Raw genomic sequence first — 57,671 nt, forward strand, 5'->3', positions numbered from 1 at the left:
ATATAAGGGAGGGTTACAGTTCATTTTGACTTAAGATCTAAAGCAGGTTAGCGACATTTGAGTGAGTGTGAAGTAGGTATATTGGCAGGAAAACTTAAAGTCACTTTATATGACTGACTGGATTTTAGGCATAAAAAAAGCCCTGTAGATAACTACAGGGCTTTTTCTAATACTGGTGCGGATGGGAGGATTCGAACCTCCGACCGCCTGGTTCGTAGCCAGGTACTCTATCCAGCTGAGCTACATCCGCAAAATTTTACTGCCAATCTTTACTCAGTGCTAATTGAGCTTAGTTGCATATTTAAAATATGCAAATAATGGCGGAGAGGGAGGGATTCGAACCCTCGATGGGAGTTAAAGCCCATACTCCCTTAGCAGGGGAGCGCCTTCGGCCACTCGGCCACCTCTCCGAATTATGGTGCGGATGGGAGGATTCGAACCTCCGACCGCCTGGTTCGTAGCCAGGTACTCTATCCAGCTGAGCTACATCCGCATAATTAGGTACTATTTTATATGGTGCGGATGGGAGGATTCGAACCTCCGACCGCCTGGTTCGTAGCCAGGTACTCTATCCAGCTGAGCTACATCCGCATATATAAAATTTACAGCTTTTAAATTATTTAATGGTGCGGATGGGAGGATTCGAACCTCCGACCGCCTGGTTCGTAGCCAGGTACTCTATCCAGCTGAGCTACATCCGCTCATTAAAAAATTTAAACACAACAATAGAAAATGGTGCGGATGGGAGGATTCGAACCTCCGACCGCCTGGTTCGTAGCCAGGTACTCTATCCAGCTGAGCTACATCCGCATCGTTTACTATTTTAAGAAATGGCGGAGAGGGAGGGATTCGAACCCTCGATGGGAGTTAAAGCCCATACTCCCTTAGCAGGGGAGCGCCTTCGGCCACTCGGCCACCTCTCCGTTTCTTGGCGCACATATTACTGTTTGCCGAAAATAAGTCAAACCTTTTTCAGCATCTTATATTCATTTGAACTGTTTTTGAGCACATTGATGAGTTAAGCCACAATTATCATCAATTCATTTAAAAAAATTTGTATTTTTTTTAGCAAACAATCTTAAATAGTCTAAAAACAATAAAGCCAGCTTTCGCTGGCTTTATTGGTAAATCGCAAACAATGTCTGATATATCAGAAATTGCCACCATCTTCAGGTGTAACGTTGCCAGATTTTTCAGACTGGATACGTTGATAAATTTCTTCGCGATGAACTGATACTTCTTTAGGTGCATTCACACCGATACGTACTTGGTTACCTTTTACACCTAGTACAGTAACAGTCACTTCATCACCTATCATTAATGTTTCGCCAACACGGCGAGTCAAAATCAGCATTCGATTGCTCCTTTAGTCCAATCAGCATACACCAGCTTCTATCCGTAATATGCGCGTTTAATAATGTTAGCTTAATACAAATCATTAGTGACGACACTAAATCAATAAAACTTTTAAGCTTTTTACCCCAAAAAAAAGAAAAAACGTATTCCTGCGGCCTGATTATTTCAAGTTGATAACATTTAAAGGCTATTCTTTAAACAAAAGCAAAACAGGTAATTTAATAAATTGCTGCTTATGCGTACAAAAAAAGCATAAAAGTTGCTTCAATTTAGAATTATAGTAGCTTGAGTCAAAAAAGCGTAAAAAATGATACCTAAGAATGCTTTATAAGCTTGCCGAACCACTATCTCAAAGCTCAACCTAATACTCAAGCCATAAAATGCCGTAAACACCTTATGGCTTAAGTTGTCAGTTAGCCTAAACGTTCGCTGAGCCATGGTTGAACTAAGGCTAATGCTGCATCTAAGTTCTCTGGTTGTGTTCCGCCAGCTTGGGCCATATCAGGGCGCCCACCACCTTTACCGCCAACCTGCTGTGCTACCATAGCCACAAGTTCACCAGCTTTAACCTTACCGACAAGATCTTTGCTCACACCAGCAATCAAGTTAACCTTTGCATCGCCAGCAATACCGAGCACGATAATTGATGACGGTAACTTTTGCTTCAGCTCATCTTGCAAGCCTCGTAAAGATTTAGGGTCCACACCTTCAAGCTTTTTAACTAATACCTTGATGCCGTTCATCTCAACAGCTTCACCAGCAATATCGGCACTGGCTGCTGCAGCTAACTTATCTTTTAGCTGCGACATTTCTTTCTCAAGGGATTTTACTTTATCAAGCTGTGCTTTTAATTTCGCTACAACAGAGGCTGAATCTGACTTAAGCAAACTTGCCGCTTGTTCAAGTTGAGATTGCTGCTCAGCAACATAAGCCATTGCTGCGGCACCCGTTACCGCTTCAATACGGCGAATACCTGCTGCAATACCACCTTCTGAAGTTATTTTGAATAAACCAATATCACCAGTACGGCCAACATGAGTACCACCACAAAGCTCGATAGAGAAGTCACCCATGGTAACCACACGCACTTCGCTGTCATACTTTTCGCCAAACAACGCCATTGCGCCCTGCTCTTTGGCTTTATCAATCCCCATAACCGCAGTTTTTAATTCATGGTTACGACGAATTTGAGTATTAACCATGTCTTCAACTTGCTTAAGTTCTGCTGCGGTGACCGCTTCAAAGTGAGCAAAGTCAAAACGTAAACGCTCAGGGTTAACTAATGACCCTTTTTGATTTACATGGCTACCCAGTACATTACGTAGTGCTGCATGTAATAAATGGGTCACTGAATGGTTAAGCTGAGTACGATGACGAAGTTTTTTATCGACTTCAGCGCTAACGCTATCACCAACATTTAAAACACCAGCAACTAACTTGCCTTGATGACCGAAAGCTTGACCAAAAATTTGAGTATCGGTCACAGCAAAATTAGCATCATTAGCTGTTAAATGGCCTTTGTCGCCAACTTGACCGCCAGACTCAGCGTAAAACGGCGTATTATCTAATACAATGACCGCTTCTTGCTCTGCCGTTAATGAATCAACTGCATTACCTTCTACATATATAGCTGTAATTTTACCTTGACCATTTAGCTCGCTATAACCGCAAAACTCGGTTTCACCTTCAATTTTAAGGCCTGCATTGTAATCAGTGCCAAAATTGCCAGCCGCTTGTGCTCGGCTGCGCTGCTCAGCCATTGCCGCTTCAAATCCTGCTTCATCAACGGTGATATCACGCTCACGACATACATCCGCGGTTAAGTCGACAGGGAAGCCATAGGTGTCATAAAGTTTAAATGCTGTTTCACCATCTAAAATATTAGCTTCAAGTGCATTAAGGGCTGCATCTAAAATACCTAGGCCACGCTCTAGTGTTCTAGCAAACTGCTCTTCTTCGGCTTTTAAAGACTTTTCAACAATTGCTTTAGCATCAACAAGGCCTTTAGCTGCATCGCCCATCACTTCAATTAATGTTGGCACTAATTTGTAGAAGAAGGTATCTGTCGCGCCAAGCTTGTTACCATGACGCACTGCGCGGCGAATAATACGGCGTAGTACATAGCCGCGGCCTTCATTTGACGGCATTACACCGTCAGCAATTAAAAATGCACAAGAGCGAATATGATCGGCAATAACCCGTAAAGATTTATTTTCTAAATCTTGGACACCAATGATTTCAGCCGTTTTAGCAATAAGCTGTTTGAAAATATCGATTTCATAGTTTGAATGTACGCCTTGCATAATCGCAGCAATACGCTCAATACCCATACCAGTATCAACAGAAGGTTTTGGTAATGGCTTCATTTCGCCGTCAGCTTGACGGTTATATTGCATGAATACGATATTCCAGATTTCAATGAAACGATCGCCATCTTCTTCTGGAGTACCAGGGCGACCGCCCCAGATATGCTCGCCATGATCATAAAATATTTCAGAACATGGGCCACAAGGACCTGTGTCACCCATTTGCCAGAAGTTATCAGACGCATAAGGTGCACCTTTATTATCACCAATGCGGATAATATTTTCAGGGGCGACACCAATTTTGTTAGTCCAGATATCAAACGCTTCATTATCAGTTTCATAGATGGTGACGCATAAACGCTCGGTTGGAAGCTTTAATGTTTCAGTTAAAAAGCGCCATGCATAGCTAATGGCTTCTTCTTTGAAGTAATCACCAAAACTGAAGTTACCTAACATTTCAAAGAAGGTATGGTGACGAGCGGTGTAACCTACATTATCAAGGTCGTTATGTTTACCACCAGCACGTACACAGCGTTGCGATGTTGTCGCTCGGGTATAGCTACGCTTTTCTTGACCTAAAAAACAGTCTTTAAACTGATTCATACCGGCATTGGTGAATAGTAAAGTTGGGTCATTGTGAGGTACTAAAGAGCTACTATCGACAACTTGATGTTCGTTGTGACGAAAAAACTCTAGGAAAGCACTTCTTAGTTCTGCGGTAGTTTGAAACATGAAATCGCCCTAAAATGGATAAATCGTATTTATCAGGAAGCTGTTAGTCAGCGCTAAATTGCCAACATTATATACTTAAACAAACTATAGGTGCGACATTCTAGGGCAATAGATTGGCTATTTTAGGCTGGAATTTAACGATTTTGATCATCGAATATTTGATTGATTGTGCAATATAGCCATATTTATGGGTAATCAAAAAATTACCGCAACTAAAACAGCTAACAAAACGGCTAACAAGAGTGGCTATAAAGCTAATTGATAGGCGCTGTTAAGCTTCATTAGCGTAACAGCAAAATATAGCCTCTGACAGATATGAGTTACATACTGAGCAAAATTGGATAAAAAAAAGCGGCGAGCATATAGCTCACCGCGATTTAATAATTCTAACTACTAATACCTAGCAAAGGCTTAAAACACTTCACCGGTTTCTAAATCGATGTTTTCATCGGGTTTAGCAGGGGCGGCATCTTTTTCTTTATCTTTACTAAGCAATAATTCACGTAATGCAGTTTCGATCTCTTCAGCCGCAGCAGGGTTTTCAATTAGGTACTTACCGGCATTTGCACGGCCTTGACCAATCTTGCCGCCTTTGTAGCTATACCAAGCACCAGCTTTTTCAACAAGCTTATGCGCCACACCTAAATCAACTAGCTCACCAGTACGGTTAATACCCTTACCGTACAAGATTTGGAATTCAGCTTGCCTAAATGGCGCTGCAATTTTGTTTTTAACCACTTTAACTCGGGTTTCGTTACCAACCACCTGATCGCCATCTTTGATTGCACCTGTACGGCGAATATCCAAACGCACTGAGGCGTAAAACTTAAGTGCATTACCACCTGTTGTAGTTTCTGGGTTACCGAACATCACACCAATTTTCATACGAATTTGGTTAATGAAAATCAATAGCGTGTTTGATTGCTTAAGGTTACCAGCAAGTTTACGCATTGCTTGGCTCATCATACGAGCAGCAAGGCCCATGTGTGAGTCACCAATTTCACCTTCAATTTCAGCTTTTGGTGTTAATGCCGCCACTGAATCGACAATGATCACATCAACGGCGCCAGAACGAGTTAAGGCATCACAAATCTCTAGTGCTTGTTCACCCGTATCTGGTTGCGAACAAAGTAGGTTATCAATATCAACACCAAGGTTTTTAGCATAGATAGGATCAAGAGCATGCTCAGCATCGATAAACGCACAGGTTTTACCTTGACGCTGTGCTGCTGCAATCACTTCTAAGGTTAAGGTTGTTTTACCTGATGACTCAGGACCGTAGATTTCTACGATTCGCCCCATAGGTAAACCACCAGCACCCAAGGCAACATCCAATGAAAGTGAGCCAGTAGAAATGGTTTCAACATCCATTGTGCGGTCTGCGCCCAACTTCATGATTGAACCTTTACCAAATTGCTTCTCAATTTGACCTAACACGGCATTCAGTGCTTTCTCTTTATTTGGATCTGCTTTCATTGTGATTATCCCTCTAAGCGAACTCATCTCATTGGCGAGATTGATAACGAATAAATTTGTCTGTTTCTTAATATGAGCTCAGTATACTGTATAATCATACAGTATCAATAGTTACTCAAAAAAAAATTGCAAAACCACTAATAAACAAGGTTTTTCAATATCAATATCAATACCTTATAAGTAAAAATATAATTAAAACTTCTACACCACTGTATATAAAGACTACTGTATACAGTGGTTTCAATATGTTAACCATCTGACAAATAAGCCAATAGTTATACTCTTTCAACTCGATAATAGCAGTTCAGAACCGCGCTAAATGAGTAACTCTATTGGGATTCAAATCAATTATTGCTAAGATGAGCGCCGATTAGTATTGGTCTTTTTTCCGATCCCCAAGCCATATTTAGAGCAACAAATTAATGACAGCAATTGAAAATCCAAATTTAGAAAAGCACACTCCGATGATGCGCCAATATTTGACGCTTAAAGCGCAGCATCCCGATATGTTGTTGTTTTATCGTATGGGAGATTTTTATGAATTATTTTATGAAGATGCCAAACTTGCTTCTGAATTTTTAGGAATTTCGTTGACCGCTAGAGGCAAAAGTGGTGGTAATGCCATCCCTATGGCAGGTATTCCCTACCACTCTGTTGAAGGCTATTTGGCTAAATTAGTCCAAATTGGTCAATCAGCAGCTATTTGTGAACAAATTGGCGATCCTGCTACAAGTAAAGGTCCGGTTGAGCGCAAAGTTGTCCGTATAGTAACGCCTGGCACCTTAACTGATGAAGCCTTACTGCAAGAGCGTCAAGACAATCTGTTAGCTGCGGTTTATCAAGGTAAAAATGGTTTCGGCTACTCAACTTTAGATGTGTCATCAGGGCGTTTCGTGGTAGTCGAATTAGAAAACGCTGAGACATTAGAAGCTGAATTACAACGCACCAGCCCTGCAGAGCTACTTTACAGCGAAGACTTAGTCGATGTGCATTTAATTGAAAACATTAAAGGTATTCGTCGCCGCCCAGAATGGGAATTTGATTACGATACCAGCATACAGCTATTGCTGGAGCAATTTGGCACGAAAGATTTACATGGCTTTGGCATTACAGATGCTCGCTTATCACTGCAAGCTGCTGGCTGCTTAATGCAATATGTCAAAGACACCCAAAAGACAGCTTTGCCGCACATCAATAGCATTACCCTTTTTAATCAAGCTGATACTATCATTTTAGATGCTGCGACCAGACGCAACCTTGAATTAACTTTGAACCTGTCGGGCCAGCGTGACAATACACTTGCTTGGGTGCTAGATAAGACGGCAACACCTATGGGCAGTCGAATGCTGCAACGCTGGATCCACCAACCATTAAGAAACCAGCAGCATATTCATCAGCGCCAACAAGCGGTTGCCGAGCTAATTGATAGCGGTTTGTATGCCGACTTACACCAACAACTGAAAGCTTTAGGTGATATCGAGCGCATTATGGCAAGGCTTGCCATAAGAAGTGCACGACCACGTGATTTTGCCCGTTTACGCCAAGCATTAGAATTGCTGCCTGAAATCCAGCAAACCTTAAGCCATTGTCAGCAAGATGAACTGAAGACTCTGGCGCGAAAACTAGGAGAATTCCCTGAGCAGCAACAGCTTTTAGCCTCAGCGATTGTTGATAATCCACCCATGCTTATTCGTGATGGTGGAGTCATTAAAACTGGCTATAACGCCGAGCTTGATGAGTGGCGCGGTTTAAGTGAAGGCGCTAATGACTATTTAGTGCAAATGGAGCTGCGAGAAAAAGAGCAAACAGGCATTAATTCCCTTAAAGTCGGCTATAACCGTGTGCACGGTTATTATATTGAAGTCAGCCGCCTACAATCTGATCAAGTGCCGTTAAGCTATCAACGCCGTCAAACCTTAAAAAATACTGAACGTTATATCACCCCAGAACTTAAAGAGTACGAAGAAAAAGTACTTTCAAGTCAGGGCAAGGCGTTGGCCATTGAGAAAAAACTATGGGAAGAACTGTTTGATTTATTACTACCGAAACTACATGAGTTACAGCTATTTGCTCAGTCCGCAGCAGAGTTGGATGTATTAAGTAATTTCGCCGAACGAGCTGAAACCCTTGGCTATAATTGCCCGCAAATCACTCACGAGATTGGTATTCATATTGAAGCTGGTCGCCATCCGGTAGTTGAGCTAGTCAGCCAAAGTCCATTCATTGCCAACCCGGTGCAATTAGCACCTTCAAGAAGAATGCTAGTGGTTACTGGCCCTAATATGGGCGGTAAATCGACTTACATGCGCCAAGTGGCATTAATCACCTTAATGGCACATATCGGCAGCTTTGTTCCGGCACAAAAAGCAGTGATAGGTCCAATAGATAGAATATTTACCCGTATTGGTGCTTCCGATGATTTAGCATCAGGGCGCTCAACCTTCATGGTAGAAATGACTGAAACCGCCAATATTTTACATAACGCAACGGCCAAAAGTTTAGTGTTAATGGATGAAATTGGCCGCGGCACCTCAACCTATGATGGTTTATCTTTAGCCTGGTCAGCGGCAGAATACTTAGCCGAAAAAGTGGCGGCATTAACGCTATTTGCCACCCATTACTTTGAACTGACTCAATTGCCGGAACAGATCCCATCAGCAGCGAATGTGCACTTAGATGCTATCGAACATGGTGACACTATTGCCTTTATGCATGCAGTGCAAGATGGCGCGGCAAGTAAGAGCTATGGTTTACAGGTGGCCTCTTTAGCGGGTGTTCCAGCCCATGTGATCAAAGCGGCTAAACAAAAACTGCATATGCTAGAAAGTAGAGATTTGGCCAATAGCCAGCAAATGCCAATTCAAGAAGCATTAAATTTATCTATCCCTGAAGCTGAAGCGAATGCTGCGACTGAAAAACTCAGTCAAATCAATCCTGATGATTACAGCCCTAAACAAGCACTTGATATGCTTTATGAACTAAAAAGGCTATCAAACTTGTAAGTGATGAGCGCAATTGTGCTCAGTGTAGCATCTGAATGGGCTGTTTATCACGGCCCATTCATTACAATTTAACTAACACTTAGAACCTAAAGTCAATCCTGATGATTACTGCTCTAAACAAGCACTTGATATGCTTTATGAACTAAAAAGGCTATCAAACTTGTAAGTGATGAGCGCAATTGTGCTCAGTGTAACATCTGAATGGGCTGTTTATCACAGCCCATTCACTACAATTTAACTAACACTTAGAACCTAAAGTCAATCCTGATGATTACTGCTCTAAACAAGCAATTGACATGCTTTATGAACTAAAAAGGCTATCAAACTTGTAAATGATGAGCGCAATTGTGCTCAGTGTAAAATCTGAATGGGCTGTTTATCACGGCCCATTCATTACAATTATAATGATTAAGTACTCATAACTAATACTTAGAACCTAGTTTCATTAACTATCATAATGCTCAGGCTCTATAAAAGTGAGTAAAAAAAAGCCAACAAAAAAGGACAACTCGTGTCCTCAAAGGTAAATAACCCTAAGCGTAAATTAATCGCTTAAAAGGTTGGCGTTAATTTCTAAATAACGCTTCGACTGATAGGCCTTGTGCCCCTAATACATCTTTCAAACGCTTTAACGCTTCGACTTGAATTTGACGCACACGTTCCCGTGTTAAGCCAATTTCAGCCCCTACGTTTTCTAACGTCGATGGTTCATAACCTAATAAACCAAAACGTCGTGCTAATACTTCTCTTTGCTTAGTATTTAGCTCATTTAACCAACCGACAATTGAATTAGATAAGTCTTCATCCTGTACTTTATAATCTGGTCCAACTGAATCATCATCTGCAATAACATCTAACAATGCTTTATCGTTATCCCCGCCTAGTGGGGTATCTACAGAGGTGATTTTTTCGTTTAGTTTTAGCATTCGACTGACATCGCTAGTAGAGACATCTAATTTGTCTGCGATTTCTTCTGCCGTCGGCTCATGATCAAGTTTTTGCGCAAGCTGTCTTGCCGTTCGCAAGTATACATTAAGCTCTTTAACCACATGAATAGGCAAACGAATGGTCCGAGTTTGATTCATGATCGCTCTTTCGATGGTTTGTCTAATCCACCAAGTTGCGTAGGTTGAAAAACGAAACCCTCTTTCCGGATCAAACTTTTCGACTGCTCGAATAAGCCCTAGATTACCTTCTTCGATAAGATCCAGTAATGCTAATCCTCGGTTGTTATACCTTCTGGCAATTTTTACGACCAATCTTAGATTACTTTCTATCATGCGGTTACGAGACTTCTCGCAGCCTTTGAGTGCTTTACGTGAAAAGAAGACTTCTTCTTCTGCACTAAGCAAAGGGGAAAAACCGATCTCACCTAAATATAGTTGAGTGGCGTCAAGATTCTTCTGAAGATCATCTTGAACTTGTTGGTCAATGTCGGATTGCTGTGCTGGCTTGGCATTTTTTGCCTCCTTCAGCGCAATCTCTTGTGGTTGTTTAGCTAAATCCATAAGCTCTTCTGCTACCGCAGTATTTTGTTTCTGGCTCATATAGTGCTCTCCCAAACCGGATAAAAATTAAGTTATTTTCGTGCGCGTATCCTCCGTTTTAATGTGAACTAAACAGTTAACGTTTAGGTAAATAATTTAATGGGTTTACTGACTTACCATGGAGACGAATTTCAAAATGCAACATCACCTGATTAGTCCCTGTACTACCCATTTTCGCAACTGTCTGTCCAGCATTTACATATTGCTTTTCTTTGACCAATATTGCATCTGCATGAGCATAAGCACTTAAATAATCATCATTGTGTTTAATAATGACCAAATTGCCATAGCCCCGAAGTGCATTACCTGCATAAACAACTCTTCCATCAGCTGCAGCCTTGATAATATCGCCTCTGGAACCAGCGATTTTTATGCCTTGATTGCCCTGCTGAGTACTAGAGAAGTAACCTACAATCTTACCTTTTGTCGGCCAGTTCCACTGACTTACTTTATCTGGCAAGGTTGAAACAGATTTTTTCGCTATTTGAACCGTTTTGTCTTGGGTAGTTTTTACAGAATACGCAGGCTTAGCTTTGTGATCAAGCTCTTTTTTTGTACTATTTTGATTTGTCGTTGTCGCTGGCTTTTTTTGTGCTGAAGTTTGTTTTGCAACCGTTTTATTAGCAGGCTTTGACTTGGTGTTCGCTACAGCGACCGGTTTTGGTGCAGGCTTGGCTGCAGGCTTAGTGCGCTGTGGCTTGGTGAGTTTTAATGTTTGTCCTGGATAGATGGTATAAGGTGCTTTTAAGCCATTATATTGAGCGATTTTATTAAAATCTTGCCCAGCGCCCCATGAAATTGAGTAAAGAGTATCACCGCGTTTTACCTTGTAACTGCCAGAGGTAATAGAGCCTTTATTAAATTTTTGACCAGCATTACTCGAAATACTCGTAACGGGTGCAGGGTTGTGAGCTTGAAAGCTACACCCTGAAATAAACAGCAGTAAAATTGTAACCCAAGGCCAATTACGACACTTCAACATTGTCTCCATCATACTTTTGAAATATCGCCCTTGCATCACTGTTAAGCTAAGTCGCCATTGATTAACGGTACAAACTTAACCGCTTCGATAATTTGTGATTGAAACTCATTTTGTTTACGAGTGATTTTTAATAACTGCTGCGAGTCTTCGCCAACAGGGATCACTAGCACGCCGTCTTCAGCCAGTTGCGCCAATAATGCTTCAGGTACCGATGCTGCAGCTGCTGTTACCATAATGGCATCAAATGGGCCTTTATTGGTCCAACCTTTCCAACCGTCACCATATTTAAAAGACACATTATGTAAATCTAAGCGCTTTAAACGTTGTCTCGCTTGAATTTGTAGCGCCTTGATCCGCTCAATTGTGCAAAGCTGAGGTACCAGTTGCGCTAAAATCGCTGCCTGGTAACCTGAACCAGTACCAATTTCAAGCACTCTAGCAGGGTTATGTTGTAGTAATAACTCCGTCATTCTAGCGACAATATAAGGCTGAGAGATAGTTTGGCCTTGCCCAATAGGTAAAGCGGTATTCTCGTAAGCTTTATGGGCTAATGCCCCATCGAGAAATAACTCCCTTGGGGTATTTGATACCGCCTGCAACACAGTGTGATTACGGATCCCTGCTTCATGCAGTTTTTTGGCTAAATTAAGGGCAACAGTTGAAGCTACCTGGCTCATAGTTTATTAATCCAGTTTTCTAAGTCAGCAAGCTGATCATACGCAGTTAAGTCGACCGTTAGCGGAGTAATTGAAACATAACCTTGTTCAACTGTACCAAAGTCTGTATCAGCGCTAGCATCTTGTTCTTTGCCCGGAGGCCCAAGCCAATATATATCTCTTCCTGCAGGATCTTGAGTTTTGATCATGCCTTCAGCTTTATGTCTTGAGCCTAAGCGAGTAATTCTCATGCCTTTGATTTGTTCTAGCGGTAAATCGGGCACATTTACATTTAATATTTGATCGTTATTAATAGGATGCTCAAGTAAACCTTGCACTATTTTAGCGGCATAGATTGCTGAACTATCGTAATGACGTAATTCTTTGCCCACTAATGATACCGCTATCGCAGGTAGGCCTAAAAAGCGTCCTTCCATTGCTGCGGCTACCGTACCTGAGTACAGGGTATCATCACCCATATTCGCCCCAGCATTAATGCCTGACACCACAATATCAGGCTCTACTGGACATAATTCTCTAATGGCTAAATGGACACAATCTGACGGTGTGCCATTGACAGCAATAGCGCCATTTTCTAAGTTATTAATTCTTAATGGATTAGTCAAGGTCAAAGAATTACTGGCTGCTGAACAATTCCTATCAGGCGCCACGACTAACACATTAGCAATTTTGGTTAACTCTGCCGCTAGGGCTTTGATCCCTGGAGCTGTAACGCCGTCATCATTGCTGACCAATATGTTAATCATCACTTAACCTTCTAGAGTGCTTTTAGTTGCGTCATTTGTAACGCTATTTGCAAATTGCTGCGCTTGCTCTTGCTGCTGCATTGCCACCATTTGTTGTCGCTGCACTTCTTGAACATCTTGATAATCCAGTAGTTCACGCAATACTGAGGTCGCATAGCTACCTGCTGGTAAAATAAACTCGATGACTAACACATCATCATTTTCAAACCGGTATTTTAGCGCTTGAGGCTTTAATAATAATGGTCGACGTTCTTGCTCTAAACCCGCTTGCTCAAGCCCGGTTAAATCGGTGCTTAACTCAGCTAATGCAGCTTGTTCAACTACTGATGCAAGCCCTTGAGTGGGGAGTTCGCCTCTGCCCCACAATGGCGCAGACAATTGAATGTCATTATCAGCTAAACGCTTCATTGTGGCCTCATCCCATGTCTGCGCGACAAAAAAACTTTTACTGCCCGCTAACATGACACAATCACCATTAATAGGCGCAATGCCATTTTTACTCAAACGGTACGACACAGCAGTGTTAAACACATTAGAGCGCACTGCAGATAAATACATGCTGCGTTTTTTTCTATCTTTAACTTTTTTACCCGCGAGCATTTGCTGGCCGAAAACTAAGTTTTTACCTTTATGGCCAAAACGCTGCTCTCCAAAATAGTTAGGTACGCCTATTTCAGCCACTTTTAAAATCCGTTGCTCAAGCACTGCTTTATCGGACACATTTCGTAAAATCAGTTCAAACCGATTACCCAGCAGTGCGCCAATACGCAGTTTTTTACTATGGCGTTGGCTTGATAAGATGGTTAAGTGCTCATCAGACAGCGATTGCCAATCAGGGGTTTCTTTCCCTGGAATACGCACCCCAAACCATTGCTCTGTCACAGCGTTTCGGTCTTTTTGGCCTGCGTATGTCACTTCTTTTTGATGCACTTTGGCAAACTTAGCTAAAATTTCTACCACTTGCGTGGTATTTAAGCCATCTTTACGAACATGGATCATATGATGCTCGCCTTCGCCAGTTGGGCTAAAAGGCAGCATTTCTTTAACGATAAAGTCACTGTTTACTGTGCGTAGATCTGCAGTGCAATCAGGCTTACCAAATAAATAAAATAACGGAGTCATGTTTCTTCTCAAATGAGCTAATGATGTAATTGCAGCTATTGAGTGCAATTAGCTTACGTGACGTTAATAGACGTAATATCGTCGTTTATCAGTGTTAATCTCGCACCATAAGGACGACCGACTCAACTGCGATGCCTTCTTTGCGGCCTGTAAAGCCCAGTTTTTCGGTGGTGGTGGCTTTCACATTAATATTATCGATATGGGTACATAGGTCTTCAGCCAGACATTGTCTAATGGCTTCAATGTGTGGCAACATTTTTGGCGCTTGCGCAATAACAGTGACATCAAGGTTACCTATATTAAATTGTTTAGCTTGTGCCAATGAAACACAATGGCGCAATAATACTCTGCTATCAGCACCTTCAAACTCGGCATCGGTATCAGGGAAATGTTTACCTATATCACCTAAAGCCATGGCACCAAGTATGGCGTCACTTACTGCATGCAACACTACATCACCATCAGAGTGAGCAATTAAACCTGTTTCGTATGGCACAGTAACACCACCAAGGATCAGCGGTTTATCGCTACCAAATTTATGTACATCAAAACCATGACCAATGCGTATATTCAACATAATAATAACCGTTATTTTTGAGAATTTATGTGAGATAAAAACAGCGCTGCTAACTGCAAGTCATCAGGGTGAGTAACTTTAATATTGTCTGCGCGGCCAGTGACTAAACCAGGGGTAACACCAGCCCACTCCATGGCGCTAGCTTCATCGGTAATTTGCACGCCTTGTTTAAGTGCATCACTTAAATGTTGCTGCAAGCTTTTGCAGGGAAACAGTTGCGGCGTTAATGCATGCCAAAGATGGTCACGTGATACTGTTTCACTAATTAGATTAGTTGAGTTAGCACAGCGCTTCATGGTGTCTCGCACCGGCATGGCTAGAATCGCGCCTTGTGGGCAGTCAACTCTAGCATTAAGTAATTTATCGATATCGCTGTGGGTTAAGCAAGGTCTCGCGGCATCATGGACTAATGCCCAATTAGACTCCATGGTTTCTTTGTCAATCGACACTAAAGCACGCAATACAGAATCTGCACGTTCTTGACCGCCTATAACCGTGCTCACTTTAGGGTGGTTTGCTTGAGATAAAGTCGCAAAAAAGGTGTCTTCAGGGTGCAGCGCTACGATAACTTGCTTGATTCTTTTATGAGTAATCAAGCTATCTAAGGTGTGGGCTAAGATGCTTTGCTCACCTAGAGCTAAATATTGTTTGGGAATAGTCGCCCCCATCCTTGCACCAATACCGGCAGCAGGGACAATCGCGATAACAGATTGATTCTCAACGTTCATAGGATGTTATTGACCAAAAGTAGCATTGTTTCGAGGGTTGTTGCCAACGACGCGATAAAAAGTTTCACCTTCTTTTACCATGCCTAACTCATTTCGAGCACGTTCTTCAATCGCTTCTGTGCCGCGTTTTAAATCGATGATTTCCGCTTTTAAAATTTGATTTCTAGCGATGAGTTTATCGTTACTGGCCTGTTGGCTGGCAATCTGTTTTTTCAGATTCATATATTGGGATAAATTATTTTCGCCCAGCCATAATCGATACTGTAATAAACCGACTAAGATCAAAAGTAATAGTAATAGGCTTTTCATAGGTATAATGTGGCGAAATTAATGATTAATCCCACTATAGTACAACAAAAAAGGCCACCTAGTGGTGGCCTTTTTTTAGCTCAAGGAAAATTAACCTTGGCCTTTGACTTCTTTAAGACCGTTATACGGTGCTTTTGAGCCTAATGCTTCTTCGATACGCAGCAGTTGGTTGTACTTAGCAACGCGATCAGAGCGGCTTAATGAACCGGTTTTGATTTGGCCAGCAGCAGTACCTACAGCAAGATCTGCAATAGTTGCATCTTCAGTTTCACCTGAGCGATGAGAGATAACCACGGTGAAACCCGCATCTTTAGCCATTTTGATTGCTGCTAACGTTTCAGTTAACGAACCAATTTGGTTAAATTTGATTAGGATTGAGTTAGCAATACCGTTGTCGATACCACGCTTAAGGATCTTAGTGTTAGTTACGAATAAATCATCACCTACTAATTGAATTTTATCACCTAGAAGCTTAGTTTGGTGTGCGAAACCATCCCAGTCAGACTCGTCAAGACCGTCTTCGATAGATACGATTGGGTACTGTTCAGTCAAATCTTTAAGGAAGTAGTTAAACTCTTCAGAGGTGAATTTCTTGCCTTCACCTTTAAGATCATAGATGTTGGCTTCTTTATCAAAGAACTCAGATGCAGCACAATCCATCGCTAAGGTAATGTCTTTACCTAGCTCGTAACCTGCGTTTGCAACAGCCACTTTGATTGCAGCAAGTGCAGCTTCGTTAGACTCAAGGTTTGGCGCGAAACCACCTTCATCACCAACAGCAGTCGAGTGGCCACCAGCTTTAAGAACTTTAGCAAGGCTATGGAATACTTCAGCGCCCATACGAAGGCCTTCACGGAAGTTAGCTGCGCCAACAGGCTGGATCATGAATTCTTGAATGTCTACTGAGTTATCAGCGTGCTCACCACCATTGATGATGTTCATCATTGGAAGAGGCATAGAGTAAACACCAGAAGTACCGTTTAGATCAGCAATGTGAGCGTATAAAGGTACTTTCTTAGAAACAGCAGCCGCTTTAGCAGCAGCAAGAGAAACAGCTAGGATAGCGTTTGCGCCAAACTTAGCTTTGTTTTCTGTGCCATCTAAGTCAATCATGATTTGATCAAGCTCAGCTTGTGCAAGTGCATCTTTACCCTTTAACGCTTCAGCGATTGGGCCATTTACAGCTTCAACAGCTTTAAGAACACCTTTACCTAAGTAACGTGCTTTGTCGCCATCACGTAATTCAAGTGCTTCACGAGAACCTGTTGATGCACCCGATGGTGCAGCAGCCATACCGATAGAACCGTCAGCAAGGTGAACCTCAGCTTCTACCGTTGGGTTACCGCGTGAATCCATGATTTCACGACCAATGACGTTAATAATGTTAGCCATAATGCCCTCAATATATGTAAGTTAAATATTAAAATAGAAAATCAATACCAATAAACACCGACAATTTATTAATAATTGCGCAATTATTGGTATTTCACTTTCAGTTTGGTAATAAAAGGTCAACTGAAGCCATAGCATAGACCGATTATCGTTAAGCGGCAACTACCTAGGTCACATCTATTAATTAGCAGATAAAAAATTGACCAGATAAAAAAAAGCCACTGATATGATTATCAGTGGCTTTATTTTTAATTACTCAGCTTCACCTTTTTGATGAATCGCAGCAGCAGCAACAAAACCTTCAAATAATGGATGACCATCACGAGGTGTTGAAGTGAATTCAGGGTGGAATTGACCTGCTACAAACCAAGGGTGATTAGGAAGCTCAATCATTTCCACTAATTTGCGATCTGATGACAAACCACTAAATACCAGGCCAGCTTTTTCTAAGCGCTCAACATAGTTGTTGTTCACTTCAAAACGGTGACGATGACGTTCAACACAAGTAGTAGAGTTATATGCTGCAGCGGCTTTAGAACCTTCAGCTAAATGACATAACTGTGCGCCTAAACGCATAGTGCCACCTAAATCTGACGCTTCATGGCGCAGCTCAACATTACCTTCTTCATTGATCCATTCTGTGATCAGACCAATGACTGGATGTTCTGTTTCTGGTTTAAACTCAGTTGAATGAGCCCCTTCAAGTTTAGCAACGTGTCGAGCAAACTCGATCAATGCCACTTGCATACCTAAACAAATACCAAAGTATGGAATGTTATTTTCACGGGCATATTGCGCCGCAAAGATTTTACCTTCAACACCACGCTCACCGAAGCCACCAGGAACCAAAATACCGTCTAAACCTTCTAGTACTTCAGCGCCTTTAGCTTCTACTGTTTGTGAATCAACATACTGAATATTCACTGTTAGGCGGTTTTTAAGGCCTGCATGCTTAAGTGCTTCATTCACAGACTTATAAGCATCTGGTAGTTCGATGTATTTACCCACCATACCAATGGTAATTTCACCATTTGGATTAGCTTCTTGATAAATAACATTTTCCCACTCAGACAAATCAGCATCATTACAATCGATACCAAAACGTTTAACCACTAACTCATCAAGACCTTGAGAGCGCAATAACGCTGGGATCTTATAAATACTGTCGACATCTTTTAATGAGATAACGGCTTTTTCTTCTACATTACAAAATAGCGAGATTTTCGCTTTTTCATTAGCAGGAATAGCACGGTCGCCACGACAAACTAATACGTCTGGCGCGATACCAATTGAACGCAATTCTTTAACAGAGTGTTGTGTTGGCTTAGTTTTAATTTCACCTGCAGCACCTAAGAACGGCACTAAGGTTAAATGCATGAATAATGTGCGATCACGTCCTAGCTCAGCACCTAATTGACGAATTGACTCTAAGAAAGGCAATGACTCGATATCGCCTACTGTGCCGCCAATTTCTACGATAGCAACATCGTGACCTTCGCCGCCTTCAAGTACTTTTTCTTTAATTGCATTAGTGATGTGCGGGATCACCTGAATGGTGGCACCTAAATAATCACCACGACGCTCTTTACGTAGCACTTGCTCGTAGATACGACCGGTAGTGAAGTTATTACGACGGTTCATCTTGGTTCGAATGAAACGCTCGTAATGACCTAAGTCTAAATCGGTTTCAGCACCATCTTCAGTAACGAATACTTCACCATGCTGAGTCGGGCTCATGGTGCCAGGGTCAACGTTAATGTATGGGTCAAGTTTCATAATGGTTACATTGAGGCCACGCGCCTCTAAAATTGCTGCTAATGAAGCTGCTGCAATGCCTTTACCTAGTGATGAAACAACGCCACCAGTAACGAAGATATACCTTGTAGTCATGCTGAACCTGAGAATGTGAGATTGAAAATAACGTGCTTGTAAGAAAGCACTAGGACGGGGCGACATTCTACCAAAATAGCGCGCTAACAACAAACAATAAACGCATAAAATTGATATTAAGCCAAAGTTAAATCATGGTCATAATTTAACCCTAATTTTCATAGCGTTGAATTCAATATCATCCTAATGTTTGCCAAGTGCGCAGATTAATCTTTACTAAGCTGCTGACTTTTCTCTGCCATTTTAACTTGATCCCAATAGCTATCGAGCTCTTCAAGTGAGTGCTGTTCAAACGCCTTGCCACTTTGTGCAGCATATTGCTCTACCCCTTTAAAGCGACGTTCAAACTTCTGATTAGCAAGCCTTAATGCCTGCTCTGGCTCAACCCCTAAGTGTCTTGCCATATTGGCAACAGCAAATAATAAGTCGCCCATTTCATCAACCACCTTGGGGTAATATTCGTCTTTATTGGCTTCTAAGTGCTGCGCCTCTGCCATGACCTCATCGATTTCTTCATGAACCTTTGCCACCACAGGGGCTAAATCAGCCCAATCAAAGCCCACCTTTGCAACCCGCTTTTGAATTTTTATCGCTCGGTTCAGTGCTGGCATTGCTACTGGAATGTCATCAAGTATCGAGTGTTGGCTTTTCGCGAGCCTTTCTTGCTGCTTAATTTCATCCCAAACAAGTTTGACTTGTTCAGCGCTAGTGCCAAGGTTGTCGCCGCTAAACACATGGGGATGTCTTCTGGTTAATTTGTCGCAAATTTTATTCACCACAGTGGCAAAATCAAATAAGCCTTGTTCTTTACCGAGCTGACAGTAAAACACCACCTGAAACAACAAATCACCCAGCTCATCTGGCAGCGAATCTAAATCAGCTTGCTCGATGGCATCGGCAACCTCATAAGCTTCTTCAAGGGTAAAAGGAACAATAGTCTCGAAGCTTTGCTGTTTATCCCAAGGGCAACCCGTTTCAGGATCCCGCAGTTTTTCCATAATTGTTAATAAAGGCTGCATAATATCGTTAGCTTGCTTTAGGGTATTTGCTGACATGGTCTATTTCTCAATGATATGGCCTAAACTGGCTGATAAGTTAAAATAAAGGTGACAAACCTTTCGATTTATCACCTTATCTTTTGACACTAAAGTGCGCCGTTGGGATTTAATACTATAATCGTCTGGCTTCGGTCACACCTTCAACTTGGCCTAATTTTGATAATATCCGTGACAAGCCATCGAGGTTATACAGTTCAAGTTCTAGCTCAACGGTAGCGGTTTGGTTTTTTTCATCAGAGGTTGAACTCATTGCCATTACATTGGACTTTTCAGCCGCCAGTACTGTGGTGACATCTCGCAGTAAACCACTGCGATCATGAGCTATCACCCGTACTTTAATCCGATAACCGCCAGAATAGTTTTCTCCCCACACCACTTCGACACTGCGCTCTGGATGGGCGCGCATTAGCTCTTTAACCTGTGAGCAGTCACTGCGGTGCACTGACACGCCGCGGCCCATGGTGATATAACCAAAAATTTCATCACCCGGTACCGGTTTACAGCAGCTGGCAATATGGCTTAATAAATTACCAACACCATTTACTTCTACCTGACCTTTGCCTTTACGGGCTGGTTTCGGATTCGAGCGTTTAATGAGCTCTTCAACAATCTCTTGTTCGGTCACTTCAGTTTTGCGTAAACTGGTTTCAATGTAATTCACCACTTGGTTTAAGCGTAAATCACCGCCACCAATAGCCGCTAACATGTCATCCATGGAGTTCATATTAAAGCGCTCAACCGCAACTTTGGCATCTTTTAAATGAAGTGAGACACGGTTAAGTTCAGCCTCAAGTAATTCTTTCCCTGCCACCATGTTTTTATCGCGGTCTTGCTGCTTGAACCAATGCTGAATTTTCGAGCGAGAGCGAGACGACTTGATGTAGCCTAAATTTGGATTTAACCAATCGCGCTTCGGATTAGGATGCTTTGAGGTAATGATTTCAATACGCTCACCGGTTTCAACTTGATAAGTAAAGGGCACAATACGGCCATCGACTTTGGCGCCAATACATTTATGGCCCACATGGGAATGAATGTAGTAAGCAAAATCGAGCACGGTGGAGCCTAATGGTAAATCAACCACTTCGCCATTAGGGGTAAACACATAGACTCTGTCCTCAAATACTTGGCTGCGGACTTCATCAACCAGGTTTCCGGTTTCAGCAACATCTTCTTGCCACAGCAAAATTTTACGTAGCCAATTAATTTTTTCTTCATAGCCACTTTGCTTGCCACCAGCAGAGCCTTCTTTGTACTTCCAATGGGCTGCGACCCCAAGTTCTGAGTCCTGATGCATAGCTTCAGTACGAATTTGAATCTCTACCGTTTTACCTTCAGGGCCAACGACCACGGTATGAATTGATTGGTAACCATTGGGTTTAGGGTTGGCCACATAATCATCAAACTCACGGGGAATATGATGCCAAAGGGTATGCACGACACCTAAAGCACCATAACAATCTTGGAGGCGCTCTGTGACAATACGCACCGCGCGCACATCAAACAGCTCATCAAACTTCAAGTCTTTGCCTTTCATCTTACGCCAGATGCTATAGATGTGTTTCGGGCGGCCATAGACTTTCGCGCGAATTTGGTCATTATCCAGACGCTGTTGCAGCTGGGTAACAAACTTATCGATAAACACTTCTCTGTCGACACGTTTACCATCTAACTGTTTGGCAATATCTTTGTAAACTGTCGGGTGCAGGTAGCGAAACGAGATATCTTCTAATTCCCACTTTAATTGCCCAATTCCTAAACGGTTGGCAAGCGGGCCGTAGATATCGACCACTTCTCTTGCCAACAATACCCGGGTTTCTTCATCGGCATTTTTAACTTCACGAAGTAGCGCTACCCGCTCAGCAAGCTTAACCACTACCGCGCGTACATCTTCGACCATGGCCAATAACATTTTACGAATATTATCGATTTGCGGCTCGGCGGTTCGAGAGTCAGGACTGACTTTTAAGGCGCCAATAGCCTCCATGGTCACCACGCTTGCCACTAGCTTGCTTAAGCTAGCGCCATATTTTTCTTCAATTGTTTCAATTGATAAAATACCGGCATCATGAGCAATAAATAATAATGAAGCTTGTAAGGTCTCGATATCCATATTCAATGGCGCTAGAATTTCCACCATTTCACGGGCGCGCTCAAGCAAGGCCCGATGTACATCGGGAGATTTCGTTGGCAACATATCTAGATACAGGATCAAATCCCGTAACAATAGGGCTTCTTCGGCGTTATCGATATAACGCATAACCCATTCGTCGATATTAAAATCGGCTAGATTAAAATGTGCTTCTCGAACTGAGACCATAATTAACTTCCTTATTGGTACTGACTTTTACGCGTACAAATAACTGAATCTGTGTTGATGTGTTATTTACTCTAATGCTTTCATCTTGAGCATTCAGTTATTTATGTCAAATTAATATTAATCAATTTAAAAAATGTCATCTTCAAACAGTATTTCTGTTTGAGTTGGCAGTAAAAACAGTTGATTTTACTGGTTTGCCACGCCAGCGCAGCAAGTTATTTAATTTCAAACAATGCCATCGCTTCGATATGATGAGTTTGTGGAAACATATCCAACATGGTTAGTTTTTTAAGCTGATAGCCTTGTTCGATTAATACTTGGCTGTCTCTGGCTAAACTTGCCGGATTACATGACACATACACCACTTTTTTAGGCTTCATTTTAGATAACCATTGCAAACTTTCATACGCCCCCGCTCTGGCAGGATCGAGCAATAGTTTATCAATTTTGCCCAGCCAAGAGGCTTGAGATAAATCCGCACTTAAATCAGCGTGAAAAAAACTCAGGTTGGTTAAGTTGTTATCAGCAGCATTTTGTTTCGCCTGCGTAACCATTTCAGGTACGCCTTCAACACCAATAACATCAGCGGCTTGGGTAGCAAGGGGCAAACTAAAATTACCTACCCCACAAAATAAATCCAAAATTCGTTCATCTTGTTGTGGATCTAGCCACTCGATGGCCTGTGCGACCATACGCTGGTTAATATCAGCATTGACCTGCACAAAATTTCCCGGGCTAAATCGACATTCGACTTGGCCGTTAGCTAACAAATATTTGGGTAATTCAATATGATCGTCACTGACTAGCGAACGCAGTTCGCCATCATTATCTTGCACTAACAACTGTATTTGATGCTCCAAAGCAAACGCTTTCAGGCGCTGCTCATCATCGGTTTTCAATGCTTTGGTGATTCTAAGTACTGCAAATATGCCATTTTCAGCTTCAGTGAGTTCAAGGTGACCGAGTGTCATTTTAGCTTGTAACTGATTAAGCACGTTTGAGAAGGGTTCAATCAATGCCGACAATGCTACAGCCAATACATCGCACTGCTTAATATCAACGATATTATTGCTATTGGCAGCTCGAAAGCCTAATTGTAAATGCTTCGTCTTTTTATCAAATAACGTAGCTAGCCGTGCGCGACGACGATAATGCCATTGCTCACCGGTTATCATTGAAGTCATGATCTTGTCATCAATATTGACCGCTAACTTACCCATTAAATTTTGTAGTGCATCTTGCTTATATTCGCGCTGCGCATCAATGCTCATATGTTGTAAGTCGCAGCCACCACATTGCTGATAATGAGGGCATTGCGCCGCGACTCTTTTATCGGTTGCGATTTGAATTTTAAGCAGCTTAGCTTTAGCGTACTTTTTCTTTTGTTCAATTAATTGCGCGGTTACCGTTTCACCGGGCAGAGCCCCAGGAATAAATACCACTTTGCCGTCATGTTGAGCAATACCTGCACCGAGATGATCAAGTTGTGATACCGTTAAAGTCAACTTGGCCGACAGTTGTTTAGTTTTGTTTGGTTTTGCTTTAAAAAATTGTGCCATTTTGGCCTCAGGTATTGAATAAATGACTAGTCAAGACGGCTCTGTTTCTGGCAGTCTAGTCCTCATCATAGATAAAAAGTCTTTAGGAATAATGTCTTCACGATGAAAAATGCTAACAACATGACCAAATACAGTCTTCGCTCTTGGGTACTGGTACTTGCGTTAGCGCCAACGGTCATGGTGGGTATTCTACTTGGAAGTTACTTCACCATAAACCGTTTTTATGAACTCGAAGAGACCTTAATCAATCAAGGTAGAAGTATTGTCGAGCCTTTGGCCATTGCCAGCGAGTTCGGACTGGTCACTGAAGACAGAGAAGCCAGCAAACGTTTACTGGCAGCATCGCAATTAAACAACTCTGCCCTTATTCACTCAATTGCTATTTTTGATGATGAAAATCAATTATTTGTAACATCTCACTACCATAAAGATTTTGAGAGTATGCGCTATACAGCAGCGTTAAAGTCTTTAATTTCGACTCAGTATGAAACCATCGACGACACCATGGTGATACGGGTGCCGATTATGTCTTATACCGGCGTTAATCAACAAACTAACCCGCAAGGGGTGACAATTTCGCCCGCCAACGGCCCAAGAAAAATTATCACCAATGCTGAAGGGCAACAAATATTGGGGTATATCTCAATATTACTCAATAAAGAAAATGCCTTACTTGAGCAACACCGTGCCGCCATTGCCGCATTTGTCATTGTATTAATTGGGGTGCAGCTGAATCTGTTTTTCACATTCCGTTTGGTTAAGCATGTTAACTACCCCATTACTGAAATGGTAAGAGTAGTAGCAAAAATTCGTGAAGGTAAGTTAGACACCCGTCTTGATGGACAATTAATCGGCGAGCTAGATTTACTTAAGCGCGGCATTAATGCCATGGCTAGTTCATTGTCAGAATATCACGATGAAATGCAGCAAAACATTGACCAAGCGACCTCTGATTTACGGGAAACCCTTGAACAAATTGAAATCCAAAACGTCGAGCTTGATTTAGCCAAAAAGCGCGCCCTTGAAGCCAGTCGCATTAAATCAGAGTTCTTAGCAAATATGTCCCATGAATTAAGAACACCACTAAACGGTGTGATTGGATTTTCTCGGCAGTTAATTAAAACGCCGCTGCACTCAAGTCAGTTAGATTACATAAAAACCATTGAACGAAGCGCCAGTAACTTACTGGGGATCATTAATGACATTCTTGATTTCTCCAAATTAGAAGCCGGTAAAATGGTCTTAGAGAAAATGCCATTCGCCCTGCGGGAAACCATTTCTGAAACCGTCAGCATTGTGGCCGGCAGCGCTCAAGAAAAAGACATCGAACTGATTATTGATATTGACGACAACGTGCCTGAAAGTGTCAGCGGTGATGCGATGCGGGTTGCACAAATCATGACGAACCTATTGGGCAATGCGATTAAGTTTACCGATCAAGGTAGCGTTATTTTGAAAATTCATCTTGTAGGCCAAAAAGATGAAAATATCACCCTGCGCTGTGAAGTAATTGATACCGGTATTGGTATTGATGAAAGTCAGCAAGAATATCTGTTCCAGGCCTTTGGCCAAGCAGACTCGTCTATTTCACGCCGCTTTGGTGGTACCGGCTTGGGCTTAGTGATCACCAAACGTTTGATTAACCAAATGGGCGGCCAAATTGGCTTTACCTCAATTCCAAATCAAGGCTCAACATTTTGGTTCATGCTGCCATTGGAATTAAGCCAGTTTCATATTGGTGAAGTGCTGCATTTGGACTCTTTACGTAATAAAACCCTGTTGTTATTTGAATCAAGAGAGCTAAGCCGCGATATGCTCAATCGCCGCTTTGAAGCGTGGGGGCTACATTTAACCACTGTTGGCCAAATTAGCCATTTAGAGTCAACGCTTTCATCAAGCAAAGTGCATTACGATTATATTCTGCTTAACTGCCATGGCTTTAGTGATAAAGAGCAGTTATTAAGCTGTTTAAGCATGGCGAGGGAAAAGACCTCATGTTTAGTCTTGCTTCATGATTGCATCGAGCAGCAAAAAATATTAAACCAAGCATTGAGGCCTAATAGCGATATTTTACTCAGTATGCCAGTGAGTGACTACGAGTTGGCTAACCACTTAATTCATCCACCCACTCAAACAGCGCTATTAACCGAGTCACTACCCGCGACTGTGTATGAGCGCAAGAATTTGAGCGTACTTGCTGTTGATGACAACCTTGCTAACTTAAAGCTAATCGATACCCTACTGAAAGAGTTGGTGGTTAATGTCATCTCTGTCAATAACGGTGATGAAGCCGTGAGCTATGCCCAAAAACAAGCCTTCGATGTTATCTTTATGGACATTCAAATGCCCGGCACTGATGGGGTTACAGCAACCAAACTTATCCGCCAAGACTCACTTAACCGCAATACACCTATTATTGCGGTAACAGCCCACGCTATCGCTGAAGAGCGAGAATTAATTTTAGGTAGCGGCATGGACGGTTATCTGCCAAAACCCATTGATGAAGCGGCATTAAAAGGGGTGATTGATCGCTGGATAAATAAACCCAAATTTACCCACTTTGATATGCATACCCTTAATTGGGAGCTGTGCTTAGCACAAACCAATCAAAAACCGGATTTAGCATTAGAGATGCTGCAAATGTTGGTGGACTCACTGCCTGAAAGTGTCAGCGACATAGAAACGGCATTAAAAAGCAGCAATAGTTCGCTTATGCTGCAAACCGTGCATAAACTTCATGGAGCGAGTTGTTATTGTGGGGTGCCCAACACCCAAAAACTTTGCCAAGAATTAGAGTCTGCGTTAAAGCACAAAACCAACATCGAAGACTTAGAACCTGAAATACTTGAGTTACTTGACGAGCTAACTAAGGTAGAATCAGCAGCAAATCAAGTGATATCACAGTTATCAGCGGATGTTCCCTATGAGCAATAAACCCGGTTTTTTTAAGCGTTTAAAAGCGCTGTCATTACCTCAAAAGCAACTTTTTGCGACCGCGCTATGTCAGCGCATGCTGCCCAATTACGCCCTTTTCTCCGAAGTGTGTGAGTTTGGCGAGCCTAAAGTATTAAGCACAGTATTGGATTTACTTTGGCAATCACAATACGATAAAAAGCTTAAGTTTAATTACGATATTCACTTACAGCGTTTAGATGAAAATACCCCTGAGCCTGCAGATTTTGAAGCCTACGGTGTTTATCCTGCAATGGATGCTGCTGTAGCGTTATCGACTTTACTCGGTGGCATACAAGCTAAAATCGAAGAAGATATTACCAACGTCAGTAAATTATCATCAAGTACAGTGGCCAACTATATTGAAGCCATTAGCATTGAAGAACTTGAAGACGTCATGAATGAAGATGTTGTAGAAGAGTTCGTATTTAACCATCCTGTAATGCAAGAAGAGAAGCACTTACAAGGAATGTTATTAGATGTGATTGAAGAAACAACAAAAATCACACCTGAATTCATTAAGGAATTACGCAAAGAAATCATTGATGCTGGCGTGTCTAATATCGGCATCAGTCTGCAGCAATGATACTTTTAAAGTAGCAATAGCACTCTTTAAGTAGCAATAGCACTCTTTAATAAGGGCCTGTCATCATGCCCTTATTAAAGATACCGCTAACAGATAGCTTTATACTCTAATGCCAACCTGATGGGCAACATTTACATCCTCCTTGTCGTATCAGATCTATGCAGTTTTTCTTATCTTAGTTTAATTTAAAAACTTAACTTATTTGAATAACTTAGATTCATCTCATACCTTACCTTTATCTAATATCTTATTGGCGCCATTAAAGTAAGATATCCAACGCCCACATTATTGATATTTCATTCAAGGTCCTAAAAAGGAATCAAGCTTGCCTAGTATCCTAACCCCACTTATCGCTGTTTTTGGCATCATGGTTATTGGCTTTAGTGTCCAGAAACTTAAATTACTCCCCCAAGATAGTGACTCGGCGCTAAATAAATACGTCTACTATATCGCCTTCCCTGCTATTTTATTTATTGCACTGGCCGAAACTGACATTAACGATATTCTGCAATGGGGATTTATATTCGCCTTTGGCCTCGCTATGGCGGGCACATATTGTATTACAGTGATCATCTCAACCCTTGCAGACAATAAACAGCCCGCGCTAGCTGCAATTAGAGGCCTAAACACCAGTTTTGGTAATACCGCCTTTATTGGGATCCCTTTAATGATGAACTTGTATCCTGATAACAATCAAGCCATCGCCACCGCAGCCATTGCCAGTCTACTGTCCATTATCATGTTCGCATTTGCACTGGTGAGCATGGAACTTGCGGTGAATAAAACCCAACAACGTCATCCTATTATGATTATGCTCAACGCATTAATCACCAACCCCATCGTTATTGGTTGCGCCCTAGGGGTATTGGTATCAGCGCTCAAAATAAACCTACCTGACAGTATCAGCATGATGTTTCGGTTAATCGGAAACACCTCTAGCCCCTGCGCCTTATTTGCCATTGGCATGGTGTTAGCTAAAGCCATGCATCGCGGCGCAAAAGCTGGGCCTAAAAAACATAATATCGCCCTTGAAATGAGCTTGCTGAATAGTTTAAAACTCATTGTCCAGCCGTTATTTGCCTATGTTTTATTAAGCTATTTTAAGGTGGAGTCTGAGCTAGTTTTTATGGGCGTCATTCTGGCGGCACTGCCGACAGCAGCAAGTGTTTACTTACTGGCACAGCGTTACCAAATCTATGCCTTATCAAGTGCCAAGTGCATATTGATCAGCACTACAGCCACCTTTATTAGTTTGCCCATTATTGAAAAAATCTTAAGCGCCTTGGTTTAATCCTCGTATAAAAAATCAGCACCATTTTTTATACAGTACTTTACTGTATATAAAAACAGTGTAAACTGTATGCGGATACAGTGGTTTGATGGTTATTCACACAAGGATTGATTATGCTGTGCCAATTAAGCATTAATAATTTCGCAATTGTACGTTTTCTAGAACTCGACTTTAAAGCTGGCATGACCAGCATTACTGGTGAGACCGGTGCTGGTAAATCCATTGCTATTGATGCCCTGGGCTTATGCCTTGGTAATCGCTCAGATGCCAATAGCGTTAGACCAGGTGCAACCAAAGCCGAAGTGAGTGCCCGCTTTAGCTTAGATGATGTGCCATTTGCTAAGCGCTGGCTAGAGGACAATGACCTTGATGTCGAAGACGAATGTATCTTAAGAAGAACAATTAATGCCGATGGCCGCTCACGTGCCTATATAAATGGTAATCCAGTTCCGTTAGCCCAGCTTAAATCTCTAGGGCAATTATTTGTCGGTATTCACGGCCAACACGCGCATCATGCAATGTTAAAAAGCGAGCATCAACTGACCCTTCTTGATAGCTACGCCAACCATAAATTATTGCTTGATGGGGTAAGCAAAAGCTATCAACGCTGTAAGTTAATCGAAAATGAACTGAAACAATTACAACAAAATCAGCAAGAGCGTATCGCCAGAAAACAGCTAGTGCAATATCAAGTTGAAGAGCTTGATGAGTTTGATCTTAAAGCCGGTGAATTTATTGAGATTGAGCAAGAGCATAAACGCCTTGCTAACGGCACAGAGTTAATTGATACCTGCCAATCCAGCCTGCAATTACTGTGTGATGACGATGAAGCCAATATTGAATCTTTACTTAATCGGGTCGTGGGCTTAGCTGAGAACCTAACTGAGTTTGACCCACAACTAAGTAATATTGCTCAAATGCTCAATGAAGCGTTAATTCAAGTGCAGGAAAGCAGCAGCGAAGTTCAGGACTATTTAAGCCGAATAGAACTCGATCCTGAACACTTTGCTTACCTTGAGCAGCGCATTTCAAAGGCGATGCAATTATCAAGAAAACACCATGTGAGCTCTGAGCAACTGTTTGAGCATCACCAAGCTTTAAAAGCTGAACTTAGCGAGCTTAATAACGATGCCACAAGGCTTGATGAAATTCAGCAGCAAGTAGATGAAAGCAAAAAAGCTTACGTAATTAGCGCCCAAAAACTCAGCCATAGCCGTAACCGCTATGCTAAAGAGCTTAATAAGTTAGTCACCCAATCGATTCAAGAGTTAAATATGCCCAAAGGCAGATTCTGCATTGAGGTGAATTTTAACCCAGAACTACAATCAGTTTCTGGTTGTGATCAAGTTGAATTCTTGGTTACCACCAACCCCGGTCAACCGATGCAGCCCATTGCCAAAGTAGCTTCTGGTGGCGAATTGTCACGTATTGGGCTTGGTATTCAGGTTATCACCGCTAAAAAGGTATCAACACCAACCTTGATATTCGATGAAGTGGATGTAGGTATTTCAGGACCTACTGCAGCAGTTGTGGGAAGAATGCTACGCAGCTTAGGTCAATCAACTCAGGTGCTCTGTGTGACGCATTTACCGCAAGTTGCAGGTAATGGTCACCAACATATGCTAGTGAATAAATTCACCAAAAGTGGCGGCACTGAGACGAATATGAAGTCATTGGATAAACAAGAGCGAGTCAATGAGCTAGCAAGACTACTTGCGGGTGATGTGATAACTGAAAATACCTTAGCGAATGCTAGAGAGCTATTGCAATAATCTTGCAGCTTTAAGCATCATCCATTAATCATCGCCCATTAAAAAGCCCACTATGAAGTGGGCTTAACGTTTAATGGGATTAGCTTTAAAGAGATTAAAGTATCATTGGTTAAATATAATAAGCCAACAACTGTAAACAAATTAACGAGAAAATCCCCGCTAATACATCATCAATCATGATCCCAAAACCGCCATGCACTTTAGCGTCGAGCCAACGAATTGGCCACGGTTTTAAAATATCGAAAAAACGAAATAACGCAAAACCAACCACTAACCAAATTACCCCAGCAGGGGCGGCAATCATGGTGATCATTAAGCCTGCGACTTCATCCCACACAATTGCGCCATGATCATGAACGCCCATATCTTTAGCGGCTTTATCACAAATATAAATACCAACAAGGCAGCTAATTAGCGTGATAAAAATAAAAGCCGATAGGCTTAAAAAGCTCATCAAGTACACAATCGGCACTGCGGCAAGGGTACCAAAGGTGCCCGGGGCTTTGGCGGCTAAACCACTGCCAAAACCTAATGCTAAAAAGTGTACAGGGTTTGTTAAGGTTAATTTCTTAACGGCTGGATCGGTTGAAATAAACTTCATTAGAAATGCTCAAAACTATTTTTTTCTAGCTCAAAAGGTTTGCCATCAGCCACTAAGCGTAACTTTTCGCCGGCACAAATTTGACCTACTTTAATAAATTTAACCCCAGCGTGGATCAGTGCAATATCCAAAGCGCCACGTTGAGATTCTGGTACAGTAAACATCAACTCATAATCTTCGCCACCAGTTAACGCATAACTAGTTGCTTCATTAGGGCTCAATGATGCTTGTAATGATTCCGATAGCGGTAATTCATTCACATCAATAATCGCACCCACATTAGATGCCTTTAAAACGTGCTGAATATCAGAAAATAAACCGTCAGATAAATCAATGGCACTGGTTGCTAAAGAGCGTAGCGCTTGACCCGCTAGTATTCTAGGCGTTGGATGATAGTGACGGTTAATTAAAAATTCTTTATGTTGATGTGCGACTTCTTTTTTGCCCAACAGGATATCAAGCCCAAGGGCAGAGTCACCCAAAGTGCCAGTAACATACACCCAGTCACCAATTTTCGCGCCACTACGGGTTAATGCTTTACCGGTTGGCACTTGACCATGAATAGTAATATTGATGCAGCGAGGCCCGCGGGTGGTATCACCACCGATCAGACTAACACTGTAATATTCAGCCGCTTCAAATAGCCCTTGGCTAAATTGCGCTAACCACTCATTATCAACATCTGGCAAGGTTAGCGCTAACGTCATCCACGCCGGATCTGCGCCCATGGCAGCAAGATCGGATAAATTTACCGCTACAGATTTATAGCCAAGCTCATAAGCTGGCATTGTCGGTAAAAAATGGACATTCTCGACTAGGGTGTCGCAAGATATGGCAATAGATGTGTTTTCCGCCGGTTGGACTAATGCACAGTCATCGCCAATGCCTAAATGCACATCTCGACGTTGCTGACCTTTATCACGGAAAAATTGTTCGATAAGTTGGAATTCTTTCACGATATAATCTGGTGCGGATAACCGCCCACCTATTATTTTGTAGAAAAAAGCGTTACATACAAAAACGGTATCCGAAGATACCGTTTTCATTCATTACTTACGAGTAACAAGCTTATCTAGCATACCATTGACAAACTTATGACTATCGTCAGCACCAAACGCTTTCGCTAATTCGATACCTTCGTTAATGGCCACTTTATATGGCACATCTTTACGATAAGTTAATTCATAAGCTGCTAAACGCACAATGGCTTTCTCAACGGGTGATACATCTTCAATATCACGATCTAAATGAGGCTTTAGCAGATCATCAAGTTGAGTTGCTTTCGTGGCTACACCTGATAGCAATTCACGAAAATAAGCTACATCAACACCGTTAATGTTTTGTTCAGTTAAAAATTCATGTTCAACATCAGCAACATTGTTCTTGCTTAACTGCCATGAATAAATAGCTTGAACAGCTAAACGGCGTGCCTTGCGGCGCTCTGAAGGCTTCATTACTTTTCCTACTACTATACTAACTGTTGTTCTAATTCTTGCAGAACGTTAACCATTTCTAGTAAACCAAGTGCAGCTTCAGTGCCCTTGTTACCAGCTTTAGTACCAGAGCGTTCAATTGCTTGCTCGATGGTATCAGTGGTTAAAACGCCAAATGAAACTGGGATATCATACTCTAAAGCGACTTGAGCAAGACCCTTGTTACATTCACCAGCAACTAAATCAAAATGCGGAGTACCACCACGAATTACTGCACCAAGTGCAACAATACCGTCAAACTTTCCACTAGCAGCAATTCGACGTGCAGCAAGTGGTAATTCAACAGCGCCAGGAACACGAACAACAGTAATGTTGTCGTCATTTACCTGACCTAAACGTTTTAGTGTGTCTAATGCGCCATCAAGCAGACTCTCAACAAGAAAACTATTGAAACGCGATACTACGATCGCCACTTTGGCATTTTTTGCTTCGATATTACCTTCAACTACGATCATTATCTTACCTAAATTAGCTAAAGCACCCGGCTCTGGGCAAAAGTGGCGGTATAATACCACAGCCAAATGCCCTGAGTCCTGTGCAATTATTGATAAATGTTAACTTCACTAAGTTAGTGAATTATTCTGCAATATAATCAGTTACTTCTAAACCGAACCCTGATAGAGAGTGATAACGCTTGGGTGAACTTAATAAACGCATTTTGCTCACACCTAAATTTGAAAGAATTTGCGAGCCAACACCGACTTGGCGCGAGGTTCCTTGCCATTTAGCAGCTGTAGGCGCTTGACCGTTATCTTCCGCTTCAAAGGCTTTGACCTTGGCGAGCATGTCACTTGAATGCTCGTGATTCGCCAACAGTACTAATACACCACCATCTGATGCAATACGCTCCATGGCGTTTTCAAGTGGCCAGCTACGTTTTTGATCGCGTTCAGAGTGGAATAAGTCATTAAAGGTATTTTGTAAATGTACCCGTACTAGGCAGTTTTCTTCAACGTCACCTTTCAATAAGGCATAGTGTAGCTGATTATCGATGGTGTCTCTGAAAGTCACCATATTAAACTCACCAAAACGCGTTGGCAATTTACATTCAGCTTCACGCACAACCGTGGTTTCTTTGGTGTTGCGGTATTCAATTAAATCGGCAATGGTGCCCATTTTAATACCGTGCTTTTCACTAAAGATTTCAAGATCTGGACAACGGGCCATAGTGCCATCATCATTAAGAATTTCAACTATCACGCCAGATGGCTCGCAGCCTGCAAGACGGGCTAAATCACAACCCGCTTCTGTGTGACCGGCGCGAATTAACACCCCGCCATCTTGTGCCATAAGTGGAAAAATATGACCAGGCTGAACTAAATCTGATGCTTTAGCATCTTTAGCAACAGCCGCTTGAACGGTTACAGCGCGATCATGGGCTGAAATGCCCGTTGTGACCCCCGTTGCCGCTTCAATGGAAACGGTAAAATTTGTTGAGAACTGAGCATTATTGTTGGTAACCATTAACGGCAAGTTCAGTTGCTGGCAACGCTCTTTAGTCATGGTTTGGCAAATCAGTCCACGGCCAAAGGTCGCCATAAAATTAATGGCCTCTGGCGTCACCTTATCGGCCGCCATGATAAGATCACCTTCGTTCTCTCTGTCTTCATCGTCCATCAAGATAACCATCTTACCTTGACGAATGTCTTCGATGATCTCTTCTATACTATGTAATGCCATTGCTAAGACCTTTATATTGTTTTGTCTATATCAGCGATATAGAGTAAATATGCTCCGGTAATAATATTTACCAGTAATAATCAGTTATCGCATAAATCCAGCACTTGCCAACAATTCCATTGTGACACCACTTTCAGTGGCTGGCTTTTGTTCTACTTTCATTAAGCGTTCAAGATAACGTGCAATAAGGTCAACTTCGATGTTGACGCTATGACCCGCTTGTAAAGCTAATAAGGTGGTTTCAGCTGCAGTGTGAGGCACTATGGTTAATCTGAATCTGTGCTGATCAACTTCATTTACCGTTAAGCTAACGCCATCAATGGTGATCGAACCTTTATGAGCAATATAACGAGATAACTCAGCGGGAGCTGCCAGCCAAAACTCAATGGCTTGGCCACGCACAAGGCGCTGCTCCACTGTGGCAATACCATCCACATGACCGCTAACCATATGGCCGCCTAATCGGGTCGTTGGGGTCACCGCTTTTTCAAGGTTTACTTTTTGACCGACGTTATATTTAGCAAATCCGGTTAAGGCAACGGTTTCAGCAGAAATATCTGCAACATAACCATCTGCTAAACATTGTACTACGGTTAAACACACCCCATTAGTGGCAATACTGTCACCCAGTTTTACATCGGTTAAGTCGAGCTTGCCACTGGCTACAGTCAAACGAATATCATCGCCTTTACGCTCAACTTTTCTTAATGTACCTAGTGCTTCAATAATCCCAGTAAACATATTTACTCACTTGTTATCTTTTGGGCCACGCTTAGCATCGACCGATAGACAAAATTGCATTAGTTAATTCGCTGGCGAATTAAGCTTTAAAATCAGTCGTTGGTCTGTACCAATTCTGCGACAATCCGTTAATTGTACATCAGGAATCTGATCCATAGTTTGATAGTCGTCTAATTGCATCAAATTGCGTCCATGACTGCCTAATATTTTCATTGCTTGGTACAAATAAAGTGTATCAGCTAATTTACTTTGAATAACACTACCAGCAACGCTGGCACCAGCCTCGACTAATACTGAGTTACAATGCTGGCCTAAGTGTGTAAATAAAGCATGCAAATCAACTCGTCCATCGTTATTAGCCGCTATTGTGATAAAGCTAACATGGGACTTAAAATCTTGTTTTACTTCTGCTGGATAGTCGACACAAGACACCAGCAAAATCGGCGTTTCAATAGTAAACATTTTATAGTCGGCAGTCAGCCTTGCTTTACTATCAAGCACCACTCTTAAAGGCTGTTGAAGGTCAGACTCAGCAAGGCTGTTTTGTACACTAGCCAATTGCTCGTAGCGCACATTCAAAGAGGGGTCGTCAGCTAACACAGTTTCAACGCCAGTCACTAGCGCGCAATGACGGGCGCGCAGCTTTTGCACATCGGCTCTGGCTTCGGGGCCGGTTATCCACTTTGATACCCCATTCGATAGCGCGGTTTTACCATCCAAACTGGCTGCCAGCTTAATGGTGATTTCAGGTAATCCCGTAGTCATGCGTTTCATAAAGCCGATATTAAGTTGGCTTGCCGCAGCTGTTAGCAAACCCACATCAACTTTAATACCTGCCGCTTCAAGCATGCTAACGCCATTACCCGCCACTTGCGGATTCGCATCCATTTGCGCAATCACCACTCGCTTCACTTTGGCTGCAATTAATGCCTTAGCACATGGCGGGGTTTTGCCATAATGACTGCAGGGTTCAAGGGTGACATAGGCTGTAGCTTGAGGGAGTAGCTGTTGTAATTGTCGATTTTCGACATCTTTTAAGGCGTGAATTTCGGCGTGGGGGCCACCCGCTTTAATATGATAGCCTTGACCAATGATCTCGCCATTGGCGACAATCACACAACCCACATTAGGATTTGGACGTGTGGTATAACGGCCTTTTTCAGCTAATGAAATAGCAAGGCTCATCATTTCAATATCACATTTTGACCACTGAGACATAAAGACCTTCTAGAAACTAAAAAGCAGTCATTAAAATTCAGAACTGCTAAATAAGGTTAATCATTGGCAAGAATACAAAGTGCCAATACCAACAAATGTAAGACTGCAATTAATTAAAGACGGCAATAAAAATAAGCTAGATTATTTTTGCAGCTTGGCGATGGCTTCACCGAATTGGGAAACATCTTCAAAGGCGCGATAAACTGAAGCAAAACGGATATAGGCAACTTTATCTAGGATCATCAATTGATCCATCATCAAATTACCAATCATGGCCGAATCAATTTCACGCTCACCTGTTGCTCTAAGAGTGGACTTAATCTTACTTAACGCTTGCTCAATTTGATCGATTGAAACTGGGCGTTTTTCAACAGCCCGAAGCATGCCGCCACGCAGCTTATCTTCATCAAATGGTTGGCGAGTGCCATCTTGCTTGATCACCCGCGGCATGACTAATTCGGCGCCTTCAAAAGTGGTGAAGCGTTCATGACACTCAGTACATTCCCGGCGACGGCGCACTTGATGGCCTTCAGCCACGAGTCTTGAATCAATAACTTTCGTATCTGTCGCGCTACAAAATGGGCAATGCATATCCGCTCCTGAAATAAAAAACAAAATGGCCGTAAGCACTGAGTACTTACGACCATTGAAGTTTATCCTATTTACTTTACAAGGTTAACCTTATCGAAAAGATTATCCGCGTTAGTTAAATAGATCATTGTTTATGTTAATCAATCTCGGTTGACATTAACCGTAAACTGGGAACTTAGCGCATAATTCAAGCACTTGGTTTTTAACGCGCTCAATAGTAGCTTCGTTAGTGATGTCATCTAACACATCACACATCCAGTTAGTTAACTCTACAGATTCAGTTTCAGTGAAACCGCGGCGGGTAATAGCAGGAGAGCCAATACGTAAACCAGACGTCACAAACGGTGAACGTGGATCATTTGGTACTGAGTTTTTGTTAACTGTGATATTTGCATGACCTAGCGCAGCATCTGCGTCTTTACCAGTGATATCCTTGTTGATTAAATCAAGTAAGAATAAGTGGTTATCGGTGCCACCAGAAACAACATTGTAGCCACGCTCAATGAAGGTTTTCGCCATCACTTTCGCATTAGCAACCACTTGCTCTTGATAAGTGGTAAATTCAGGGTCTAATGCTTCTTTAAATGCTACCGCTTTGGCTGCAATAACGTGCATTAATGGGCCACCTTGGCCACCAGGGAATACTGCAGAGTTTAGTTTTTTATAGATAGCTTCATCGTTAATGGCAGATAAAATCAAACCACCACGAGGGCCCGCTAGGGTTTTATGGGTAGTGGTTGTCACAACGTGTGCATGAGGTAGCGGATTCGGATAGATACCTGCAGCCACAAGACCGGCAACGTGCGCCATATCGACAAATAAGTAAGCACCTACTTTATCAGCGATTTCGCGGAATTTGCCCCAATCTATGATCCCAGAGTAAGCAGAAAAACCAGCAATGATCATTTTGGGTTTATGCTCAACGGCTAAACGCTCAACTTCTGCGTAGTCAATTTTACCTGTTACTTCATCAATGCCGTACTGTACCGCATTGTATAACTTGCCTGAAAAGCTAACGTGAGAACCATGAGTTAAGTGACCGCCGTGAGCAAGGCTCATACCTAAAACAGTATCACCGCCTTCTAAAAGCGCCATGAAAACTGCTGAGTTTGCTTGAGAACCAGAGTGAGGTTGAACGTTTGCGTATGTCGCGCCAAATAATTCTTTAGCACGAGAAATAGCTAATTCTTCAGCAATATCCACATGTTCACAACCACCGTAGTAACGCTTACCTGGGTAACCTTCAGCATACTTATTTGTTAGCTGTGAGCCTTGCGCTTCAAGTACACGAGGGCTGGTATAGTTTTCTGATGCGATTAATTCAATGTGCTCTTCTTGGCGACGAGTCTCATCTTCAATTGCTGCAAATAGTTGTGGATCATAATCTGCGATATTCATAGCTTTTTTCAGCATTACTCACTCCAGCTGTTAATTCTTATAGTAGGGTTGCGCGGTATGATACAGCGCAATTGATCACAATCCCAGCATTTGAAACATGAAATTAGTTGCAATTCGTCATGAACTGCACTTGTGTTAGTTGTATTTTCTTGTATGGAGTTGTTCGGCAATTGTATTTCATAGAAAAATCCAAATTAACGCTTAGTTTCATAACCTTGTGACAATTTTAAGAAAACTCTTTTCTAAAAAATGAATCAACAAAAATAACAACGCGAACAGTGAAAATAGTCACGAATATCACTTTTTAACCCGCAAAATGCGGATTCAATGAAATAATCTTGAGTTAGCAACAAATTAATTAGACTGTCACGGCTCAATAAGCACTCCGCTTAATATTTCACAAAATCATCTTTATTAGCTGACAGAAACCCTGCTTAGTGACCACTACAGCAACATAAGTCTCCTTCAAAAAAACCGTAAACAGCTAACGGCAAAAAGATCGGTTTTAAGTTGTTGCTCGATTCGAGTAGAATTAGTGCTATTCCTAGTTCGATCCCCCAGTCAAAGAGATATAAAAATGGCTCAGTTTGTATACAGCATGCTTAGAGTGGGCAAAATTGTTCCACCTAAAAAACAAATCCTTAAAGATATTTCCCTTAGTTTTTTCCCTGGCGCCAAGATTGGTGTACTGGGTTTAAACGGCTCAGGTAAATCAACGCTACTTCGTATCATGGCCGGTTTAGATACCGAAATCGAAGGTGAAGCTCGCCCGATGCAAGATTTAAAAATCGGCTACCTACCGCAAGAACCAAAGCTGGATGAATCGCAAACCGTACGTGAAGCGATCGAAGAAGCAGTCAGTGAAGCTAAAAATGCACTAACCCGTCTTGATGAAGTGTATGCACTTTACGCAGAACCTGATGCTGACTTTGATGCGCTTGCAAAAGAGCAAGGTCAACTTGAAGCCATTATTCAATCTCAAGATGCCCATAACCTTGATATGGTATTAGAGCGCGCCGCTAATGCACTGCGCTTGCCGGATTGGGATGAAAAAATCGCAGTGCTTTCTGGTGGTGAACGTCGCCGTGTGGCCATATGTCGTTTGTTACTTGAAAAACCTGACATGTTGCTCCTTGATGAACCTACCAACCACTTGGATGCTGAATCAGTAGCTTGGCTTGAGCGCTTCTTACAAGATTACACTGGCACCGTGGTAGCGATTACCCATGATAGATATTTCTTGGATAATGCCGCAGGTTGGATTTTAGAGCTAGACCGCGGTGAAGGTATACCGTGGGAAGGCAACTATTCATCATGGCTTGAGCAAAAAGATGCCCGCCTGCAACAAGAGTCTGCCACTGAAAGCGCCCGCCAAAAAACCATTCAAAAAGAATTAGAATGGGTACGTCAAGGTGCTAAAGGTCGTCAATCTAAAGGCAAAGCCCGTATGGCTCGCTTTGAAGAATTGAACACCAATGACTACCAAAAGCGTAATGAAACAAATGAGTTATTCATCCCGCCGGGGCCTCGTTTAGGCGACAAGGTTATTGAGGTTAATAACCTAACAAAATCTTATGGCGACCGTGTATTAATTGATAACCTCACCTTCGCTGTGCCAAAAGGCGCGATTGTTGGTATCATCGGCGCTAACGGTGCAGGTAAGTCAACCTTATTTAAGATGATCTCAGGTGCAGAGCAACCGGATAGCGGCAGCATTGAAGTCGGCGAATCAGTGCAAATAGCCTCAGTTGAACAGTTCCGCGATTCAATGAATGATAAGAACACAGTTTGGCAAGAGATTTCAGACGGTCAAGATATCATGCGGATCAACAATACTGAGATCCCGAGTCGTGCATACGTAGGCCGCTTTAATTTCCGTGGTGGCGATCAGCAAAAAATCATTGGCACTCTTTCAGGTGGTGAGCGTAACCGGGTTCATTTAGCCAAACTACTGCAAGCTGGCGGCAACGTGTTATTACTCGATGAGCCAACCAATGACTTGGATGTTGAAACGCTGCGAGCACTAGAGGAAGCTTTATTAGAGTTCCCAGGTTGTGCCATGGTTATTTCCCATGACCGTTGGTTCCTAGACAGAATCGCTACCCATATTCTTGATTACCGTGATGAAGGCCAAGTGAACTTCTATGAAGGTAACTACAGTGAATATACCACTTGGCTGAAAGAAAACTTAGGTGCAGAAGCCATTGAGCCGCACCGCTTGAAATACAAACGTATTGCAAAATAACAATCGCGTCACTGCCGATACCTATCAATGGTGATGCAAGTTAATAAATGCTCCTTATGACGATTTACCCATTTTTAAGTAAATAGTCTAAAGGAGCATTTTTATATCTCATGACTAAAAAATTCACTAAACAGGTTAAAGCTGCAGTTTTGTTGATTAATGTCATAAAAATGACACCATTAATTCATATCCAAAAACAATTGAAATATTAACAACTCGCCAAACCATATTGCAGCGGCGCCGTTATGTTCATGTTTATCCGCCCCTTGCCAAACTCATCATCCATATGGACTATTTTTACTAATTAACAACAGCTTAAAAATCATTTACAACTTATCCCTTAGTGTATAAAAATGGCCTAGATGAATTAATTTTCGTGAGCTGTGGCGATGTTGTAAAAAATACTCAAAAACAACAATCTATTTGTAAAGACATACCAACTTCAGTAATATAAAATTATTGACGGATTGTTTTACTGTTGACCATTTGTTATGGCGCAATTGCTATACACCAAAAAAATTAAGAAAAAACGGAGAAATCAGTGAGATATAGTCGAATAACATTTATGTTTTTATGCTTTTATGCAAGCAGCTCATTTGGTTTAGAAATTATTACCAGCATTGAAACTAAAGCACTTGAAGAAATTGAGCAAAAATACAACATTGACAGCTTACTTATTTCTGCCAATGACAAGTTATCGACTCATAAGAAAAAAGAATCTGATTATCATGCTCTCAGTGTTGAAATAAAGAGTAAGAAAACTGAGTATGATCACGTTATCTCAAAACTACCGGCTAAAATTTTATCGCGCTCAAACATTAATGCTTATTACCAAGATATCGAAAAACTGGTGCTTAAAATTGACCAGTTAGAAACCAAATATGATATTGACGGCAAATCACTTCGTAGAGAGTACAAGACTATTATGGCCGAGTACGATGCCATTAATACTAAACGTACCGATAAAGATGAGCAGTTAGCCGCCTTAAAAAGTGATATTACCAAACGTCTAATCGCTGATGTATCAAAACCAGATACTGTCCAAACTGTTGATTTAGACGGTTCGACGTTATGTTCTAAATTCCAATCAATAAACGACTGTCTTAAAGATTCTGAAAATTACATTGTCACTAATACCATTAAAACGGATCCATTCTTAAATGATCGTAGCGTGTTGCTTTCATACGATGTTATTGATGCCAGCATGAACATGAGTGGTAATTTAAACTACAAGATCAAGATGGCCTTCAAACCTTCTTATAACAGTAAAATTGATTCGCTCATTAATGAAAAGCTAGGGTTAAAATCAGCCATGATCACCTTAGTGAGTAATGTCGCTGCTGATTGGTTTATTGATGGGGTAAAAATCGGTACAGGCCGAGAATTATTTCATGAGGTGCCATTAGGGCAACATGGCATTTTGGCATCATACCAGTCTCAAGATAAATCGAGTGTTGAGTTCATTCAAGGAAACGGCGTTTTTAACTATAACTTCAATAATATGTCTCGACAAAATGACCTAGTCAGCTTGCCAAACAAAGACAGTAAAAAACAAGTTATAAAAATGAAGCCTAAACAGGTTAATACCAATAACCAAGCGAACGCCACCTCCAAAAAAAGCTTAACCGATAAAGGTTATGAATACTTTATGGGTATTGAACCCGCTAATAGTGAGCATGAAAAAAACTTCGACTAATAGCCCTATAAGCTGCGAGTAAAAAAAGCCATTTAGGTATTACCTAAGTGGCTTTTTTATTTAAGTGCATTTAGCTTAATGAGCTATTTTAATGAGAAGAATAACTAAGCCGCAGGTTGTTAATATCATAAGCTAGCAAATTGTCACAGTAACAATGTCGAACACCAAAAGTCACCAACAACATAAGCCAAGCTAATGTTATCTATTCATTACAAAATGATCAGCTAATCGCCTATAGTTGCAACGAACTGTTGATGAGCTTGTTATCGGAATGTTCAGTTACACTCTTATCTTCTTTGCTTTACATTCATTTACGCTTATATGGCTAATTATTTATTAATATAGACCGCAATTCAGCAACGAGTCATCGAGTTCTATTATGAAAAAATTACTTCCCCTTATTGTCATTTGCAGCTTAGTTGCTGCCGCAGTCATCTATAGTGATTTTTCACAAGCCAATAAAGCTACGCCGTCTCAAAAAGGCCCTGCCAAAAAATCTATTCCGGTTGTTACAGGGCTTGTAGAGCAACATGAATTATCTCAATCACTGTCTTTGATTGGTAAGCTCGACGCTGAACAATCAGTGTATATCTCTTCGCAAGTGGCTGGGCAAATCGGTCAAATTAATATTCAGTCCAATCAAGATATTCAAGCTGGGCAAATCATTGTTCAATTAGACGACGCCAAAGCCAAAGCGGCAACAGCAGAAGCCGCGGCTTACCTTGCTGATGAAAAAAGAAAGCTCAAAGAGTTCCAAAAATTAGTTAAAAGTAATGCCATTACCCAAACTGAAATCGATGCCCAACAAGCCAGTGTAGATATAGCTCAGGCGCGTTTAGCCGCTGCCCAAGCAGAACTTGATTACCATTCATTAAATGCGCCTTTTTCTGGCACCGCTGGCTTAGTTGATTTCAGTGTAGGTAAAATGATTGCTGTCGGCACCGAGTTACTGGCATTTGACGACCTTTCTAGTATGAGACTCGACCTGCAAGTGCCTGAGCATTATTTATCTATGTTATCCATTGGTATGCCTGTAGCGGCACAAAGTAAAGCCTGGCCTGAACAAGTCTTTAGCGGCGAGATTACCGCCATTGATTCCCGCATTAATCAAGACACCTTAAATTTACGAGTTAGAGTGCAGTTTGATAACTCCAATAGTCAACTCAAGCCGGGAATGATGATGGCGGCGACACTTAACTTTCCTGCGATTGCTGAGCCAGTCATTCCTGTACAGGCTATTGAATACTCAGGTACTAAACGCTTTGTCTATTTGATTGGAAAGAACAACATTGCTAAACGTACTGAAGTCATTCTTGGTGCCCGTATTGATAATGAAGTGTTGATCTCAAATGGCCTTAAAATTGGCGACAATGTGGTGGTTCAGGGACTTGTCAATATGCGTGATGGTGTCAGTGTCGATATTTTACAAACCAACTCAACCACTGAGAAAATCGCTAAAGAAGATGACAGCGCAATGCTAACCACTGAATTGGAGAAAAGTTAATGTGGCTTTCTGACGTTTCGGTAAAACGCCCTGTTGTCGCCATCGTACTGAGCCTGCTTTTAGGGGTATTTGGGCTGGTATCACTGTCTAAGCTTTCAATCAGAGAAATGCCAGATGTAGAAAGCCCTGTGGTAACTGTAATGACCACCTATGATGGCGCCTCGGCAACCATTATGGAAAGCCAGATCACCACCACCATTGAAGATGAATTAACCGGTATCAGTGGTGTTGATGAAATTACCTCAGTAACCCGCAATGGCATGTCGCGCATTACTGTAACCTTCTTATTAGGCTGGAATTTAACCGAAGGGGTAAGCGATGTTCGTGATGCTGTCGCGCGCGCGCAAAGACGCTTACCTGATGAAGCTAATGATCCTGTGGTCTCTAAAGACAATGGCTCTGGCGAGCCGGCAATCTATGTCAATTTAAGCTCATCGACGATGGATAGGACCCAGTTAACTGATTACTCCCAACGGGTGCTAGAGGACAGATTTAACTTAATTTCCGGAGTGAGTTCTATTTCAATCACTGGTGGATTATATAAAGTCATGTACGTTCAGTTAAAGCCTGAACTTATGGCCGGGCGTAACGTGTCAGCCAATGATATCGTCTCTGCTTTAAATACTGAAAATGTTGAAACCCCAGGTGGTGAGGTCCGTAATGACACCACTGTTATGACTGTGAGAACGGCCAGACTTTATAATAATCCAGATGATTTTGATTATTTGGTTGTACGTACTGCAGAAGATGGCAGTCCTATTTATCTAAAAGACGTCGCTGATGTATTTATCGGTGCAGAGAATGAAAACTCAACCTTTAAAAGTAATGGTGTTCCTAACCTTAGTTTAGGCATTATTGCCCAATCAGATGCTAACCCTTTGGATGTCGCTAAATTGGTTCATCAAGAGGTTGATAACATTCAACAGTTTCTTCCTGATGGCACAGCCCTCGCGGTAGATTATGACTCTACCGTGTTTATATCTCGTTCTATTGATGAGGTGTATAACACTATTATTATCACTGCTATTTTAGTGATACTGGTGCTATACATTTTTATTGGCCAAGTGAGAGCCACATTGATCCCTGCGGTGACGGTTCCGGTATCATTAATTTCTGCTTTTATTGCGGCCAATAGCTTTGGCTTTTCAATCAACTTGTTAACCTTAATGGCACTGATCCTCGCCATTGGTTTAGTGGTCGATGACGCCATTGTAGTAGTAGAAAATATTTTTCATCACCTCGAAAAAGGTGAGCCACCGATACTTGCCGCGTACAAAGGTGCCCGTGAGGTTGGTTTTGCTGTAATGGCAACCACAGCGGTACTGGTCATGGTATTTTTACCTATCTCCTTTATGGAGGGCATGGTGGGGCTGCTATTTACTGAATTCTCAGTCATGTTGGCTGTATCAGTGCTGTTTTCATCACTCATTGCCCTAACCTTAACCCCAGTACTTGGTAGTAAATTACTTAAGGCTAACGTCAAACCTAATCGATTTAATCTGTGGGTTGATGACCTTTTTGAGCGCCTAGAGCAGCAATACCGTAAGCTGGTTTCAAAAGCGGTGAAATACCGCTATATCGCGCCTATTATCATTATTGCTTGTGTGATTGGTAGTGGCTGGTTACTCAACCAAGTACCAGCACAGCTAGCACCACAAGAAGATCGCGGTGTAGTGTTTGCTTTTGTTAAAGGCGCTGAAGGCACCAGCTATAACCGCATGGCGGCCAACATGGATATTGTCGAGCAGCGACTACTGCCCATGTTAGGCGATGGTGTTATTAAGTCATTTAGTATTCAAGCGCCTGCTTTTGGTGGCCGCGCAGGCGACCAGACCGGCTTTGTGATTATCCAATTAGAAGAGTGGCAAGACCGTGATATTAATGCCCAGCAATCTTTAGGCATTATCGCTAAAGCACTTGATGGCATTGCTGACGTTATGGTTCGGCCAATGTTGCCTGGCTTTAGAGGCCAATCCAGTGAGCCGGTACAATTTGTGTTAGGTGGTTCTAATTATCAGGAGCTATTTAAATGGGCACAGGCACTGCAACTTGAAGCGGATCATAGCCCACTTCTAGAAGGCGCTGATCTTGATTATGCAGAAACCACCCCCGAATTACTGGTGAGTGTTGATAGGCAACGCGCTGCAGAGCTGGGCGTCAGTGTCTCAGAAGTAGCCGACACCTTAGAAATTATGCTGGGCGGCAAAAGTGAAACCACCTTCATCGAACGCGGTGAAGAATACGATGTTTACTTACGTGGTGATGAAAATAGTTTTAATAGCGTGGCTGATTTGAGTCAGATATATATGCGCACTAAAACCGGTGAACTTATCACCCTTGATACCATTACCAAGATTGATGAAGTGGCTTCAGCGCAAAAACTAAGCCATTTAAATAAACAAAAATCGATAACCTTAAAGGCGAATTTAGGCGCGGGTTATACACTCGGTGAAGCATTAGATTTTCTGGACCAAAAAGCCATTGAGATGCTCCCCAGTGATATAAATGTGTCCTATACCGGTGAGTCGAAGGATTTTAAAGAAAACCAGAGCAGCGTATTTATCGTATTTGGTTTAGCGCTATTGGTTGCCTATTTAGTTCTGGCGGCGCAGTTCGAGAGTTTCATCAACCCATTAGTGGTGATGTTTACCGTACCAATGGGGATCTTTGGCGGCTTCTTAGGGCTTTATTTAACCGGTCAGGGGTTAAATATTTATAGCCAGATAGGCATGATAATGCTCATTGGTATGGTGACTAAGAATGGTATTTTGATTGTTGAGTTTGCCAACCAGCTGCGAGATAAAGGCCTTGAAATAGAGCAAGCCATTATCGACGCCTCAGCTCGTCGTTTAAGACCGATTTTAATGACTGCTTTTACCACTCTAATCGGCGCAATTCCACTCATTATGTCAACAGGTGCAGGCTCGGAAAGTCGAATAGCTGTGGGTACAGTAGTGTTCTTTGGGATGGCATTTGCTACTCTAGTGACCTTATTAGTTATTCCTGCCATGTATCGACTCATTTCAGGGGCAACGCATTCACCCGGATATGTTGAACAACAACTCAATGATGCTATTGAGGCGCAAAAACAACGACCTTAACTTAATGACTTTAATACAGGTGTAAAAATGGAAAAAGTGGCTATTTTTGTTGATGTACAAAACATTTATTACACCTGTAAGCAAGCTTTTGGGCGCTCATTCAATTACCGCGCTTTATATAAATTACTGAGTCAGCAATATCACATTGAACATGCTATTGCTTATGCCATTGCCCCTGCTGACGACGGTCAGAGAAAGTTTCAAGATGCATTAAAACACATAGGTTTTGAAGTCAAACTCAAACCTTATATTCAGCGCAGTGATGGCAGTGCCAAAGGCGACTGGGATGTAGGAATTACCATAGATATTCTTGATATTGCCGAGCATGTCGATAAGGTAATTTTATTGTCTGGCGATGGTGACTTTGATTTATTGCTTGCCAAAGTGGCACAAAAATATGGCTGTAATACCCAAGTGATCAGCGTTGCGCCTTTAACAGCAAAGTCACTGCTTGATGTCACTGGCAGCCATATCGCGATTAACCATGACTTGCTACTTTAACTGTCACATTTTTCATCACTCTTCGGCTTAGTGTAAACAAATATACACACACATATAAGCTGGCTAGTATGTTTTAAAATACCAATATAAACAACTAACTAGGCTTTCCTATATGGTCACAGTGCTCACTTCCCATATTGTGCTGTTTATCCGCATTACATCACTTCTAAATTTATGTAGAATTACTAGCGAACTTCATTAATAAAAAATAATAATAATTGAGGCTAGTCGATGTTTGGAGCGTTAAAGCAGTTTGTATTGTTAATCACTTGCGCCTGCGTCACTGTTTTTTTTACGCCTCAAAGCTATGGCGAACAATTTCGATTAGAAACCCTGACCATCAGTGACGGTCTACCTTCTTCGAGTATTACTACCCTTTATCAACAAAAAAATGGCTTTATCTGGTTTGGTACCGATGCGGGTGCCAGTCGCTATGATGGGGTTAACTTCACCAATTTCCAATTTTCATTAAATGATAAACACCATATATCAAACAATTACGTCACTAAAATCCACGAGGATACAAATGGTGATATATGGATAGCAACCGAAGATGGTCTAAATCAGTTAACCACAGATAATCAGATTATTATTCATGATATGAAATCATCAAGTAATGGCTTAGGTTCCAGTTGGATAATAGATATATTTGAAGATGATAATAACGATCTATGGTTTGGCACCGGCTCTGGTGTCAGTCACTATAATATAGACACTCAAACCTTTACCCCCTACTTCCTCTATGAAGTTGAAACGGATAAAGCATATGATACCTCTATCGCAGGCTTTTTTTACGATAGTAACCATAACATTTGGGTAACCTCAGACTTTGGCTTGGCCAAGGTAAATCGGCTGAAGCAGAAACTGGAATTAGTCAATTTTAACGATAAGCGCACCCAAGAGATCTTTGACGGAAGCTTATCGACCGTGTATCAGGCTGAAGATGGCCTTGTGTGGATTGGCACTTATCAAAGTGGCTTAATCAAGTTTAACCCTGAAACACTGGCTACTGAGGTATTTCAACATCAAGGGGATAATCCCTCCTCCCAGCAACTCGCTTCAAATCAAATTTTTTACATTACCGCTGAAGATAACAATACCCTGTTGATTGCGCACGATCATGGTGCCACAAGATTACAACTCGATACCATGACCTTCAGCCATATCAAACATCAAGATTATAATGATAATTCACTTGCTGATGATTACGTTGCAAGCATCTTAATCGATTATTCAAACGGTATTTGGTTCGGCACTGGCAATGGTGTATCGCGCTACTCAAGCTTTAAACAAGGCTCTCGATTATATCGCCCTCACCCTTTTAAACCCGAGTTATCAGGTAATTTCGTTTATTGGTTTGATACCGATAAACAAAATAATATATGGATAGCCACTGATAAAGGTATCGATAAGATTAACGCTGGCACAGAAACAATTACCATAGCGCCAATAACAGATGCTGTGATCAATGAACCCTATAGCACCATTGTTGATGAACAAAACAATTTATGGATAGCGGGTGCCAATGGCTTATCACAGTATAATATTGATAATGATACTTTAAGGCATTTTAGTAATAGCCCTGACAACCCCCATGGATTCCCCAGTAATGAGTTTTACCTCGCCATACCTGACAACAAAGGCAATGTTTGGATAAGCGGTTATTTAGACGTGGGTTTAATACTGTTCAATCCTGATAAAGGCATTTTAAAGCGCTATTTCGAGCACTACGATAATGCATATCGCTCTGGAGGTAACTTTGCCTTTGATAAGAAAATCATTCATAACGGCGAATTATGGATGGCCACAACCAATGCTATTTTCCGAATTAACCCTGAAACTGATGAAGTGAAACACTTGCCTCTAGGCAGTGAGGTTGAAAATATTCGCACCGTCAAAATTTACCAAGATGAAGATAATATTATTTGGGTTGCCACTCAAGGGTTAGGGCTGGCTAAAATTGAGATTGGCGAGAAATGGAGTGATGAATTAAACATCCAGTACTTCACCAAAGAGCATGGGTTTACCAGCAATACCCTCAAGGGCGTGGTGGGTGATGGTAAAGGAAATTTATGGATCACCTCGCAAGCTAAATTTGCGCACATGGATACAAAAACCAATAAAATCACCCAATACCCCAGTGCCATCACTCAAAAAGACAGTTCATTTTCAGATGGTGCAATAGCAATAAGAAACCACGAGTTACTTATTGGCACTAATCATGGTGCCTTTAAAATTGACACCCAGCAGCTAACAAGAAATGACTTTCAGCCTCAAGTGCATATTACTTCGGCACTTGTTGCTAACCAAGAATATATTGGCCCTAATAGTAATAATCAGCTCGCTAAGTTAAGCCTAGATTATCAAAAAAATATGGTCCAGTTTACCTTTGCCTCATTAGACTTCAGTGCCCCCACTAAAAACCAGTATCGCTATATGCTGCAAGGGTTTGATAAAGAGTGGACCTATGTCGGTAACACCAACACTGCCACATATACTAACCTCAGTGCCGGTGAATATAACTTCATCGTACAAGGGAGTAATAGCGACGGCCTATGGAGCCCTCATCAAGCCATATTTGCTTTTAAAATAAACCAAGCTTGGTGGCATTACGCCATTATTAGCTTGCTGATAATATGTGCCTTATTACTGTTTTTATACCTATTAACTCGCCATCAAAAAATTACTGAACTTAGAAAAAGAGCGAACTTTGATGCGTTAACGGGGTTATCGAATCGCTTCCAATTTAATAGCAAACTTGAAGCGTCCATTAGCATTAAAAATACTCACGTAGCCATTGTTTTTATCGACCTTGATTATTTCAAAGAAGTGAATGACACCATGGGCCATGACATTGGTGATGAGCTTATTATTCAGGTCAGTCAGCGTTTAAAAGCCAATATAAAAAGGGATGACTTATTAGCTCGATTAGGTGGCGATGAATTTGCCATTATCATTCGAAATCCTGGTGAGTTGGCTCAATTAGTGACTATTGTTGAACGGATAAGAGCAACCATTAATTGCGGTTACCAGGTACAACAGCATTGGATCAGTACTTCAGCGAGTATTGGGGTCGCCTGTTACCCTGAAGATGGCCAAGATGCTAAGACCTTGCTAAAGCACGCCGACACGGCAATGTATGCCGCCAAGCATGCAGGCCGTAATAGTGCATACTTTTTTAATGAGGCGCTCTCCATCGCCCTGCAAGAAAAAATCACTATCAAACAGCAACTGCAACTGGCATTAGAGAATGGTGAATTTGAGTTATTTTATCAACCGAAAGTCTGTTTAGTCAGCGGTGAGATCAGCTCCTTTGAAGCATTACTGCGTTGGTTTCACCCTAAAGAAGGCATGATCCCGCCTAATCGCTTTATTCCAGAAGCTGAAAGTAACGGTCAAATTATTGAGATCGGCTACTGGGTATTAAGACAAGCCTGCATAACCGGCAATCAATGGCATCAGCAAGGGCTATTAAGTGGCAATATTTCAGTCAATATTTCGCCAGTGCAACTATCACAGCCGGATATTTGCCAGCAAATTGAAGCGATTTTAGTTGAAACAGGTTTTCCTGCCGAGAAACTGGAGCTCGAGATTACCGAATCATTATTAATTGAAAACGTGGAAGTCGCTGAAAAAGTACTTAACCAGCTGCATCAACTGCATATCAGGATTAGTTTAGATGACTTTGGCAAAGGCTATTCTTCATTGAATTACCTGACCCATTTCCCGCTTGATACCTTAAAGATTGATAAAGGCTTTATCGATAACTTTATCGATAACAAAGCGGCTGGTAATGTACTTAAAAACATTATTAATCTCGGTAAGGACTTGAATATGCAAATTGTTGCCGAAGGTATTGAAACCGAGCTGCAATTATTAAAGTTAATTCAGTATCAATGTCATGTAGGCCAAGGTTATATCTTCAGCCCAGCGGTCAACGCGCAAAGCGCTTACCAAATGCTTACTGGGGAAACACAATTACTGCCATTGTCTATGCAGCAAAAGGTCAGCTAAAAATTAAGCATCAGTTTGACTGTGATGCTTAAAGCTACTCACAATGCAATATCGTTGCAGGTCTGAGCAGTATGTAACTTAGGTATATCAACAGCAAGAGTCTGTTTAAAGTGGTTTAAATAGGTGACAATAAGCATCCGTTTTACCTTAATAACCAAATCAGCCTAACTGAGTAGCGAATGAGCACAAAAACAATAGCATATAGCCCAATATTTCACTTTCCGGTGCAAATCTATTATGAAGACACCGACTTTTCTGGGGTTGTGTATCATCCTAACTTTTTAAAGTATTTCGAAAGAGCCAGAGAGCATGTTATTGGGGCCGATGTACTAAATAGCTTATGGCAGCTACAACAATTGGGATTTGCAGTGTATCGCACCGATATGCTTTGTCATGATGGGGTTGAGTTTGCAGATATTGTTGATGTTCGCACTCGATATTATTTTGAAAGTAAATATCGTACTGTGTGGCAACAGGAAATTTGGCGACCTAATGCTAACAAGCCTGCTGTGACAGCGACCATAGAAATGGTTTGTATGAATCAACAACGACAAATGGCGCCGATGCCAGTTGAGCTGATCGCACAGTTACGATCACAATTTGGTCAAGATTAGCTATTTAGCAATAAATTACGTCGCGCTAACCGGATAAGTTAACTGAGCTAAACAATGCTCTAACTCACTAGGCCGAAGGGGTTTACTAAAATAATCCCCTTGGATGGTATTGGCGCCAAATCCAATCAAGGTATCAAATACCGCCTTTGTTTCGACCCCTTCAACCGTGACATTAAACCCTAAGCTACTAGCTAAATCTATGCTGGTTTTGACAATTTTGTTAGCTTGTAAATCACAATTAAAATCGTCCAAAAATGCTTTATCAATCTTTACCTCATCCACTGGAAGATGGCGCAGGTAAGCAAGAGAAGAGTGGCCGGTGCCAAAATCATCAATGGCGATGGAGACGCCGATGTCTCTGAGGGTATTTAGCGTTTCTATGGTGCTGTTCAAATCAATCATCAAGGCGCTTTCAGTAATTTCTATGGTCAAGTTTTGCGCAGGCACTTTATATTGCAGCAACTTACTGCTTATGATGATCGGAAGCTGTTTATTCTCTAAATCTTTGGTGGACAAATTCACTGCCACTTTGATATTTAAACCTTTGTTAATCCACTTAACCTGTTGTTTTAACACTTCATCCAGCGCCCAATGGCTAACTAAATCGATAATGCCAGTATGCTCAGCTAATGGAATAAACTCCGAAGGAGAAATGTCACCAAGACCAGCATGTTTCCAACGAATGAGTGCTTCAACTTGATGACAAGCACCTGAGTTCATGTCCAGCTTTGGTTGATATACCATGTACAATTGATTCTGCTTTAAACCTTTTGGTAAGCTATTGATAATTAATAATTCACGATATTGGGCTTTATCATCATCTTGATTATAAAAAGCAACAGAGCCACTGCTGCGCTTAGCTTTTTTAAGGGCTAAATCCAGCCTTCTTAGCATTAAACTGACATCAGCATGGTGTTTATTTAACTCCAATACACCTAGTTGAACTTTAATACAGATTGGCGTTTGAGCAATTTCAAATGGTCGTTGTAAATGCTGCTTCATATCCTGTAAATCCTGGCTCAATAATGAATTGGGATAAAAAAGCAAAAACTCATTACCATTCATTCGCGATACAAACGCAGGGGGGGTAGTTAAGCCTTTAATCCTCACTGCAAATGCTTGCAATAATTGATCGCCAAAAACAAAGCCAAATAAGTCATTCACAAATCTAAACTGTTGAATATCGACCAAAATCAACATACCTTCGGTCGCTGGCATTTTGGCAAACATTTTGCGTTTAAAGCCCACTCGATTGGACAGTCCTGTTAGTTTGTCACGATCAAGATTAACAGGATTATTTTTGTGTAGTTGATTTAGATTGCGAATAAGGGGTTTAAAAGCCCGAGGGGTATGTTTGAAACTTAACGGTAGTTTATTGCTACTATTGACATCAAGGGTTTGGGTTAACTCATTAATAAAGCGCCCTTGCTGAAAATAGCCACCCAGTACAATACCGAGCAGCAAAACTAAGCCAATAAACACAATGATCATTATTTCAACAGTTAACACAACCGAGTGCCTCTATTATCTTGCTTTATTAGCGTTAGCCTTATTAGCGTTAACTCAATAGCCATCGGGCTTGAATTTATGCTTATTGATAACTCTGTTTTATCGAATGATAAACATCTAAAAACTCATCACTCTCTAAATCTTCAGGGGTAACTGGTAAGCCTCTTGTGGCAAATAATGCTAACCGCTGCTCAAGCTCGGGACCTGCTCTTAACTCACCAGAGTAATAGGCCGCTGAGCGAATAAAGTCTAAATAAGTGACCTGCTCAGAGATGTAATGCAAATCAGCCCAGCGCTCAACCACTTCCATCACTTCAGGGGCAAAGTCCCACGTTTTTAAAATAGCTCTACCTATTGGCCCTTGCATTTTACGTACGAGACCGCGTAATTGTTCAATACTGGTAAAGGTATCAGGCCTTGTTTCAGCTTCTGATAACACAGGTAGCGCGCCAATATTGTGCACTAAGCCAGCCAAGGTCAATGTTTCAGCATCTAACCTTTTACTGGGGTTGCGCTTATTATAAATTGCAAGTAATGCCCCTGCCGCTGCTGTCACTTCAATGGAGGTTTGCCATACTTCATCCATCACCTCCCATACCATTTCATTGGTTGAGATAAAAAGTTGCTCTAACGCCACTGAAGTGACAATGGTTTTAATCTGCACTAAGCCAATTCGATTAACGGCAGCACTGATATTTTCAGCTTTTTTACCACGGCTATACAATGCACTATTTGCCACCTTAATAATGCGCGCCGAAATCGCCGCATCTTGGCCAATAATATCACCCACTTGCTTCAAGCTGCTATTAGGGTTTGATACCACCTCTTGCACTCTCATGGCAACTTCAGGAAGCGTTGGCAGTACCAATGCGTCATCTTTAAGCTTTTTCAGTAAACCCACTAGGAGTTGGTGTTCAGTCGTCATCAATTCAGCCCGTTGTATTATTATTATCGCTTTGTAAGCAATTGTACCAGTTATGTGGCTTATTTGAATAAAGAAAAAGAACGACTATGGGGATTTTATTCCATTAAAGATGATCAAATTTGACTGTAACCGCAATCACAGAGGAAAAATTTGCATTCAGCAGCCATACTTCAGTAAAATGCCGCCCCCGCGCTGTGTGCGAGTTTTCATCAAATTGAGAGTTATTATGTTTAGACCAGAGCTATTGTCTCCAGCTGGAACCCTTAAAAATATGCGCTACGCATTTGCCTACGGTGCAGATGCTGTATATGCCGGTCAGCCTCGTTATAGCCTTCGAGTTCGTAATAATGACTTCAAAATGGAAAACCTCGCCATGGGGATCCAGGAAGCCCATGCGCTCAATAAAAAATTATATGTGGTCAGCAACATTGCGCCCCACAATGCCAAGCTAAAAACCTACATTCGTGATATGGAACCTGTCGTGGCGATGAAACCTGACGCCATAATCATGTCAGATCCAGGCCTTATCATGATGGTACGTGAAGCCTTTCCCGATCAAGTAGTGCATTTATCAGTACAAGCCAATGCCATTAACTGGGCTTCGGTGAAGTTTTGGCAGCAACAAGGTATTAAACGCGTTATTTTATCTCGAGAATTGTCGTTAGATGAAATTGAAGAAATTCGTCAGCAATGCCCTGATATTGAATTAGAAGTATTTGTCCATGGCGCATTATGTATGGCTTACTCAGGCCGTTGCTTACTCTCTGGTTACATCAATAAGCGCGACCCTAACCAAGGCACTTGCACCAATGCTTGTCGTTGGAAGTACGATGTCCATGAAGCCAAGCAAACTGAAACCGGTGACATTATTGCGGTAAACCCACAAGGGCTTGTTGACCAACATGGTGTGCAGTTAGAGACGCCGCCAACATTGGGCGCAGGTCAGCCATCAAGTGAAGTGGTGTTATTGCAAGAACCAGGACGCCCAGGCGAATATATGCCTGCTTATGAAGATGAGCATGGTACTTATATTATGAACTCAAAAGATTTACGTGCCATTCAACACGTTGAGCGTTTAACCAAAATGGGTGTCGACTCATTAAAAATTGAAGGCCGTACTAAATCTTTTTATTACGTAGCGAGAACCGCACAGTTATATCGTCAAGCCATTGAGGATGCTGTGGCAGGTAAAGATTTTGACCGCACGCTAATGCATAACCTTGAAGGCTTGGCGCATCGTGGTTATACCGAAGGCTTCTTACGTCGTCACGTTCATGACGAATACCAGAACTATGATTACGGCTACTCAATCAGTGATACCCAACAATTTGTTGGTGAATTTACCGGTAAACGCAATGATGCCGGCGCAGCTGAAATTGACGTTAAGAACAAGTTCTCTGTCGGTGACAGTGTTGAATTGATGACCCCGCAAGGCAATATCACCTTAACCATTTCAGAATTAGTTAATCGCAAAGGTGAATCAGTAGAAGCCGGGTTAGGTTCAGGGCACTTTGTATTCTTAGCTGTGCCGGCAGAAGTCGAGCTGGATAAAGCAATTTTAATGCGCAATCTGCCTCAAGGGCAAGATAGCCGCAATCCACATCAAGCGATTGAACCCGTTACCTAGACCTGCTACATAAGTCAGTCTAACCAGGGGATGGTTATCCGTTTTCAGCTGTTGCAGTTATTGCCTTTTAGGCCATAACTGTGACTGTTGAGAAAGTGTTTACCCGCCAATGCAATACAAGCCACCACTTTGACTCAATCTCTACCTTTCACTCAACTTCTATCACCTACTCAACTTCTATCACCTACTCAACTCTATCGCCCACTCAAGATCCAGCCTACTACATATAAAAACTCATGACCTATCATTTAGTCAGTTATCACCTATCATTTATTTATTATTGGCCAAGGTTGGTCAAAACTTGAAGGGTTAGACCCTTCAAATGTGAGTTCCTCTAATCTATGCTATTAATTAATATCAGTAATAAGTTTTACAGCGGCAAAATTTTATCATTAACGCAATATCAGTAACAAACTCAAAGCGATACGAGCAACCGAAGCTAACAAAGCCGTAACCCTAAGCCCTGAAATATTTATTATTCGCCCCAAAGACACGATTGCGCAACAAAAGTATCAAAGTGTGCTTTACATTATCCAAATTTAGAGCAAAGCTGTTTAAAGTAGCTTTTATGGTGCTTGCCGTTTCACATGTTGCCAGTTTTTACTATTTTTATTGCATGAATAAATGAGGATAAAAAATGAAAGACGATACCAAGCTAAATGATTTAACCACTAACAATGTCGACCAGTCAAAACGTACTACGCTAACTAAGCTTGCGGCGGGGGCTGTTAGTACTGCAGCGCTTCCATTTGCCTCAGTTTTGCAAGCCGCATCAGACAAACTCACTGAGCAGCAAATTAAGCTAATGGCCAATGAAAAGGGCCCATTTGATATTGTTATTGAAAATGGCCGGGTCATTGACCCTGAAACTAAATTAGATGCCATTCGTAACGTCGGCCTTAAAGGCAATCGTATTGCCGCCATTTCAACAGATAAATTACAAGGCAAAAAAGTCATTGATGCCACAGGCTTAGTGGTTGCGCCGGGCTTTATTGATATGCACGCGCATGGTCAACAGCTTCCGGCTGCACGAGCACAAGCATTTGATGGTGTAACCACCGCTCTTGAAATGGAGTCGGGGTTGCTACCTATTGCTAAATTCTATGATGACACAGCCAAAGAGGGCCGCCCTATTAACTACGGCGCCTCTGTTGCATGGACTTATGCTCGTATCACGGCAAAAGAGCCCACAATGCCACCAGCAGACGGTACGATTGTTTGGTTTCAACAAGCATTTTCTAAAAATAACTGGCAAAACACCCTTGCGACAAAAGATGAGCTTAAATCCATTTTAAACTATGTTGAGCAAGGCCTTAAAGAGGGAGGTTTGGGCATTGGTATTAACGCTGGCTATGCACCAGGTTATGGCCATAAAGAGTACTACGAATTAGCAAAGCTAGCTAAACGCTATGAAATGCCTACTTATACCCACGTGCGTTACTTAAATAGCGCAGAGCCTAAATCAAGCTTTGAAGCCTACCAAGAACTGATCAGTTTATCGGCAACCACCGGTGCACACATGCATATTTGTCACCTTAACAGTACCTCAGTGCAAGATATCGAAGATTGTGCTGATTTAGTTCAAGATGCGGTTGATGCAGGCTTATCGGTGACAACAGAAGCTTATCCTTACGGTGCTGGTTCATCAGTGATCGGCGCAGAAGTTTTCCGCGGTGATGATTGGCTAGAGCGCTGGGGAGTGCCAAGTGCAAGCTACATGGAAGCAAATGGTAAAGCCTTAACACAAGAAAAAGTCACTGAGCTTCAAGCAAATGCGCCAGGTACAGTGGTAGTAATGCACTTTTTAAAACCTGATGAAAGTAAATCCGATCG

The 57,671-nt window shown here is 41.8% G+C and carries 41 protein-coding genes and 7 tRNA genes (1 of these 48 running past the window's edge); 14 read left to right on the forward strand and 34 right to left on the reverse strand.

From position 1 onward, the window contains the following. Positions 1–173 precede the first annotated feature (173 nt). The 10 genes from AB4140_RS04290 to recA form a co-directional block, all read right to left on the reverse strand. A tRNA-Arg gene (locus tag AB4140_RS04290) sits at positions 174–250 on the reverse strand. Between the two features lie 68 nt (positions 251–318). Beyond that, a tRNA-Ser gene (locus AB4140_RS04295) sits at positions 319–410 on the reverse strand. Positions 411–416: 6 nt separating this feature from the next. Then, a tRNA-Arg gene (locus AB4140_RS04300) sits at positions 417–493 on the reverse strand. 21 nt (positions 494–514) lie between these two features. After that, positions 515–591: transfer RNA gene (locus AB4140_RS04305), tRNA-Arg, on the reverse strand. A gap of 33 nt (positions 592–624) precedes the next feature. Continuing rightward, positions 625–701 (reverse strand) — tRNA-Arg (locus tag AB4140_RS04310). Positions 702–733: 32 nt separating this feature from the next. After that, positions 734–810 (reverse strand) — tRNA-Arg (locus tag AB4140_RS04315). Positions 811–831: 21 nt separating this feature from the next. Then, a tRNA-Ser gene (locus AB4140_RS04320) sits at positions 832–923 on the reverse strand. Between the two features lie 227 nt (positions 924–1,150). After that, positions 1,151–1,354 carry a carbon storage regulator CsrA gene (csrA, locus tag AB4140_RS04325; protein ID WP_076542996.1) on the reverse strand — a complete coding sequence of 68 codons (204 nt, stop codon included), beginning with the start codon at positions 1,352–1,354 and terminating at the stop codon, positions 1,151–1,153. A 415-nt stretch (positions 1,355–1,769) separates the two neighbouring features. After that, a complete protein-coding gene (alaS, locus tag AB4140_RS04330) occupies positions 1,770–4,394 on the reverse strand; it encodes an alanine--tRNA ligase (RefSeq protein WP_371999909.1) in 2,625 nt (874 codons plus the stop codon). A 411-nt stretch (positions 4,395–4,805) separates the two neighbouring features. Next, positions 4,806–5,870 (reverse strand): recombinase RecA, encoded by a 1,065-nt coding sequence (gene recA, locus AB4140_RS04335; protein WP_076542998.1) that lies wholly within the window; start codon positions 5,868–5,870, stop codon positions 4,806–4,808. A gap of 422 nt (positions 5,871–6,292) precedes the next feature. On the opposite strand from recA, the gene mutS reads away from it, so the two are divergent. Further along, complete coding sequence (gene mutS / locus AB4140_RS04340) at positions 6,293–8,872, forward strand: DNA mismatch repair protein MutS (RefSeq protein ID WP_102438088.1); 2,580 nt, start codon at positions 6,293–6,295, stop codon at positions 8,870–8,872. Positions 8,873–9,438: 566 nt separating this feature from the next. Here the strand turns inward: mutS and rpoS are convergent. From rpoS to rlmD, 13 genes are all read right to left on the reverse strand, one after another. After that, positions 9,439–10,419, reverse strand: a complete 981-nt coding sequence (gene rpoS, locus AB4140_RS04345) for an RNA polymerase sigma factor RpoS (protein ID WP_102477190.1) — start codon at positions 10,417–10,419, stop codon at positions 9,439–9,441. A 76-nt stretch (positions 10,420–10,495) separates the two neighbouring features. Further along, on the reverse strand, positions 10,496–11,401 hold the full coding sequence (locus tag AB4140_RS04350) for a peptidoglycan DD-metalloendopeptidase family protein (RefSeq protein WP_102438084.1): 906 nt from the start codon (positions 11,399–11,401) through the stop codon (positions 10,496–10,498). A 41-nt stretch (positions 11,402–11,442) separates the two neighbouring features. Beyond that, positions 11,443–12,078 carry a protein-L-isoaspartate(D-aspartate) O-methyltransferase gene (locus tag AB4140_RS04355; protein WP_102438082.1) on the reverse strand — a complete coding sequence of 212 codons (636 nt, stop codon included), beginning with the start codon at positions 12,076–12,078 and terminating at the stop codon, positions 11,443–11,445. Beyond that, entirely contained in the window at positions 12,075–12,824 is a 750-nt protein-coding gene (surE, locus tag AB4140_RS04360) for a 5'/3'-nucleotidase SurE (protein ID WP_371999914.1), read from the reverse strand. Before surE ends, AB4140_RS04355 begins: the two co-directional genes overlap by 4 nt. A 3-nt stretch (positions 12,825–12,827) precedes the next feature. Further along, positions 12,828–13,946 carry a tRNA pseudouridine(13) synthase TruD gene (gene truD, locus AB4140_RS04365; protein ID WP_371999916.1) on the reverse strand — a complete coding sequence of 373 codons (1,119 nt, stop codon included), beginning with the start codon at positions 13,944–13,946 and terminating at the stop codon, positions 12,828–12,830. A 94-nt stretch (positions 13,947–14,040) separates the two neighbouring features. After that, complete coding sequence (ispF, locus tag AB4140_RS04370; protein WP_102477224.1) at positions 14,041–14,520, reverse strand: 2-C-methyl-D-erythritol 2,4-cyclodiphosphate synthase; 480 nt, start codon at positions 14,518–14,520, stop codon at positions 14,041–14,043. Between the two features lie 14 nt (positions 14,521–14,534). Next, positions 14,535–15,251, reverse strand: coding sequence for a 2-C-methyl-D-erythritol 4-phosphate cytidylyltransferase (ispD, locus tag AB4140_RS04375; protein ID WP_102438076.1), 717 nt, complete (start codon positions 15,249–15,251; stop codon positions 14,535–14,537). Between the two features lie 6 nt (positions 15,252–15,257). Then, on the reverse strand, positions 15,258–15,560 hold the full coding sequence (gene ftsB / locus AB4140_RS04380; RefSeq protein WP_102438074.1) for a cell division protein FtsB: 303 nt from the start codon (positions 15,558–15,560) through the stop codon (positions 15,258–15,260). A 90-nt stretch (positions 15,561–15,650) separates the two neighbouring features. Beyond that, positions 15,651–16,952, reverse strand: coding sequence for a phosphopyruvate hydratase (eno, locus tag AB4140_RS04385; protein WP_102438072.1), 1,302 nt, complete (start codon positions 16,950–16,952; stop codon positions 15,651–15,653). 252 nt (positions 16,953–17,204) lie between these two features. Further along, complete coding sequence (locus AB4140_RS04390) at positions 17,205–18,842, reverse strand: CTP synthase (protein ID WP_102438070.1); 1,638 nt, start codon at positions 18,840–18,842, stop codon at positions 17,205–17,207. A 206-nt stretch (positions 18,843–19,048) separates the two neighbouring features. Next, positions 19,049–19,897: a nucleoside triphosphate pyrophosphohydrolase gene (mazG, locus tag AB4140_RS04395; protein WP_102438068.1), complete on the reverse strand. Its 849-nt coding sequence runs from the start codon at positions 19,895–19,897 to the stop codon at positions 19,049–19,051. Between the two features lie 115 nt (positions 19,898–20,012). Then, the gene (gene relA / locus AB4140_RS04400; protein WP_102438066.1) at positions 20,013–22,220 is read right to left on the reverse strand and encodes a GTP diphosphokinase; all 2,208 of its coding nucleotides are present in this window, start codon (positions 22,218–22,220) and stop codon (positions 20,013–20,015) included. Between the two features lie 215 nt (positions 22,221–22,435). Then, entirely contained in the window at positions 22,436–23,779 is a 1,344-nt protein-coding gene (gene rlmD / locus AB4140_RS04405) for a 23S rRNA (uracil(1939)-C(5))-methyltransferase RlmD (protein ID WP_102438064.1), read from the reverse strand. Positions 23,780–23,881: 102 nt separating this feature from the next. Here rlmD and barA point away from each other — a divergent pair, with 102 nt between their 5' ends. From barA to recN, 4 genes are all read left to right on the forward strand, one after another. Next, positions 23,882–26,713: a two-component sensor histidine kinase BarA gene (gene barA / locus AB4140_RS04410; protein ID WP_303412208.1), complete on the forward strand. Its 2,832-nt coding sequence runs from the start codon at positions 23,882–23,884 to the stop codon at positions 26,711–26,713. Continuing rightward, positions 26,703–27,317: a YjaG family protein gene (locus AB4140_RS04415; protein ID WP_076543013.1), complete on the forward strand. Its 615-nt coding sequence runs from the start codon at positions 26,703–26,705 to the stop codon at positions 27,315–27,317. Before barA ends, AB4140_RS04415 begins: the two co-directional genes overlap by 11 nt. Before the next feature lie 325 nt (positions 27,318–27,642). Continuing rightward, positions 27,643–28,608, forward strand: coding sequence for an AEC family transporter (locus tag AB4140_RS04420; RefSeq protein WP_371999920.1), 966 nt, complete (start codon positions 27,643–27,645; stop codon positions 28,606–28,608). 113 nt (positions 28,609–28,721) lie between these two features. Then, positions 28,722–30,380 carry a DNA repair protein RecN gene (gene recN, locus AB4140_RS04425; RefSeq protein ID WP_102438058.1) on the forward strand — a complete coding sequence of 553 codons (1,659 nt, stop codon included), beginning with the start codon at positions 28,722–28,724 and terminating at the stop codon, positions 30,378–30,380. 109 nt (positions 30,381–30,489) lie between these two features. Here recN and AB4140_RS04430 read toward each other — a convergent pair whose 3' ends face one another. The 9 genes from AB4140_RS04430 to glyA form a co-directional block, all read right to left on the reverse strand. Next, entirely contained in the window at positions 30,490–30,981 is a 492-nt protein-coding gene (locus AB4140_RS04430) for a phosphatidylglycerophosphatase A (protein ID WP_102438056.1), read from the reverse strand. After that, positions 30,981–31,937 carry a thiamine-phosphate kinase gene (gene thiL / locus AB4140_RS04435; protein ID WP_102438054.1) on the reverse strand — a complete coding sequence of 319 codons (957 nt, stop codon included), beginning with the start codon at positions 31,935–31,937 and terminating at the stop codon, positions 30,981–30,983. Before thiL ends, AB4140_RS04430 begins: the two co-directional genes overlap by 1 nt. A 93-nt stretch (positions 31,938–32,030) precedes the next feature. Next, complete coding sequence (gene nusB / locus AB4140_RS04440) at positions 32,031–32,435, reverse strand: transcription antitermination factor NusB (RefSeq protein ID WP_076543020.1); 405 nt, start codon at positions 32,433–32,435, stop codon at positions 32,031–32,033. Positions 32,436–32,449: 14 nt separating this feature from the next. Then, positions 32,450–32,929, reverse strand: coding sequence for a 6,7-dimethyl-8-ribityllumazine synthase (ribE, locus tag AB4140_RS04445; RefSeq protein ID WP_102438136.1), 480 nt, complete (start codon positions 32,927–32,929; stop codon positions 32,450–32,452). 121 nt (positions 32,930–33,050) lie between these two features. Further along, positions 33,051–34,154 (reverse strand): bifunctional 3,4-dihydroxy-2-butanone-4-phosphate synthase/GTP cyclohydrolase II, encoded by a 1,104-nt coding sequence (gene ribBA / locus AB4140_RS04450; protein WP_102477182.1) that lies wholly within the window; start codon positions 34,152–34,154, stop codon positions 33,051–33,053. 84 nt (positions 34,155–34,238) lie between these two features. Then, on the reverse strand, positions 34,239–34,895 hold the full coding sequence (locus AB4140_RS04455; protein ID WP_102438052.1) for a riboflavin synthase: 657 nt from the start codon (positions 34,893–34,895) through the stop codon (positions 34,239–34,241). Positions 34,896–34,958: 63 nt separating this feature from the next. Continuing rightward, positions 34,959–36,113 carry a bifunctional diaminohydroxyphosphoribosylaminopyrimidine deaminase/5-amino-6-(5-phosphoribosylamino)uracil reductase RibD gene (gene ribD / locus AB4140_RS04460; protein WP_303446474.1) on the reverse strand — a complete coding sequence of 385 codons (1,155 nt, stop codon included), beginning with the start codon at positions 36,111–36,113 and terminating at the stop codon, positions 34,959–34,961. Between the two features lie 141 nt (positions 36,114–36,254). Continuing rightward, on the reverse strand, positions 36,255–36,704 hold the full coding sequence (gene nrdR, locus AB4140_RS04465) for a transcriptional regulator NrdR (protein ID WP_076543024.1): 450 nt from the start codon (positions 36,702–36,704) through the stop codon (positions 36,255–36,257). A 156-nt stretch (positions 36,705–36,860) separates the two neighbouring features. Beyond that, complete coding sequence (gene glyA, locus AB4140_RS04470; protein WP_102438048.1) at positions 36,861–38,117, reverse strand: serine hydroxymethyltransferase; 1,257 nt, start codon at positions 38,115–38,117, stop codon at positions 36,861–36,863. A 562-nt stretch (positions 38,118–38,679) separates the two neighbouring features. On the opposite strand from glyA, the gene ettA reads away from it, so the two are divergent. The 7 genes from ettA to AB4140_RS04505 all read left to right on the forward strand — a co-directional run bounded on the left by ettA (position 38,680) and on the right by AB4140_RS04505 (position 51,777). Then, entirely contained in the window at positions 38,680–40,347 is a 1,668-nt protein-coding gene (ettA, locus tag AB4140_RS04475; protein ID WP_102477180.1) for an energy-dependent translational throttle protein EttA, read from the forward strand. 541 nt (positions 40,348–40,888) lie between these two features. Next, positions 40,889–42,043, forward strand: a complete 1,155-nt coding sequence (locus AB4140_RS04480) for a hypothetical protein (protein WP_371999924.1) — start codon at positions 40,889–40,891, stop codon at positions 42,041–42,043. 379 nt (positions 42,044–42,422) lie between these two features. Then, positions 42,423–43,547: an efflux RND transporter periplasmic adaptor subunit gene (locus AB4140_RS04485; protein ID WP_102438040.1), complete on the forward strand. Its 1,125-nt coding sequence runs from the start codon at positions 42,423–42,425 to the stop codon at positions 43,545–43,547. Beyond that, positions 43,547–46,648 carry a multidrug efflux RND transporter permease subunit gene (locus AB4140_RS04490; protein WP_102520090.1) on the forward strand — a complete coding sequence of 1,034 codons (3,102 nt, stop codon included), beginning with the start codon at positions 43,547–43,549 and terminating at the stop codon, positions 46,646–46,648. The genes AB4140_RS04485 and AB4140_RS04490 overlap by 1 nt, the downstream gene beginning before the upstream one ends. A gap of 27 nt (positions 46,649–46,675) precedes the next feature. After that, positions 46,676–47,149, forward strand: coding sequence for an NYN domain-containing protein (locus AB4140_RS04495; protein WP_102438036.1), 474 nt, complete (start codon positions 46,676–46,678; stop codon positions 47,147–47,149). A gap of 231 nt (positions 47,150–47,380) precedes the next feature. Further along, positions 47,381–51,163 (forward strand): EAL domain-containing protein, encoded by a 3,783-nt coding sequence (locus AB4140_RS04500; protein ID WP_371999926.1) that lies wholly within the window; start codon positions 47,381–47,383, stop codon positions 51,161–51,163. Positions 51,164–51,342: 179 nt separating this feature from the next. Next, positions 51,343–51,777: a thioesterase family protein gene (locus AB4140_RS04505; RefSeq protein ID WP_102438032.1), complete on the forward strand. Its 435-nt coding sequence runs from the start codon at positions 51,343–51,345 to the stop codon at positions 51,775–51,777. A gap of 15 nt (positions 51,778–51,792) precedes the next feature. On the opposite strand, the gene AB4140_RS04510 is transcribed toward AB4140_RS04505, so the two are convergent. Both AB4140_RS04510 and AB4140_RS04515 read right to left on the reverse strand, forming a co-directional pair. Further along, positions 51,793–53,268 carry a putative bifunctional diguanylate cyclase/phosphodiesterase gene (locus AB4140_RS04510; RefSeq protein ID WP_371999936.1) on the reverse strand — a complete coding sequence of 492 codons (1,476 nt, stop codon included), beginning with the start codon at positions 53,266–53,268 and terminating at the stop codon, positions 51,793–51,795. 100 nt (positions 53,269–53,368) lie between these two features. Then, positions 53,369–54,211 carry an HDOD domain-containing protein gene (locus tag AB4140_RS04515; RefSeq protein WP_102438028.1) on the reverse strand — a complete coding sequence of 281 codons (843 nt, stop codon included), beginning with the start codon at positions 54,209–54,211 and terminating at the stop codon, positions 53,369–53,371. 226 nt (positions 54,212–54,437) lie between these two features. Here AB4140_RS04515 and yegQ point away from each other — a divergent pair, with 226 nt between their 5' ends. Together yegQ and AB4140_RS04525 are read left to right on the forward strand one after the other, a co-directional pair. Beyond that, positions 54,438–55,838 carry a tRNA 5-hydroxyuridine modification protein YegQ gene (gene yegQ, locus AB4140_RS04520; protein ID WP_102438026.1) on the forward strand — a complete coding sequence of 467 codons (1,401 nt, stop codon included), beginning with the start codon at positions 54,438–54,440 and terminating at the stop codon, positions 55,836–55,838. Positions 55,839–56,475: 637 nt separating this feature from the next. Beyond that, positions 56,476–57,671 carry the 5' portion of an amidohydrolase family protein gene (locus AB4140_RS04525; RefSeq protein WP_102520094.1) on the forward strand. Its footprint extends 478 nt past the window's final position, so only the first 1,196 of its 1,674 coding nucleotides appear in the window; the start codon lies at positions 56,476–56,478; its stop codon lies off the right edge, out of view.

The sequence above is a fragment of the Shewanella sp. 10N.286.51.B2 genome, from assembly GCF_041469265.1.
GTDB lineage: Bacteria > Pseudomonadota > Gammaproteobacteria > Enterobacterales > Shewanellaceae > Shewanella.

Coding starts and splice junctions, on each gene's coding strand:
- csrA (WP_076542996.1), bottom strand. CDS start 1,354: ATGCTGATTTTGACTCGCCGTGTTGGCGAAACATTAATGATAGGTGAT.
- alaS (WP_371999909.1), bottom strand. CDS start 4,394: ATGTTTCAAACTACCGCAGAACTAAGAAGTGCTTTCCTAGAGTTTTTT.
- recA (WP_076542998.1), bottom strand. CDS start 5,870: ATGAAAGCAGATCCAAATAAAGAGAAAGCACTGAATGCCGTGTTAGGT.
- mutS (WP_102438088.1), top strand. CDS start 6,293: ATGACAGCAATTGAAAATCCAAATTTAGAAAAGCACACTCCGATGATG.
- rpoS (WP_102477190.1), bottom strand. CDS start 10,419: ATGAGCCAGAAACAAAATACTGCGGTAGCAGAAGAGCTTATGGATTTA.
- AB4140_RS04350 (WP_102438084.1), bottom strand. CDS start 11,401: ATGTTGAAGTGTCGTAATTGGCCTTGGGTTACAATTTTACTGCTGTTT.
- AB4140_RS04355 (WP_102438082.1), bottom strand. CDS start 12,078: ATGAGCCAGGTAGCTTCAACTGTTGCCCTTAATTTAGCCAAAAAACTG.
- surE (WP_371999914.1), bottom strand. CDS start 12,824: ATGATTAACATATTGGTCAGCAATGATGACGGCGTTACAGCTCCAGGG.
- truD (WP_371999916.1), bottom strand. CDS start 13,946: ATGACTCCGTTATTTTATTTATTTGGTAAGCCTGATTGCACTGCAGAT.
- ispD (WP_102438076.1), bottom strand. CDS start 15,251: ATGAACGTTGAGAATCAATCTGTTATCGCGATTGTCCCTGCTGCCGGT.
- ftsB (WP_102438074.1), bottom strand. CDS start 15,560: ATGAAAAGCCTATTACTATTACTTTTGATCTTAGTCGGTTTATTACAG.
- eno (WP_102438072.1), bottom strand. CDS start 16,952: ATGGCTAACATTATTAACGTCATTGGTCGTGAAATCATGGATTCACGC.
- AB4140_RS04390 (WP_102438070.1), bottom strand. CDS start 18,842: ATGACTACAAGGTATATCTTCGTTACTGGTGGCGTTGTTTCATCACTA.
- mazG (WP_102438068.1), bottom strand. CDS start 19,897: ATGTCAGCAAATACCCTAAAGCAAGCTAACGATATTATGCAGCCTTTA.
- relA (WP_102438066.1), bottom strand. CDS start 22,220: ATGGTCTCAGTTCGAGAAGCACATTTTAATCTAGCCGATTTTAATATC.
- rlmD (WP_102438064.1), bottom strand. CDS start 23,779: ATGGCACAATTTTTTAAAGCAAAACCAAACAAAACTAAACAACTGTCG.
- barA (WP_303412208.1), top strand. CDS start 23,882: ATGAAAAATGCTAACAACATGACCAAATACAGTCTTCGCTCTTGGGTA.
- AB4140_RS04415 (WP_076543013.1), top strand. CDS start 26,703: ATGAGCAATAAACCCGGTTTTTTTAAGCGTTTAAAAGCGCTGTCATTA.
- recN (WP_102438058.1), top strand. CDS start 28,722: ATGCTGTGCCAATTAAGCATTAATAATTTCGCAATTGTACGTTTTCTA.
- AB4140_RS04430 (WP_102438056.1), bottom strand. CDS start 30,981: ATGAAGTTTATTTCAACCGATCCAGCCGTTAAGAAATTAACCTTAACA.
- nusB (WP_076543020.1), bottom strand. CDS start 32,435: ATGAAGCCTTCAGAGCGCCGCAAGGCACGCCGTTTAGCTGTTCAAGCT.
- ribE (WP_102438136.1), bottom strand. CDS start 32,929: ATGATCGTAGTTGAAGGTAATATCGAAGCAAAAAATGCCAAAGTGGCG.
- ribBA (WP_102477182.1), bottom strand. CDS start 34,154: ATGGCATTACATAGTATAGAAGAGATCATCGAAGACATTCGTCAAGGT.
- AB4140_RS04455 (WP_102438052.1), bottom strand. CDS start 34,895: ATGTTTACTGGGATTATTGAAGCACTAGGTACATTAAGAAAAGTTGAG.
- ribD (WP_303446474.1), bottom strand. CDS start 36,113: ATGTCTCAGTGGTCAAAATGTGATATTGAAATGATGAGCCTTGCTATT.
- nrdR (WP_076543024.1), bottom strand. CDS start 36,704: ATGCATTGCCCATTTTGTAGCGCGACAGATACGAAAGTTATTGATTCA.
- glyA (WP_102438048.1), bottom strand. CDS start 38,117: ATGCTGAAAAAAGCTATGAATATCGCAGATTATGATCCACAACTATTT.
- ettA (WP_102477180.1), top strand. CDS start 38,680: ATGGCTCAGTTTGTATACAGCATGCTTAGAGTGGGCAAAATTGTTCCA.
- AB4140_RS04485 (WP_102438040.1), top strand. CDS start 42,423: ATGAAAAAATTACTTCCCCTTATTGTCATTTGCAGCTTAGTTGCTGCC.
- AB4140_RS04490 (WP_102520090.1), top strand. CDS start 43,547: ATGTGGCTTTCTGACGTTTCGGTAAAACGCCCTGTTGTCGCCATCGTA.
- AB4140_RS04495 (WP_102438036.1), top strand. CDS start 46,676: ATGGAAAAAGTGGCTATTTTTGTTGATGTACAAAACATTTATTACACC.
- AB4140_RS04500 (WP_371999926.1), top strand. CDS start 47,381: ATGTTTGGAGCGTTAAAGCAGTTTGTATTGTTAATCACTTGCGCCTGC.
- AB4140_RS04505 (WP_102438032.1), top strand. CDS start 51,343: ATGAGCACAAAAACAATAGCATATAGCCCAATATTTCACTTTCCGGTG.
- AB4140_RS04510 (WP_371999936.1), bottom strand. CDS start 53,268: ATGATCATTGTGTTTATTGGCTTAGTTTTGCTGCTCGGTATTGTACTG.
- AB4140_RS04515 (WP_102438028.1), bottom strand. CDS start 54,211: ATGACGACTGAACACCAACTCCTAGTGGGTTTACTGAAAAAGCTTAAA.
- yegQ (WP_102438026.1), top strand. CDS start 54,438: ATGTTTAGACCAGAGCTATTGTCTCCAGCTGGAACCCTTAAAAATATG.